Source organism: Stenotrophomonas sp. NRRL B-14846 (assembly GCF_050473585.1).
Classification (GTDB): Bacteria; Pseudomonadota; Gammaproteobacteria; order Xanthomonadales; family Xanthomonadaceae; genus Stenotrophomonas.
Genome location: NZ_JBFLUN010000023.1, coordinates 236,634 through 294,304, shown reverse-complemented (window position 1 = coordinate 294,304; position 57,671 = coordinate 236,634). Strand labels below are relative to the sequence as shown.

Annotated in this window: 44 protein-coding genes (2 of these 44 cut by a window edge); 24 read left to right on the top strand and 20 right to left on the bottom strand. The window is 67.8% G+C overall.

The genetic code is table 11. The features are described from left to right. The 5 genes from xpsF to purL all read right to left on the bottom strand — a co-directional run. A protein-coding gene (gene xpsF / locus AB1281_RS23145) for a type II secretion system protein XpsF (RefSeq protein WP_164114728.1) crosses the window boundary here: on the bottom strand, positions 1–77 show its beginning. 1,144 nt of this gene lie to the left of the window's left edge; 77 of the gene's 1,221 nt are visible here — the first part of the coding sequence; its start codon is at positions 75–77; its stop codon lies off the left edge, out of view. Between the two features lie 24 nt (positions 78–101). Further along, positions 102–1,823, bottom strand: coding sequence for a type II secretion system ATPase GspE (gspE, locus tag AB1281_RS23140; protein ID WP_014035931.1), 1,722 nt, complete (start codon positions 1,821–1,823; stop codon positions 102–104). A 136-nt stretch (positions 1,824–1,959) separates the two neighbouring features. Continuing rightward, on the bottom strand, positions 1,960–3,813 hold the full coding sequence (locus tag AB1281_RS23135; protein ID WP_430347152.1) for a S8 family peptidase: 1,854 nt from the start codon (positions 3,811–3,813) through the stop codon (positions 1,960–1,962). A gap of 157 nt (positions 3,814–3,970) precedes the next feature. After that, positions 3,971–11,878: an ESPR-type extended signal peptide-containing protein gene (locus AB1281_RS23130; protein ID WP_430347151.1), complete on the bottom strand. Its 7,908-nt coding sequence runs from the start codon at positions 11,876–11,878 to the stop codon at positions 3,971–3,973. 439 nt (positions 11,879–12,317) lie between these two features. Then, a complete protein-coding gene (purL, locus tag AB1281_RS23125; RefSeq protein WP_430347150.1) occupies positions 12,318–16,202 on the bottom strand; it encodes a phosphoribosylformylglycinamidine synthase in 3,885 nt (1,294 codons plus the stop codon). Between the two features lie 819 nt (positions 16,203–17,021). Here purL and AB1281_RS23120 point away from each other — a divergent pair. Then, positions 17,022–19,121 carry a glycosyl hydrolase family 18 protein gene (locus AB1281_RS23120; RefSeq protein ID WP_197587112.1) on the top strand — a complete coding sequence of 700 codons (2,100 nt, stop codon included), beginning with the start codon at positions 17,022–17,024 and terminating at the stop codon, positions 19,119–19,121. A gap of 110 nt (positions 19,122–19,231) precedes the next feature. Here AB1281_RS23120 and AB1281_RS23115 read toward each other — a convergent pair whose 3' ends face one another. Together AB1281_RS23115 and xerD are read right to left on the bottom strand one after the other, a co-directional pair. Further along, positions 19,232–20,014: a thioredoxin fold domain-containing protein gene (locus AB1281_RS23115; RefSeq protein ID WP_430347149.1), complete on the bottom strand. Its 783-nt coding sequence runs from the start codon at positions 20,012–20,014 to the stop codon at positions 19,232–19,234. 100 nt (positions 20,015–20,114) lie between these two features. Beyond that, complete coding sequence (gene xerD, locus AB1281_RS23110; RefSeq protein ID WP_046428433.1) at positions 20,115–21,092, bottom strand: site-specific tyrosine recombinase XerD; 978 nt, start codon at positions 21,090–21,092, stop codon at positions 20,115–20,117. 56 nt (positions 21,093–21,148) lie between these two features. Between xerD and AB1281_RS23105 the strand changes: the two genes are divergently transcribed. Continuing rightward, positions 21,149–21,640, top strand: a complete 492-nt coding sequence (locus tag AB1281_RS23105) for an RDD family protein (protein WP_430347148.1) — start codon at positions 21,149–21,151, stop codon at positions 21,638–21,640. Between the two features lie 120 nt (positions 21,641–21,760). Here AB1281_RS23105 and lptG read toward each other — a convergent pair whose 3' ends face one another. Together lptG and lptF are read right to left on the bottom strand one after the other, a co-directional pair. Beyond that, on the bottom strand, positions 21,761–22,867 hold the full coding sequence (gene lptG, locus AB1281_RS23100; protein WP_075675412.1) for an LPS export ABC transporter permease LptG: 1,107 nt from the start codon (positions 22,865–22,867) through the stop codon (positions 21,761–21,763). Continuing rightward, a complete protein-coding gene (gene lptF, locus AB1281_RS23095; RefSeq protein WP_014035922.1) occupies positions 22,864–23,946 on the bottom strand; it encodes an LPS export ABC transporter permease LptF in 1,083 nt (360 codons plus the stop codon). The genes lptG and lptF overlap by 4 nt, the downstream gene beginning before the upstream one ends. A 104-nt stretch (positions 23,947–24,050) precedes the next feature. Between lptF and AB1281_RS23090 the strand changes: the two genes are divergently transcribed. The 5 genes from AB1281_RS23090 to AB1281_RS23070 all read left to right on the top strand — a co-directional run bounded on the left by AB1281_RS23090 (position 24,051) and on the right by AB1281_RS23070 (position 30,065). Beyond that, on the top strand, positions 24,051–25,529 hold the full coding sequence (locus AB1281_RS23090) for a leucyl aminopeptidase (protein WP_430347147.1): 1,479 nt from the start codon (positions 24,051–24,053) through the stop codon (positions 25,527–25,529). An 82-nt stretch (positions 25,530–25,611) separates the two neighbouring features. Further along, positions 25,612–26,037 carry a DNA polymerase III subunit chi gene (locus tag AB1281_RS23085; RefSeq protein WP_005415211.1) on the top strand — a complete coding sequence of 142 codons (426 nt, stop codon included), beginning with the start codon at positions 25,612–25,614 and terminating at the stop codon, positions 26,035–26,037. Positions 26,038–26,056: 19 nt separating this feature from the next. Continuing rightward, the gene (locus tag AB1281_RS23080) at positions 26,057–26,248 is read left to right on the top strand and encodes a YqaE/Pmp3 family membrane protein (RefSeq protein ID WP_014035920.1); all 192 of its coding nucleotides are present in this window, start codon (positions 26,057–26,059) and stop codon (positions 26,246–26,248) included. Positions 26,249–26,281: 33 nt separating this feature from the next. Beyond that, positions 26,282–29,110, top strand: a complete 2,829-nt coding sequence (locus tag AB1281_RS23075; RefSeq protein ID WP_430347146.1) for a valine--tRNA ligase — start codon at positions 26,282–26,284, stop codon at positions 29,108–29,110. 133 nt (positions 29,111–29,243) lie between these two features. Continuing rightward, positions 29,244–30,065 (top strand): EamA family transporter, encoded by an 822-nt coding sequence (locus AB1281_RS23070; protein ID WP_430347145.1) that lies wholly within the window; start codon positions 29,244–29,246, stop codon positions 30,063–30,065. 104 nt (positions 30,066–30,169) lie between these two features. Here AB1281_RS23070 and rimI read toward each other — a convergent pair whose 3' ends face one another. From rimI to pssA, 3 genes are read right to left on the bottom strand one after another with little or no spacing between them, the layout of a single operon-like run. Next, positions 30,170–30,667 carry a ribosomal protein S18-alanine N-acetyltransferase gene (rimI, locus tag AB1281_RS23065; protein ID WP_014035917.1) on the bottom strand — a complete coding sequence of 166 codons (498 nt, stop codon included), beginning with the start codon at positions 30,665–30,667 and terminating at the stop codon, positions 30,170–30,172. Then, the gene (locus AB1281_RS23060; RefSeq protein WP_430347144.1) at positions 30,664–31,167 is read right to left on the bottom strand and encodes a hypothetical protein; all 504 of its coding nucleotides are present in this window, start codon (positions 31,165–31,167) and stop codon (positions 30,664–30,666) included. The genes rimI and AB1281_RS23060 overlap by 4 nt, the downstream gene beginning before the upstream one ends. After that, positions 31,164–31,940, bottom strand: coding sequence for a CDP-diacylglycerol--serine O-phosphatidyltransferase (pssA, locus tag AB1281_RS23055; RefSeq protein ID WP_005415206.1), 777 nt, complete (start codon positions 31,938–31,940; stop codon positions 31,164–31,166). The genes AB1281_RS23060 and pssA overlap by 4 nt, the downstream gene beginning before the upstream one ends. A gap of 80 nt (positions 31,941–32,020) precedes the next feature. On the opposite strand from pssA, the gene AB1281_RS23050 reads away from it, so the two are divergent. From AB1281_RS23050 to AB1281_RS23040, 3 genes are all read left to right on the top strand, one after another. Further along, complete coding sequence (locus tag AB1281_RS23050) at positions 32,021–32,395, top strand: DUF4124 domain-containing protein (RefSeq protein WP_430347143.1); 375 nt, start codon at positions 32,021–32,023, stop codon at positions 32,393–32,395. Between the two features lie 647 nt (positions 32,396–33,042). Continuing rightward, positions 33,043–34,746, top strand: a complete 1,704-nt coding sequence (locus tag AB1281_RS23045) for a proline--tRNA ligase (RefSeq protein ID WP_075675418.1) — start codon at positions 33,043–33,045, stop codon at positions 34,744–34,746. A gap of 222 nt (positions 34,747–34,968) precedes the next feature. Further along, positions 34,969–35,352: an H-NS family nucleoid-associated regulatory protein gene (locus AB1281_RS23040; protein ID WP_005415203.1), complete on the top strand. Its 384-nt coding sequence runs from the start codon at positions 34,969–34,971 to the stop codon at positions 35,350–35,352. Positions 35,353–35,468: 116 nt separating this feature from the next. Here AB1281_RS23040 and AB1281_RS23035 read toward each other — a convergent pair whose 3' ends face one another. Then, the gene (locus AB1281_RS23035; protein ID WP_014035912.1) at positions 35,469–36,728 is read right to left on the bottom strand and encodes a threonine/serine ThrE exporter family protein; all 1,260 of its coding nucleotides are present in this window, start codon (positions 36,726–36,728) and stop codon (positions 35,469–35,471) included. A 92-nt stretch (positions 36,729–36,820) separates the two neighbouring features. On the opposite strand from AB1281_RS23035, the gene AB1281_RS23030 reads away from it, so the two are divergent. From AB1281_RS23030 to AB1281_RS23015, 4 genes are read left to right on the top strand one after another with little or no spacing between them, the layout of a single operon-like run. Further along, the gene (locus tag AB1281_RS23030; RefSeq protein ID WP_075675419.1) at positions 36,821–37,942 is read left to right on the top strand and encodes an MlaE family ABC transporter permease; all 1,122 of its coding nucleotides are present in this window, start codon (positions 36,821–36,823) and stop codon (positions 37,940–37,942) included. Position 37,943: 1 nt separating this feature from the next. Next, positions 37,944–38,771 carry an ABC transporter ATP-binding protein gene (locus tag AB1281_RS23025; RefSeq protein ID WP_049443088.1) on the top strand — a complete coding sequence of 276 codons (828 nt, stop codon included), beginning with the start codon at positions 37,944–37,946 and terminating at the stop codon, positions 38,769–38,771. A gap of 3 nt (positions 38,772–38,774) precedes the next feature. Next, complete coding sequence (locus AB1281_RS23020) at positions 38,775–39,701, top strand: MlaD family protein (RefSeq protein ID WP_014035909.1); 927 nt, start codon at positions 38,775–38,777, stop codon at positions 39,699–39,701. Beyond that, positions 39,698–40,339 carry an ABC-type transport auxiliary lipoprotein family protein gene (locus AB1281_RS23015; RefSeq protein ID WP_164118163.1) on the top strand — a complete coding sequence of 214 codons (642 nt, stop codon included), beginning with the start codon at positions 39,698–39,700 and terminating at the stop codon, positions 40,337–40,339. Before AB1281_RS23020 ends, AB1281_RS23015 begins: the two co-directional genes overlap by 4 nt. Before the next feature lie 76 nt (positions 40,340–40,415). On the opposite strand, the gene AB1281_RS23010 is transcribed toward AB1281_RS23015, so the two are convergent. Beyond that, positions 40,416–41,003 (bottom strand): alpha-ketoglutarate-dependent dioxygenase AlkB family protein, encoded by a 588-nt coding sequence (locus tag AB1281_RS23010; protein ID WP_430344782.1) that lies wholly within the window; start codon positions 41,001–41,003, stop codon positions 40,416–40,418. 118 nt (positions 41,004–41,121) lie between these two features. Here AB1281_RS23010 and AB1281_RS23005 point away from each other — a divergent pair, with 118 nt between their 5' ends. Then, positions 41,122–43,014, top strand: a complete 1,893-nt coding sequence (locus tag AB1281_RS23005) for a glycoside hydrolase family 99-like domain-containing protein (RefSeq protein WP_430344781.1) — start codon at positions 41,122–41,124, stop codon at positions 43,012–43,014. A 30-nt stretch (positions 43,015–43,044) separates the two neighbouring features. Here AB1281_RS23005 and AB1281_RS23000 read toward each other — a convergent pair whose 3' ends face one another. Together AB1281_RS23000 and AB1281_RS22995 are read right to left on the bottom strand one after the other, a co-directional pair. Beyond that, entirely contained in the window at positions 43,045–43,674 is a 630-nt protein-coding gene (locus tag AB1281_RS23000) for a CoA transferase subunit B (protein ID WP_430344780.1), read from the bottom strand. Position 43,675: 1 nt separating this feature from the next. Beyond that, positions 43,676–44,407, bottom strand: a complete 732-nt coding sequence (locus tag AB1281_RS22995; protein WP_049465322.1) for a CoA transferase subunit A — start codon at positions 44,405–44,407, stop codon at positions 43,676–43,678. A 226-nt stretch (positions 44,408–44,633) separates the two neighbouring features. Here AB1281_RS22995 and AB1281_RS22990 point away from each other — a divergent pair, with 226 nt between their 5' ends. The 8 genes from AB1281_RS22990 (at position 44,634) to AB1281_RS22955 (ending at position 53,550) form a co-directional block, all read left to right on the top strand. Beyond that, entirely contained in the window at positions 44,634–46,022 is a 1,389-nt protein-coding gene (locus AB1281_RS22990) for a UbiA family prenyltransferase (RefSeq protein ID WP_430344785.1), read from the top strand. Further along, a complete protein-coding gene (locus AB1281_RS22985; RefSeq protein ID WP_430344779.1) occupies positions 46,022–47,326 on the top strand; it encodes an FAD-binding oxidoreductase in 1,305 nt (434 codons plus the stop codon). Before AB1281_RS22990 ends, AB1281_RS22985 begins: the two co-directional genes overlap by 1 nt. Positions 47,327–47,328: 2 nt before the next feature. Next, on the top strand, positions 47,329–48,066 hold the full coding sequence (locus AB1281_RS22980; RefSeq protein WP_430344778.1) for an SDR family oxidoreductase: 738 nt from the start codon (positions 47,329–47,331) through the stop codon (positions 48,064–48,066). Then, a complete protein-coding gene (locus AB1281_RS22975) occupies positions 48,063–49,022 on the top strand; it encodes an NAD-dependent epimerase/dehydratase family protein (RefSeq protein WP_430344777.1) in 960 nt (319 codons plus the stop codon). Before AB1281_RS22980 ends, AB1281_RS22975 begins: the two co-directional genes overlap by 4 nt. A 2-nt stretch (positions 49,023–49,024) precedes the next feature. Then, complete coding sequence (locus tag AB1281_RS22970) at positions 49,025–50,311, top strand: NAD(P)/FAD-dependent oxidoreductase (RefSeq protein WP_430344776.1); 1,287 nt, start codon at positions 49,025–49,027, stop codon at positions 50,309–50,311. A gap of 132 nt (positions 50,312–50,443) precedes the next feature. Further along, positions 50,444–50,701 carry a hypothetical protein gene (locus AB1281_RS22965; RefSeq protein ID WP_430347142.1) on the top strand — a complete coding sequence of 86 codons (258 nt, stop codon included), beginning with the start codon at positions 50,444–50,446 and terminating at the stop codon, positions 50,699–50,701. A gap of 87 nt (positions 50,702–50,788) precedes the next feature. Continuing rightward, positions 50,789–52,135, top strand: coding sequence for a phosphomannomutase (locus tag AB1281_RS22960; protein ID WP_430344775.1), 1,347 nt, complete (start codon positions 50,789–50,791; stop codon positions 52,133–52,135). 11 nt (positions 52,136–52,146) lie between these two features. Then, positions 52,147–53,550 (top strand): mannose-1-phosphate guanylyltransferase/mannose-6-phosphate isomerase, encoded by a 1,404-nt coding sequence (locus AB1281_RS22955; RefSeq protein WP_430344774.1) that lies wholly within the window; start codon positions 52,147–52,149, stop codon positions 53,548–53,550. Between the two features lie 98 nt (positions 53,551–53,648). Here AB1281_RS22955 and rfbD read toward each other — a convergent pair whose 3' ends face one another. The 4 genes from rfbD to rfbB are packed head-to-tail and all read right to left on the bottom strand — an operon-like array spanning position 53,649 to position 57,050. Next, positions 53,649–54,542, bottom strand: a complete 894-nt coding sequence (rfbD, locus tag AB1281_RS22950) for a dTDP-4-dehydrorhamnose reductase (protein WP_430344773.1) — start codon at positions 54,540–54,542, stop codon at positions 53,649–53,651. Continuing rightward, positions 54,539–55,096 carry a dTDP-4-dehydrorhamnose 3,5-epimerase gene (gene rfbC, locus AB1281_RS22945; RefSeq protein ID WP_430344772.1) on the bottom strand — a complete coding sequence of 186 codons (558 nt, stop codon included), beginning with the start codon at positions 55,094–55,096 and terminating at the stop codon, positions 54,539–54,541. The genes rfbD and rfbC overlap by 4 nt, the downstream gene beginning before the upstream one ends. Beyond that, positions 55,093–55,980: a glucose-1-phosphate thymidylyltransferase RfbA gene (gene rfbA / locus AB1281_RS22940; protein ID WP_430344771.1), complete on the bottom strand. Its 888-nt coding sequence runs from the start codon at positions 55,978–55,980 to the stop codon at positions 55,093–55,095. Before rfbA ends, rfbC begins: the two co-directional genes overlap by 4 nt. A gap of 14 nt (positions 55,981–55,994) precedes the next feature. Further along, the gene (gene rfbB / locus AB1281_RS22935) at positions 55,995–57,050 is read right to left on the bottom strand and encodes a dTDP-glucose 4,6-dehydratase (protein WP_430344770.1); all 1,056 of its coding nucleotides are present in this window, start codon (positions 57,048–57,050) and stop codon (positions 55,995–55,997) included. 263 nt (positions 57,051–57,313) lie between these two features. On the opposite strand from rfbB, the gene AB1281_RS22930 reads away from it, so the two are divergent. After that, on the top strand, positions 57,314–57,671 hold the 5' end (the start) of the coding sequence (locus AB1281_RS22930; RefSeq protein WP_005415186.1) for an electron transfer flavoprotein subunit beta/FixA family protein. 389 nt of this gene lie beyond the right edge of the window; the window shows 358 of its 747 coding nt (coding positions 1–358); its start codon is at positions 57,314–57,316; the stop codon falls past the right edge of the window.

Below are 57,671 nucleotides of genomic sequence, written 5' to 3'. Positions count from 1 at the left end.
GCCTCGCTGGCCGCTTCCATCTGCCCATCGAAGACCTCGCCATGCGGATTGAGCGCCTTGTAGCGATAGTTCGGCATGTCAGCCCCGGCGTCCTGCGCGCATCAGCTTTCCTCGGTCACGCGCAGTACTTCCTCGATGGTGGTCTGCCCGCTCAACGCCTTGGACAGGCCATCTTCGTACATGGTGCGCATGCCGGCCTCGCGGGCGATGCGCTCGATCTCGCCCATGCCATCGCGACGCATCACCGCACGGCGCAGCGCATCGTTCATCACCAGGAATTCCATGATGGTGGTACGCCCCAGATAGCCGGTCGGCGCCAGCGCCGACGGCTTCGGGCGGTACAGGTGGATCGGCCCTTCCGGCTGCAGGCGGCGCAGCTCGAACCGCTCGATCTCTTCCGGCGAGGCTTCGTAGCGCTCGGCGTGGGTCGGCTCCAGCCGGCGTACCAGGCGCTGGGCCAGGATGCCGTTGATGGTGGAGGTGAGCAGGTAGTCTTCCACGCCCATGTCGAGCAGGCGGGTGATGCCACCGGCGGCATTGTTGGTGTGCAGGGTGGACAGCACCAGGTGGCCGGTCAGCGCCGACTGGATGGCGATGCGCGCGGTTTCCAGGTCGCGCATTTCGCCGATCATGATGATGTCCGGATCCTGGCGCACGATGCTGCGCAGGGCGTTGGCGAAGTCCAGGCCGATCTGCGGCTTGGCCTGGATCTGGTTGATGCCCTCGATCTGGTACTCGACCGGGTCCTCGACCGTGATGATCTTGACGTCGGCGGTGTTGAGCTGGCTCAGCGCGGTGTACAGCGTGGTGGTCTTGCCCGAGCCGGTCGGGCCGGTCACCAGCAGGATGCCGTGTGGCTGTTCCAGTACCTTGCGGAACTGCGGCAGGAAGGCGTCGGTGAAGCCGAGCCGGTGGAAATCGAACACCACCGTTTCGCGGTCGAGCAATCGCATCACCACGCTTTCGCCATGCGCGGTCGGCACGGTGCTTACGCGCAGGTCCAGCTCCTTGCCCTGCACGCGCAGCATGATGCGGCCGTCCTGCGGCAGGCGGCGCTCGGCGATGTTGAGCCGGGCCATGATCTTGATGCGGCTGATCACCGCGGCGGTGAGGTTGGCCGGCGGGCTTTCGCCCTCCACCAGCACGCCATCGACGCGGTAACGGACCTTCAGCCGGCTCTCGAACGGTTCGACATGGATATCCGAAGCGCGCAGCTCCACCGCACGCTGGATCACCAGGTTGACCAGGCGGATCACCGGCGCTTCCGAAGCAAGGTCGCGCAGGTGCTCGATATCGTCGACCGCACCGCCCTCGCCATCCGCGGTTTCCACGATCGCGCCCATGGCGCTGCGGCCCTGGCCGAACCAGCGCTCGACCAGGTCATCGATCTCCGCGCGCATGCCCAGCACCGGTGTCACCGGAACCCCAAGGGCCAACTGCACGGCCTGCTGTGGATAGGCGTCGTGGGCATCGGCCAGCCACAGCCGCACCCCGTGTTCATCCAACTCCAGCGGGCACACATGGAACTGCTTCAGGAAACGCAGCGACAGCGGTAGCCCCTCGGCCAGCGCCTGCGGCGGGGCCTCCGGCACCTGCTTGCCTTCCAGCAGCGGCAGGCCCAGCACCTCGGCGCTGGCCTGTGCCTGGTCGCGTTCAGACACCAGGCCCAGGCGCACCAGCAGGCCCAGCAGGCTGCCACCGGCCTCGGCGTGCAACGGCCGCGCGCGTGCCAGGTCTCCTTCCTTGAGCCGGCCGCGCGCCAGCAGCGCATCCAGGATGCGGCCTTCGGCGTCGTCGGTAACGGTTGCAGCGAGCGCGTTCACGTGACTCTCCTGTCAATCGGCCCGACTTTAGCAGTTAAGCCGTGATTTCCGCCGCCCTGCGGCCACCTTTCGTAAAAAGACGAAGCCCGTCACACAGGATGACGGGCTTCGGCCATTCAACTACGACACGAGGTGCTTACTGCGTGGCGAGAATGCTCACACCGTTGTAGGCGGCTTCGCCCACCACCTTGATGTAGTAGGTACCCGCTACCGGCTTGGTCACCCGCACCGTTTCGGACGTGCCAGGACGGGTCGACTTGGCGTCGTTGTCGCTGGCGCTCGGCTCGCGTCCCTGGGCGATGTAGACCGACACGTTGCCGGTGCCACCGTAGGTGATCACGCTGAGCTGCTTGCCGGCGACAGCTTCGAAGCTGTACAGGCGGCTGCTGGCCGCAGCGCCGTTCAGGCCACCCACTGCAGCCTTGTTGGTCAAAGGCGTCGCCACCGGCCCGCAGTTCTCGGTGCACGGTTCTTCCAGTGCCTTGGCCAGCGCGGCCTTGGCATCGAGAATGCCGGTACCGATCGGGGTAGCCGCCGGGATGGCGACCGGGAACGGACGCGCGGTTTCCTTCAGCAGGGTGCGCATCGCCGCCGGGGTCAGCGGATCCTTGCCCTTGGCGATCAGCGCGCTCTGCACCAGGGCGGCAACGGCTGCCACATGCGGCGAGGCCATCGAGGTACCGCCCATGCCCATGTAGCCCGGCGTGCCCGATTCCGGCGTGGTCGCCGCATTGGAGCCGGTCTGCCAGATGTAGCCACCCGGGTTGCCGTCGACGCTTCCGCCGCCACCCGGACCGGACAGGTCCACGCGGGTGCCGTAGTTGGAGTAGTAGGTGATGCCACCGGTGATGCGGGTGGCACCCACGGTCACCACGCCTTCGCAGCTGGCCGGCTGGTACTTGGACGCGTTGTCGGTTTCATTGCCGGCAGCCACCACCACCGTGGTACCGCGCGAGATCGCGCCGTTGATCGCGTCCTGGTAGGTGCTGGCGCAGCTGCCACCGCCACCCAGGCTCATGTTGATGATCTCGGCCGGATTGGTGTTGGCCGGAATGCCGGTCACGGTACCGCCGGAGGCCCAGGTCACCGCATCAGCGATGTCGGACAGGTAGCCGCCGCACTTGCCCAGTACGCGGACCGGCAGCACCTTGGCCTTGTAGGCGACACCGGCCATGCCGACGCCGTTGTTGGTCTGCTCGGCCACGGTGCCAGCGACGTGCGTGCCGTGCCAGGAACTGTCCTCGGCCAGCGAGCCGTCATAGCACTCGTTGTCGTTCTCGACCCAATCACCGTAGTCCTGCGCACCCGGCACGCGATCGTTGGTCGGGCGCCGCGAGGTCTCCGCATCGCTGATGAAGTCGTAACCCTCCAGCAGGTTGCCGACCAGATCCGGATGCTGCGGCAGGATACCGGTATCGATCACCGCCACCACGATGCCCTCACCCTGCGAGACATCCCATGCCGCCGGTGCGTTGATGCCGCCGACCGCATTGTGCAGATGCCACTGGTTCTGCTGATAGAAGGGATCGTTCGGCACCAGCGCCGGCTGCACGTTGCCGGCACGCAGTTCGGTGCGGCGCAGCTTCACGTCGGCTTCGGCGTACTGCACCGACGGGTCGGCCTTCAGTTCCTTCAGCACACGCTGTAGTTCGGCCGGGGCCAGGTGGCCCTGCACACGGATGAGGTCCGCACCGGTAGACAGCTTGCGGACCACCTGCGGGCCGAGCGTACTGGCGCGGGACGTGCCACCAGAGAGGCTGGCACGGGTCAGAGCGGACTGCACGGTGGACAGCTTCGCCGAGCGGTCGGTGGCGGCGGCAGCGCCGGTCCGGTACTTGATGATGATGCGCTCGGTGCCCGGCTGGGCGGTGCTGGCCTGGCGCACTGGTTCACGGGTCGGCAGTCCAGCGGCGTGGACGGCACCGACAGCCGTCATCGACAGCACGGCGGCGGCAAGCACATTGATGCGAAGGTTCTGCTTCTTGATCACGTCGAATTCCTCTTCTGGGTCATGGATCGAACCAACACTGCGGCCATCATTCCTTGACGACTCCCGGCCGGCCCAGCCGGGATTGCCGTGACCTCCCCCCAGGCCCTCACTGCAGGTACGGCGCCGGCGTGGGTGGCCGCCGGCGCAATGGAGTGGCTTACCAGCCGAAGCCGGCACCAACGCCGACCGAACTGTCGTCACTGCTGAAGGCACCGCCGAAGGTGACCGTGGCGCGATCGCTGATCGCACGCTGGTAACCCAGCGACAGCGCCGATTCGCCGCCCTGGAAACCGATGCCGACACCAACACGGTTCTGGGTGCGGATACCGGCGGCACTGGTGGCCATGTTGAGCATCGCTGCGCTCATCGCGCCCTGGCGGTCGATGCGGCGGTCCATGTGGCGCAGGCGTCCATCGATCTCACCCTTGAACACATCGAAGCTGTCGGCGACGGCCTTGACGCGGCTGTCGGTGTAGCTGTTCGCCGTCGCCATGCCACGGTCCAGCTGGCCCTTGTTGACGGCGTCGGTGGCGGTGGTGCCGGCGGCGACGTTGGTGACCTGGCGTTCGTTGCCTTCGCTGCCCACCGACACCGTGTTGGCACGATCGGCAACCGAGCCCTGGCCCAGCGCCACGGCATTCGCTGCAGTGGCATTGGCGCCCTGGCCGATGGCCGTGGACGAAGCACCGCTGGCGACGGCGCCATCGCCCATGGCCACAGCGTTGAAGCCGGTGGCCGGGGTGCCGACCGGAATGCCCGCCCCCGCCGCAGCCACCGTCGGCGTGCCCTGCACGCGTGCGGTACTGGCCGGTGCCGCATCGGCGGTTGCCGGCGCGTCGGCCACGCTGGCCAGCGGGCTTTCATCCAGCGACGCACTCATTGCGCGCAGGCTGGACGCGCCTGCGCGGGTGCCACCGGCAGTACGACGGTCAATCTCGCTGACCTTGCGGTCCAGCGCGCCCAGCGCATCGCCGACGTTGCTGTAGGTGGCACCCTGGATCACGTAGTTCGGCGCCACGAACACACCCTGCATGCCGACGCTGGCGCCACCGCCGAGGAAGCTGGCGGCATCGCTGAGCGACTGGAACAGCTGCCCGCCATTGATCGCCTGGCGGCTGCCGGCGGCGATGTTGCCCGCGCCGACGTTGTCGATGGTGGTGCCCTGGAAGCCGGACAGGGTCAGGCGGTCACGGCTGGCGTCGTCATAGCCGACGGCGCTGGCCGCAGTGGTTTCAACGGTGGCGATACGAGAATCAAAATCGCCCACGCGGGTTTCCACCGCGCCCACCCGCTGGTTGGTGACGTTGAGCTGCGAACCGGTGATGGCATCGCTGCTGCCGGCGGCGATGCGGCCATCTGCCACATTGACGATGCGGCGTGTGGCCGGACCATCAGTGGGATTGCCACTGCCTACCGACACAACATTGGCATCCAGCGCACGCGATCCAGCACCGAGTGCAACCGAGTTCACGCCGACCGCACCCGCACCGGCGCCAACGGCCAGCGCGCCGGAGGCAGACACCGTGGCATTGGCACCCAGCGCGATGCTGCGTGCGCCAGCCGCATTGGCCACCGAGCCCATCGCTACCGAATCGGTACCGATGGCGTTCGCCGTTCCCGTGCCGTTGGCACGGAAGTATCGGTTGGTGGTGTTGGCAGTGAATGCAACGGCGTCCAGCTGCCCGCGATTCACTGCGTCATTGATTTCGGTACCGTTGGCGACATTGGTGACCTGCCGGTTGTTGACGGCACTGCCGACGGACACGGTATTGGCACGATCGGCCACCGAGCCTCCACCCAGTGCGACACTGCCTGCAGCCGAAGCGGTGGCACTGACACCCACCGCGGTGGCATTCAAACCGGTGGCCTTGCTGCCGTAACCGACCGCAGTACCGAGGCGGCCGCTGGCTTCGGCATAGCTGCCCAGCGCCGAAGCCCCATCGGCCGAGGCAGTGGCGCGGAAACCACTGGCCTGCGACTGGGTACCGCTGGCGATGGCCTGCGCGCCGCTGGCAGTGCTGTAAGCGCCCTTGGCCTGGGCGCCGGCGCCGGTAGCGCTGGCCCCGAGTTCGCTGGCGCTGGCGCCGCTGCCCACGGCCACGCTGTCGACACCACCAGCCTGGGCCGCGTTGCCGAGTGCGGCCGCATTGTTGCCGGTGGCGAGCGCATCGAAGCCCACCGCTGTGGCATTGGCGGCCATGGCATTGGCACCACTGCCCAGCGCGGTGGCGCCATTGCCGATGGCGTTGGCCGCGTTGCCGGCGGCCAGTGCGTTGTCACCGTCCACCAGGGCACCGGCCTCGCCATCGGCGTTGCCGCTGGCCTGGAACTGGCGGCTGGTCTTGTCGGCGACGCTGGCAACGGCATCGAGCTGGCCCTTGTTCACCGCGTCGGTAGCGTCGGTACCGGCTGCCACATGGGTTACCTGGCGTTCGCCACCGGCCTTGCCGACGGCCACGGTGTTGTCACGGTCGGCCTTGGAGCCGGCACCGAGGGCGACGCTGTTGCTGCCATTGGCAGCAGCGTTGGCACCCAGGGCCGTGGCATTGCTGCCGGCGGCCCACGAGTTCCAGCCGATTGCCGTGGCGTAGTCTTCGGTCGCCCATGCGCCTGCACCAAAGGCTGCGGCACCGGTGCCGCTGGCACGCGACGGGATCAGGCCGAAGAAGGTGCTGCCACCGATGGCCACGCTCTCCTCGCCGCTGGCCTCGCTGGACTGACCCACCGCCACGGCACCGGTACCGGCTGCGGCGGCACCGAAGCCGACGGCGGTCGTGTTGGCACCGCTGGCCGCCGAGCCGTAGCCCAATGCGGTACCGAGGCGTCCACTGGCCTCGGCATAGCCACCGACGGCAGTGGTGCCATCGGCAGAGGCGGCACTGCGGAAGCCGCTGGCCAGTGCCTGCGTGCCGCTGGCGTTGGATTCGGTGCCGGTTGCCGTGCTGTACGCACCGCTGGCCTGTGCACGCGCACCGACCGCGCTTGCCCCCAGTTCACTGGCGCTGGCGCCAGTGCCGAGCGCAAGGCTGTCTTCACCGGTGGCCTGTGCCGTGCTGCCCAGCGCCGCCGCATTGTTGCCGGTGGCCAATGCATCGATGCCCACGGCCGTGGCGTTGGCAGCCAGCGCGTTGGCACCGCTGCCAAGTGCGGTGGCACCGTTGCCGATGGCGTTGGCCGCATCACCGGCCGCCAGCGCGTTGTCACCCTCGACCAGTGCCCCCGTTTCGCCATCGGCATTGCCGCTGGCCTGGAACTGCCTGCTGGTCTTCTGCGCCGCGGCGGCCACCGCGTCGAGCTGGTTCTTGTTGACCGCGTCGTTGCCCTGCGTGCCATCGGCCACGTTGGTGATCTGGCGGGTGTTGCCACCGCCGCCTACCGATACGGTGTTGTCGCGGTCGGCGATCGAATCCGCACCCAGCGCCACGCTGTTGGCACCGCGCGATTCCGCAGCGTTGCCCAGCGCGGTGCTGTTGATGCCGCCGGACCAGGCGCCGCCACCGACGGCGGTGGAGTAGTTGCCCGACGCCTCGGTGGCCAGCACGCCGAACAACGAACCACCGACGGCGACGCTGTTGGTGCCGGTGGCCAGGCTGCCCTGGCCGGTGGCCGTGCTGTAGGCGCCCGACGCTTCCGAGTCGCCGCCCAGCGCCACGCTGTTGGAGCCGGAGGCATTGGCGAAGTTGCCGAAGGCGGTGGCGTTGAAGGCCGACGCCTGTGCATAGCCACCGATGGCAGTGCTGTAGCCGCCGGTCGCTTCGGCACCGATGCCGAACGCTGCCGACGCGGTACCACTGGCCACGCTCTCGCTGCCGACTGCGGTGGCGCCGCTGCCACTGGCGTTGCTGAAGTAACCCACCGCCACGGCCTCCTCGCCCGAGGCTTCGGACAGCACGCCGGTTGCGGTGCTGCCTGCGCCGCTGGCGATGCTGGCCGCACCGAACGCCGCACTCTGCTCGCCGCTGGCCTCGCTTTCCGCACCTTGCGCGGTGGCGTACTCGCCAGTGGCCTGTGCGTTGGCACCAATGGCGCTGGCGTTGGCCGCGGTCGCCAAGGCGTTGAAGCCCAGCGCCTGCGCATTGTTGGCCAAGGCGTTGGCGCCGCTGCCGAGTGCGGTGGCACCGTTGCCGATGGCGTTGGCCGCATCACCGGCGGCCAGCGCGTTGTCACCGTCCACCAGTGCACCAGCCACGTCACCACCATTGCCGCTGGCCTGGAAGAAGCGGCTGGTGGTGGCTGCTGCGCCTGCCACGGCATCCAGCTGCGCCTTGTTCACCGCATCGGTGGCCTGGGTACCCGCAGCGACGTTGGTCACCTGGCGTTCGTTGCCGGCGCTGCCCACCGACACCGTGCGTGCACGGTTGGCGACCGAGCCGGCGCCCAGCGCGACCGTGTTGCTGGCGCTGGCGTTGCTGCCGGCACCGAGTGCGATCGCGCTTTCACCGCCGGCCACCGTGTTGGTGCCGATGGCGATGCTGTTGAGGCTGTTACCCAGCGCCTGGAAGCCGAGCGCCACGCTGTTGTCGCCATAACCGAATGCGCCGCGACCGACGGCGGTGGAGCTGGCGCCGTTGGCCCAGCTGTTGTAACCGATGGACGTCGCACCACTGCCACTGGCCCAGGCCGCGTTGCCGAATGCCGAGGCGTTGGTGGCCGTCGCCCATGCGCCGGAACCGAAGGCACTCGCGCCGCTGGCGGTGGCCCAGCTGTAGCCGCCGACGGCGGTGCTGTCGTCACTGCTGGCGAAAGCGCTGTCGCCGACCGCGACCGCGTAGCTGCCGGTCGCACGCGATTTGCCACCGGCCGCGAAGCTGTTGTCTCCGCTGGCCCTGGCGGCATTGCCGAACGCACTGCTGGCAGCGCCGGTCGCCTGCGCACCGCTGCCGACCGCCGTGGCGTCGGCAACGGCGGTGGTACCCACCTGCTGCGCCGTGCCGTCGGCACCGATGATCGGCTGGTTGTATTCGTCGTAGGCCTGGCCGAGGCCACCGATGGCAACACCGCCATTGCCGGTGGCGTTGCTGTTGCGACCCACCGCCACGGCGTCGTCACCGATGGCCGAGGCCGCTGCGCCATGCGCGACCGCGCCGGCGCCGATCGCATTGCTCGACGAACCCGCCGCAACCGCACCTTCGCCGTCGGCCAATGCACCGGCATCGCTGCCTGCTTCCGGCTGGGCCTGGAAGAAGCGCGCGGTGCTGTCGGCGGTGCTGGCCACGGCGTCGAGCTGGGCCTTGTTCACTGCATCCGTCGCCTGCGTTCCTGCGGCAACACTGACGATCTGCCGTTCGTTGCCATTGGTGCCTACGGCCACCGTGTTGGCGCGGTTGGACCCGGAGTAGGCACCCAGCGCAACGCTGTTCTCGGCGCCAGCGGTGGCGTAGTAACCGATGGCCGTACTGTCCTTGCCGATGGCCCAGGTCTGCGCACCCAGCGCACTGGCGTTGTCGCCGGCGGCGTAGGAGAAGTAGCCCAGCGCGGTGGATTCCACGCCCACCGCTTCGGTGAAGCTGCCATTGGCCAACGAGCGGTCACCACTGGCGACGGCGCCGCCGCCTACCGCGGTGGAGGACACACCGCTGGCCCGAGTCTGCACATACAGGCCCATGCCCGGCACGATGTCGGCCGGGCCACCGATGGCGACGCTGCCGGCGCCGGTGGCGCTGCTCTGCGTTCCCAGGGCGGTGGCGTTGCTGCCACTGGCGGTGGCCGCCGCGCCGAAGGCCGCGCTGCCCTGCCCCGAAGCCAGCGCATTGCTGCCGACGGCAGTGGCGCTCTGCGCGATGGCAACGGCGCCCGCTCCCAGTGCACTGCTGCCATTGCCGATCGCGTTGGCTGCCTCGCCGGCGGCCAGCGCATCTTCGCCTTCAGCCAGCGCACCGGCATCGCTGTTGCTGCTGCCGGTGGCCTGGAAGTGCTTGGCGGTGGCATCGGCCACGGCAGAGACGCCCTTCAACTGGGCCAGATTGACCGCATCGGTGGCTTCGCTGCCAGCGGCAACACTGGTGACCTGCCGTTCGTTGCCGGCACTGCCGACCGCCACGCTGTTGGCACGGACGGCTTCGGAATTCGCACCCAGTGCAACGCTGTTGGCACCGCGTGCAGTGGCGTAGTACCCGACGGCGGTGCTCTGCGCGCCGCTGGCCCAGGTCTGCGCGCCGAGCGCGCTTGCGTTCTCACCCGGGGCGTAAGCGAAGTAGCCGACGGCGGTGGATTCCGCACCGGAGGCTTCGGTCAGGCTGCCGTTGGCCACGGCGCGATCACCGCTGGCGATCGCGCCGGCGCCGACCGCGGTGGATGCTTCGCCGCTGGCCTGGGTCTGCACGAAGAAGCCCAGGCCCGGAATCAGATCGGCCGGGCCACCGATGGCCACGCTGCTGGTGCCGGTAGCGTTGCTCTGCGTACCCAGTGCGGTGGAGTAGTCACCGATGGCATTGGCGACCGCACCGAACGCGGACGACTGCGCACCGGCGGCATACGCACCGACGCCGTAGGCCGACGCGGCGAAACCACCGGCCTCGGCACTCGCGCCCACGGCAGTCCCGCCGACACCGGCACTGGTGGCGCCGGTTTCCACCGGCACGCCGCCACTGGTGATCAGCGGATTGCCATCGGCATCGACAGCGGCACCACCCACGGCGACACTGCCCGGGCCATTGGCCTGTGCGTTGTTGCCGAATGCTGCGCTGTTCTGGCCCGACGCCAGCGCGTTGTTGCCAACGGCGGTAGCGTTCTGTGCAACGGCGTTGGCGCCGGCGCCCACGGCGGTCGCGCCGTTGCCGATGGCATTGGCGGCCTCGCCGGCCGCCAGCGCCTCGTCGCCCTCGGCCAGTGCACCCGCATCACTGTTGCTGCTGCCGTTGGCCTGGAAACGCTTGGCGGTGGCATCGGCCACGGCGGCGACGCCCTTCAACTGGCCGACGTTGACCGCGTCGGTATCTTCAGTACCCGCAGCGACGCTGGTGATCTGCCGGGTCAGGCCGTATTCGGCGGCGCCGACAGAGACGGTATCGACGCGGTCGGCCAGCGAGCCGGCGCCCAGCGCCACGCTGCCGGTAGCAACCGCAGCAGAGTTCGAACCCAGCGCCGTGCTGTATTCACCGACGGCGGTGCTGAACGCACCCACTGCGATCGATGCTTCGTTGGCGGCGGTAGCGCCGCGGCCCAGCGCGGTGCTGCCCGGTCCCATCGCCACGGCACCGCCGCCGACAGCCGTCGCGCCATCAGCGGTCGCTTCGGACAACGCACCAAGTGCGGTGGCCGCGCCGTTCTCGCTGGCTGCGGTAGCGCTTGCGCCGACTGCGGTGTCGCCGAGACCGAATGCCGCCGCGCTCTGCCCGACCACCACGCTGGCATCGCCGAGCGCCAAGGCGCCCTGGCCGAAGGCACTGGCACCGAGACCGGCGGCAATGGCCTGCGTGCCAATGGCGGTGGTGGCGTTGGCCAGCGACTGTGCACCGGCGCCGGCCGCAACTGCGCCCTGCCCCTCGATCTTCGCCGCGTCGCTGTCATCGCCTGCGCCGTCGGCCTTGAAATAGCGGTTTCCATCGGCGGCGACATCCGCCAGCGCGGCCTGCGTGGCGCGCGCCTGCGCGTCCAGCTGCGCCTTGTTCACCGCATCGGTGCCCTGGGTACCAGCGGCCACGTTGGTGATCTGCCGTTCCTTGCCGGCATCGCCGACGGACACGGTGTTGGCCCGCGTGGCCTTGGAGCCGGCACCCAGTGCCACGCTGTTGGCGGCAGTGGCGCTGCTGTTGCTGCCGATCGCCACCGCATTGCTGCCCTTGGCACTGGCCGAGCCTTCGATCAGGCACTTTTCCAGCAGCTTGCCGCTGAATGCGACGCAGGTGGCGCTGCCGCCGATCTGCACCGACTGTGCCGTCGCGCTGCCGCTCATGCCCAATCCCAATACCAGGCCCAGTGCCACCGCCAACAGCGCGGGCGTGGCCTGTGTCGTATCGCGGCGCTGGTCGACAACACCACCGCTGCTGTCGGAGGAGGCCAGTTCCGAGGCCACCACCAACTGACCCAATGCTTTGTTCCAGACCTTGCGATAAATCCGATTCATCGGTACGGCTCCTGATTGGACTGGTTTTGGGCAAAGCAACGCCACCGCCGGGCCTTCTGGCCCAACGTCCCCTGGGGGCGTTTATTCGCGTGATTTACTGCGGGGTATTGCCGAACGGCGCGCAGCGACAGAAAACCGAGCGCGTGCGCCGAGCGGTTACTGCGGAATGAATGGTTCTGAAACGGGGTTCAAGTGTTAACGGCAACTTTGCAGATCGTCAAGACTTTGACACGACAAATGCTATTGCCGTGAAGCAGTTCACCATTTCACGTGTTTATAAAAGTATTTTGTTAGGTATGCGTGACGAACTGCTGGCGCATGAAAACCGATGTAACTAGCGGGCGCGACAGGGGTTTCACGCGCGCAAAGAAAAACCCGCCGACACAGCGGCGGGTTTCTCCATACGCGATGGCATTGCGGCCTGCGCGGAACGACGCGATCAGCCGCACCACACCCGCGCGTTGCGGAACATGCGCATCCACGGCGAATCACCCTGCCACTCGGCCGGGGCCCAACTCAGGTTGAGCGCGCGCGGGGTGCGTTCCGGGTGCGGCATCATGATGGTGACGCGGCCGTCGGTGCTGGTCAGGCCGGTGATGCCGTCCGGCGAACCGTTCGGGTTCAGCGGGTACTGGCTGGCGATGTTGCCATGGCCATCGATGTAGCGCAGCGACACGCGGGCGGCAGCCTGGTCGACAGCATTGTCGAACACCGCCTGGCCTTCACCATGCGCCACCGCCACCTGCAGGCGCGAACCGGCCATGCCACGCAGCAGGATCGACGGCGATTCCACCACTTCCAGCAGCGCAGTGCGGGCTTCGAACTGCTCGCTGGCGTTGCGACGGAACTGCGGCCAGTGCTCGGCACCCGGGATGATGTTCTTCAGCTGGCTCATCATCTGGCAGCCGTTGCACACGCCCAGTGCGAAGCTGTCTTCGCGCGCGAAGAACGCGGCGAAGGCATCACGCAGCGCGCGGCGCTCCAGGATCGAGGTGGCCCAGCCACGGCCGGCACCGAGCACGTCGCCGTAGCTGAAGCCGCCGCAGGCGACCAGGCCGGTGAAGTCCTGCAGCGCCACGCGGCCTTCGATCAGGTCGCTCATGTGCACGTCGAAGGCGCGGAAGCCGGCACGTTCGAAGGCGTTGGCCATTTCGATCTGGCCGTTGACGCCCTGCTCGCGCAGCACCGCCACGCGCGGACGCGCGCCGGTGCTGATGAAGGGTGCAGCCACGTCTTCGTTGAGGTCGAAGCTGAGCTTGGGCTTCAGGCCCGGCGCAGTGAAGGCACGGGCGACCTCGCGCTCGGCATCGGCGTTGGCCGGGTTGTCGCGGCGCTTCTGCATCGCGTGGGTGACCGACCACCAGGCATCGAACAGCGCGTCCCAGCGCCATTCGGCCAGGTTCTCGCCGCCCAGCGACACGCGCACCACCGGCGCGGTGGTCGGCTTGGCAATGCGCTGTGCGCATTCGGTCAGTGCGTGGCGTTCGACCAGGTCGGCGAACGCAGCGCGGTCTTCGCGCGCGATCTGCACCACCGCACCCAGTTCTTCATTGAACAGGCTGCGGAACGGATCATCGCCCCAGGCATCAAGGGTGATGTCCAGGCCCAGGCGCGAGGTGAACGCCATTTCGCACAGGGCGGCGAAGGCACCACCGTCGCTGCGGTCGTGGTAGGCCAGCAGCAGCCCGGACTGGCGCGCATCGCGGATCAGTTCGAAGAAGCCACGCAGGCGCTGCGGGTCGTCCAGGTCCGGAGCGGCACCAGCGAAGGCCGGCAGCTCACCGTGGTCGGCATGCACCTGGGCCAGGATCGAACCGCCCAGGCGCTGCTTGCCGGCGCCGAGGCCGATCAGCCACAGCTCGCTGTCCACGTCGCGGTCGAGCAGCGGGGTCAGCTGCTGGCGCACGTCGGCCACCGGCGCGAACGCCGAGATCACCAGCGACACCGGCGACACGCTCTTGTGCGCTTCGCCCTGGTCGTGCCACTGCGCCTGCATCGACAGCGAGTCCTTGCCGACCGGGATGCTGATGTCCAGCTGCGGGCACAGTTCCATGCCCACCGCCTTCACCGCGTCGTACAGCAGCGCGTCTTCGCCCGGGTGGCCGGCCGCGGCCATCCAGTTCGCCGACAGCTTGATCTCGTCCAGCGCATCGACCGGGGCCGCGCACAGGTTGGTCAGCGCTTCGCCCACCGCCATGCGTGCCGACGCGGCGGCGTCGAGCAGGGCCAGCGGGGTACGCTCGCCGATCGACATCGCTTCACCGGCCACGCCATCGAAGTCGGCCAGGGTGATCGCCACGTCGGCCACCGGCAGCTGCCACGGGCCGACCATCTGTTCGCGCGCGGTCAGGCCGCCGACGCTGCGGTCACCGATGGTGACCAGGAAGTTCTTCGAGGCGACGGTCGGGTGCGCGAGCACGCGCAGCCCCGCTTCCTGCAGGTCCAGGCCACCGGTCTTCAGCGCCGGCCAGCGCGGGGCCGGCGGGTGCGCGGTGTCGCGGTGCATCTTCGGCGGCTTGCCGAACAGCACGTCCATCGGCAGGTCGATCGGCGCATCGGCCGGGGTGTGGCCCGGCACGGCACCGTAGGCCACCACCAGGTGCTCTTCTGCGGTAGCCACGCCAACGGCGGCGAACGGGCAGCGCTCGCGGGCGCACAGCGCGGCGAACTCGGCCAGGCGTTCCTGGGCCACGCCCAGTACGTAGCGTTCCTGCGACTCGTTGCACCACAGCTGCATCGGCGACAGCGACGGATCATCGGTAGGCACCTTGCCCAGGTCGATGACACCGCCGACCTTGGAGTCGTGCAGCAGTTCCGGGATGGCATTGGACAGGCCACCGGCACCGACGTCGTGGAAGAACTTGATCGGGTTGTTGGCGCCCATCGCCACGCAGCGGTCGATGACCTCCTGGCAGCGGCGTTCCATTTCCGGGTTGTCGCGCTGCACGCTGGCGAAGTCCAGGTCCTCGGCGCTCTCGCCCGAAGCCACCGAACTGGCCGCACCGCCGCCCAGGCCGATCAGCATTGCCGGACCGCCCAGCACGATCACCGCGTCACCGGCCTGCAGCTGGATCTTGTCGACCTGCACGCGATCGATCGCGCCGAGGCCACCGGCCAGCATGATCGGCTTGTCGTACGCACGCACCAGATCGGCGCCTTCCGGCAGCTCGAAACTGCGGAAGTAGCCGAGCAGGTTCGGGCGGCCGAACTCGTTGTTGAACGCAGCACCGCCGAGCGGGCCGTCGGTCATGATTTCCAGTGCCGGTGCCATGCGCGGGTTCAGCGCGCGCGGCGCTTCCCACGGCTGCGGCAGCTCGGGAATGCGCAGGTGCGAGACCGAGAACCCGGACAGGCCGGCCTTTGGCTTGCCGCCGCGGCCGGTCGCGCCCTCGTCGCGGATCTCGCCACCGTTGCCGGTCGATGCGCCCGGGAACGGTGCGATCGCGGTCGGATGGTTGTGCGTTTCCACCTTGATCTGGAACGCGCTGGGCACCTGCGGCTCGCGGCGGTATTCACCACTGGCCGGATCGGGGCGGTAGCGCGAGGCCGGATGGCCTTCGATCACCGCGGCATTGTCGCTGTACGCGCTGAGCGTGTGCTGCGGGGTCTGCTGGTGGGTGTTCTTGATCATCCGGAACAGCGAGCGGTCCTGCTCCTGGCCGTCGATGGTCCAGCTGGCGTTGAAGATCTTGTGGCGGCAGTGCTCGGAATTGGCCTGCGCGAACATCATCAGTTCGACGTCGGACGGCGCGCGGCCGAGCGCGGTGAAGCGTTCGCGCAGGTAGTCGATCTCGTCCTGGGCCATGGCCAGGCCGAAGCGCTGGTTGGCGGCCTCCAGCTGGTCCACCGGCACGCGCTCCAGTTCACCCCGGGCCGGTGCCGAGAACAGCGCCTGGCCCTGTTCCACGGTCTCCAGCACCGACTGCGTCATCGGGTCGTGCAGCGCCTTGACCAGCGCCTGCTGGGCGGCGGCATCGGCCGGCCAGCCCTGCACGTCGATGCGCAGGCCACGCTCGACCCGGCTGACCGGCTGGCCGGCACCGCGGACCAGTTCGGTGGCCTTGCTCGACCACGGCGACAGCGTGCCCAGGCGCGGCACCACGATGCGGCTGACCGCGCCCTCGGCCACGGCTTCGGCCTGCGGCGCCGCTTCGAGGATGCGGCACAGGGTGGTCAGGTCGGGGGCGGCGCTGCCTTCGGGCTGCACGAAGTAGACGTGCCAGGCGCCGCTGATGCGCAGGGAGGGAGCGATGGACTGCAGGCGGGATTCAAGACGTTCGCGGCGGAACGGCGACAGGGCGGGCGCGCCCTCGAGGACCATCATGTCCGGGGAACCGTAGTTGGGAAACGGGCCCGACATTGTACCGGAAGCGGGGGGTGGGCTTTGGCCGGGCGGCGCCCGGCACCCGCCGAAGCCACGGCAACGGCAACAGCAACTGCCAAAGCGAAAGCGGGGTTCCCGTGGGATGACGGGGTGGGTCCGGTGGCGGGGGACGCCGTAAATACGTCCTTGTAGGCTCGGGCGCGCCATCCATGGCGCTCACGCCCCCGCAACCGGACCCACCCCGCCTTCGACAGTTTTCTGCGATCTGCGGTAGATCCACGCCATGCGTGGATGCTCTGCGGTAATGCCGGCCGCTGGCCGGCAACCAGGGAACATCGGAAATCAGGCGTTGAAGAGCGAAGCGACCGGCTTCTGCTTTCGATTTCTTGTTCTGTCTTCCGTGGCTGGCCGCGCAGGAACCTGTCCGTGGCCGGGCGGGTGGGCTGCGCAGGGGCGTAAGCGCCATGGATGGCGCGCCCGAGCCTACAAGGACGTATTCACGGCGTCCCCTGCGCAGCCCACCCGCCCGGCCAACCCCCAGAAATCCGCTGTTCGCGGAAAGCCCCAGCCACGAGGGGCTCCGCCGATGGCCGCCGACCGCGCGCAGCGCCGCCCTCCGCCCGGATCCCCGAACCATGCGCTTGCTCACGGATTGACCACGCGATTGATGACAACGTTGTCCCCACCTGACGCCGGACTCTCTCCCCGGCCTCCCAGGTACCCCGTCCGCCCCCTCCGTCGCCTTCCCGGGCGACGCCCGGACCTGCGTCACGCGCGGCGCCATCGGGGCCCGCGCGCCCTTTGATCGGAGACTTACCCATGTACGACCCGATTGTGCGCAGTGCCGAACGTGCGACCCGAAGCTGTCGTCCCCGCCGCCTGGCCTGGCTGCTTGCCCTGGCCGCCGGTACCGCCGCCCTGCCCGGCCTGGCGCAGGCCGCCAGCTGTGCCGGCGTGGCCCAGTGGGACCAGGCCAAGATCTACCGGGCCGGCGATACCCTGCAGAAAGGAGGCGTCCTCTATCGGGCGAACCAGGACATCTGGAACGCGCCGCCGGACCATCCGGCCGGTGCGCCCTACTACACCAACCTCGGTGCCTGCGATGGCAGCGGCAGCAACCAGCCGCCGGTGGTCAGCCTGACCTCGCCGGCCAACGGCGCCACCTTCAGCGCCGGCAGCACCGTCAACGTGACCGCCAACGCCAGTGACCCGGACGGCAGCGTCGCCAAGGTCGAGTTCTTCCGCGACGGCAGCTCGCTGGGTGTCGCCACCAGCGCGCCGTATGCGGCCAGCTGGGCCAATGCCAGCGCCGGCAGCCACACCCTGCGTGCGGTCGCGACCGACAACAACAACGCCACCACCAGCACCCCGACCATCACCATCACCGTCAACGCCGCCGGTGGCGATACCACCGCACCGAGCGTGCCGGGCGGGCTGGCGGTTGGCACCCGCACCGCCAACAGCATCGCGCTCAGCTGGAGCCCGTCCACCGACAACACCGGTGGCAGCGGCATGGCCGGCTATGACGTGTACCGCAACGGCAGCCTGGTCGGTTCGCCGTCCAGTGCCAGCTATGTGGATGGCGGGCTGACCGCGTCGACCACCTACCGCTACCGCGTACGTGCCCGCGACAACGCCGGCAATGCGTCGGCACAGGGCACCGAGATCAGCGCCACCACGCTGGCCGGTGACGGCGGTACCACCGGCAAGCGGGTCATCGGCTACTTCACCCAGTGGGGCATCTACGGCCGCAACTACCGGGTCAAGAACATCGACAGCAGCGGCTCGGCCGCACGCCTGACCCACATCAACTACGCGTTCGGCAACGTGCGCAACAACCGCTGCGAAGTGGGCATCACCCAGCCGTCGGATCCGAACAGCGGTGCCGGTGGCGATGCCTTCGCCGACTACACCAAGGCCTTCAGCGCCGCCGAGAGTGTCAGCGGCAGCGCCGATACCTGGGACCAGCCGCTGCGCGGCAACTGGAACCAGCTCAAGCAGCTCAAGGCCAAGTACCCGGGCATGAAGGTGCTGATCTCGCTGGGTGGCTGGACCTGGTCGCGTGGTTTCTCCAGCGCAGCGCGCCCGGAAAACCGCCAGGCCTTCGTCGCCTCGTGCATCGACGCTTACATCAAGGGCAACCTGCCGGTGACCGACGGTGCCGGTGGTGCGGGTGCAGCGCTGGGCGTGTTCGACGGCATCGACATCGACTGGGAGTACCCGGTGGCCTGCGGCATCGAATGCGGCAAGCCGGAGGACAACGCCAACTTCACCGCACTGATGGCCGAGTTCCGCCGCCAGCTCGATGCGGTGCGTCCGGGCCTGTTGCTGACGGTGGCGGTGGGTGCCGGCATCGACAAGATCCGCGTCACCGATCCGGCCGCGTACCACCCGTACCTGGACTACATCAACGTGATGACCTACGACTTCCACGGCGCGTGGGATGCGAAGACCAATCACCAGTCGGCGCTGTTCGATTCGCCGAATGATCCGTCCACCGGCGACCAGAAGCTCTACAACAGCAACGACGCCATCGAGGCCTTCATCAGCCGTGGCGTGCCCGCCGCCAAGCTCAACCTGGGCATCGGCTACTACGGGCGTGGCTGGACCGGTGTGGCCAACGCCAACAACGGCCTGTACCAGACCGCGACCGGCGCCGCCCCGGGCACGTATGAAGCCGGCATCGAAGACTGGAAGGTACTGAAGAACCTGGCGTGGCCGGGCTACACCGACAACACCGCCGGTGCCACCTGGATCTACAACGGCAGCACGCTGTGGAGCTTCGATACCCCGGCCAACATCACCCGCAAGATGGGTTACGTGAAGACCCAGGGCCTGGGCGGCGCGTTCGTCTGGGAGTTCAGCGGTGACGATGCGCAGGGCACGCTGACCAAGGCGGTCAGTGATGGCCTGAAATAAGCAAAAAGCCGGGGGCGCATTGTGTGCCCCCGGCCTCTGATCTGTAGCGCCGAGCCCATGCTCGGCTGATGGTTCCGCAGTCGAGCATGGCTCGACGCTACGATTCCGCGTCAGCGCTTCTCGGACAGCTTGTCCAGCGCCGCACGCAGCTGTGCCGGCGGCAGGTAACCGCCCAGCTGGGTGCCATCCGGCGCGAAGATCGCCGGCGTGCCATTCACGCCCAGCTGCTGGCCCAGCGCGTACTGCATCGCCACCGGGTTGGTGCAGTTCTTGGCCGGCACGCTGCCACCGCGCTTGGCGTTGGTCAGGGCCTGGCGACGATCCGCTGCACACCAGACCGAAATCATGTCGGTGTAGTCCTTGCTGCCCAGGCCCATGCGCGGGAACGCCAGGTACTCGACGGTGATGCCGTTGCGGTTGAGCTCGGCGATGTCCTGGTGCAGCTTGCGGCAGTAACCACACTCGATGTCGGTGAACACGCTGATGGTGTACTTGGCGTTCGGCGCGGCGAACACGATGCGATCGCCGTGGTTGGCCTTGGCCAGCAGGCCACGACGGTAACCGAGCAGGCCTTCACTGTTGGCCGGGCCCTTGGCGCGGGTGTCGTAGGGCTGCGACTGGAACAGGTAGCGACCGTCATCGGACACGTACAGCAGCTGGCCGGAGACCACCACTTCGCGGAAGCCGGGGAACGGCGCGGCACCGATGTAGTCCACCTGGAAGCCGGGATTCAGCGCGGTCAGCGCGGCGCGCACGGCCTGGTCGGCCGAACCGTTGGCGGCCGGGCTGGCCTTGGCCGCAACGGCAGGTGCCTTGGCGGCCGGCGGGGCCGGCTGGGCGCAGGCGGTCAGGCTGAGCGCACCGAACACGGCGGCGATGGCAAATCGGAGCATGGAGCGATCCGCAACAGAAGAAGATCCCGGATTCTGACACAGCCACCGGAACCGGGCCGCGACGCCCGGCACGGCCCCGGGCAGCGATTCAGCCCGGCGCTCAGCCGCGCGGATGGTGGCGGGCGTGCAGCTTCTGCAGATGCTCGCGCGCCACCAGGGTGTAGATCTGGGTGGTCGACAACGAGCTGTGGCCGAGCAGCATCTGCAGCGCGCGCAGGTCGGCACCGCGGTTGAGCAGATGGGTGGCGAAGCTGTGGCGCAGGCCATGCGGGCTGATCCGCGCCGGGTCGATGCCGGCCACCTGCGCGTGGCGCTTGACCAGGTGCCAGAACGCCTGCCGGGTCAGCGCATGCAGCGTCGGCTCGATGAACAACGGGGTCTGCCCATCGGCCAGGGCGTGCACCTTGCCCTTGCCGACCAGCAGCGGGCGCGACTGCTGCAGGTAACGCTCCAGCCAATGCTGCGATTCCTCGCCCAGCGGCACCAGCCGTTCCTTGCTGCCCTTGCCGGTGACCCGCAACACGCCCTGGCGCAGGTTGACTGCAGTCGCCGGCAACAGCACCAGCTCGCTCACGCGCAGGCCGGCGGCATACATCAGTTCCAGCATGGCGCGATCGCGCAGGCCCAGCGGGCTGTCGATGTCCGGTGCCGCCAGCAGCGCATCGATCTGGCTTTCGGCCAGCGCCTTGGGCAACAGCCGTGGCAGCTTCGGCGGGTCGAGCAGCGCACTGGGGTCTTCGCTGCGTTCGCCACGGCGCACGCCATCGGCGAAGAACGCCCGCAGCGCCGACAGCAGTCGCGCATTGCTGCGCGGCGACCAGCCATGCCGGGTACGCCAGGCCAGGTAGTCGAACAGCCCGGGCCGTTCGATGCCGGCCAGGCCGCCGTCGCGCCCATCCATCCAGCGCGCCAGCCCTTCCAGGTCACGCCGGTAGCTGTCGAGGGTGGCGCGGGCCAGGCCGTTCTCGGCCCAGATCGCATCGAGGAAGCGCTGGATGCGCACGCTGTCGTCGGCGCGCAGCTCGGGCAGTTGCTGGACCAGCTGGCGGCGTTCGGCGGGGGTGGAAACAAGGGCCATGCGTGCAGGATACGAGGGCCACTGCGGGCACGGCCAGCTTTGCGTATGCTCGGCGCATGTCCCGCCCTGCCACCGACACGGCCCCTGCGGCCGCTACCGAAATGCCCCGCCCACGTGCCTTGTTGGCCTGGCGCGTGCTGGCGATGGTCTACGACGCACTGCCGGTGCTGGCGCTGTGGATGCTGGCCGGCACGCTGTTCACCCTCGCCTACACCTTCAGCGGCCACGCGCAGCGCGAGAACATCGCACCGTTCAGTGCCTGGCAGTGGCTGCTGTGGGCGGTGTGCTGGGGAATCACGGGGTGGTACGCCACGGCCAGCTGGCGCCGTGGCGGACAGACGCTGGGCATGCGCCCGTGGCGGCTGAAACTGCAATCGAGCAATGGCACGCCGCTGCGGCGCGGCCAGCTGTGGCTGCGCTACGCAGTGGGCACGCTGTCACTGCTGCTGGGCGGGCTGGGATTCTGGTGGGCCTGGGTCGACCGCGACCGCCTGACCTGGCATGACCGCGCCAGCAGCACCCGCGTGGTGCGCCTGCCGAAGCGGTAAGGCGCTGTCTGTAGAGCCGGGCCTATGCTCGGCTGCTTTTCACGCACCGCACGCCAGCCGAGCATGGGCTCGGCTCTACAGAAATCCGCGCGTTGGCCGTCCTGGCCGGCGCCACAGCACTCAGCCCGATTTGCGCCGGAACAGCAGGCCGGACACCGCCAGCATCACGATCGGGGGCAGCGCATAGGCGATGCGGTAGTCGAACTTCAACGCACCGGCCATGCGGCCGAAGAACAGCTGCAGCAGCCAGAAGCCCAGGGCGAACAGGATGCCCAGGAACAGGCGCTTGCCCATGCCGCCGCTGCGCAGCGACCCGAACGCGAACGGCACCGCCGCCAGGCACAGCGCCAGCACGTTCACCGGGTAGAACCAGCGGCTCCAGTACACATCCTCGAAATCGCGCGCGTCCAGCCCGTTGCGCTGGCGGTAGGCAATGCTGGTGCTCAGCTCGGCCACGCTGAGGTTCCGCGGCTTGGCGATGCCGGTGGCCAGCGCCGCCGCATCCAGCTTCGAGCTCCATGGCTCGCGCGCCACTTCCTGGCGGGTCGCCGAGCGCTCGCCGAAGGTGTCGCGGCGTACCCCGGTCAGCACCCAGCCGTCCTTGTCGTGCTCGGCGGTGGCGGCATGGGTCAACGAGGCGATGTTGCCGTCTTCGGCGATCCGGTACAGGCGCACGTCACGCAGGATCAGCCGCGTGCCCTTGTCGCCCACCAGCTGTTCCTCGCCGCTCTGGGCGTTGAGGAAGGTGTCGCCTTCGCGTGCCCACAGGCCGGAGTAACGGGTGGTGGAGATGTCCCGTCCCCACTTGGCACTGGCCTTCAATGCGTCGGCACGGTCCTGGCCCCACGGGCCCAGCGTCTCGGCGCTGAGCACCATCACCGCGGTCAGCAGCGACAGCGCGATCGCCACCGACACGCTCAGGCGCTTGCGCGACAGGCCCAGCGCACGCAGTGCGGTCAGCTCCGAGGTCGCGGCCAGCTGGCCCAGGCCCATCAGCGCGCCGATCACCGCGGCCGTCGGGAACATCGTGTAGGCGCGGCGCGGCACCGTGTACAGCACCCACGCGGCGGCATGGCCCAGGGTGTAGCCGTTCTTGCCGATGTCCTTGAACTCGCCGGAGAAGGCCATCACCACGTCCAGGCCGACCAGCACCGCCCAGGTCAGCAGCACCGTGGTGAACACCGACTGGCCCAGGTACAGGTCGAAACGCATCGGGCGCAGCCTCATGCGCGGGCTCCCTTCGGGCGGCCCAGGCGGCCATCGCGTGCATACATCCAGATCGACAGCGCCAGCAGCGGCAGGGTCAGCCACCACAGGCCCAGCGCAGGGGGAATCTTGCCGTTGGCGATCCAGCCACTGCCGATGAACATGAGGTTGGTGCCCACCATGTAGGCCATCAGGGCCAGCATCATGCGGCCGTAGCGCTGCTGGCGCGGCGAGCTGCGGCCCAGCGGCACGGTCAGCAGGGCAAAGGCCAGCGCGATCAGCGGCGGTGCCAGGCGGCGGTGCAGCTGCGCCTGCGCCTGCGGGCGCTCATCGCCGATCAGCTTCAGGGTCGGCATCAGTTCCGGGTCGTCCTCGGTGCGGGTCTGTGCGCCATCGGGCAGGGCCACGTCGTTGCGGGCAAAGGTGGCCAGGCGGTAATCCAGCGCGCCGGCCACCGGCCCTTCCACCTGGTGGCCGTCGTCCAGCTCCAGGAAGCGCTGGCGGGTGCCCTCGAAGTACATGCGGCCGCTGTTGGCCGACACCACTTCCAGGCGGTCGTCCTTCTGCCGCTGCAGGAACACCTTGCCCAGCTCGGTGCCGTCGGGCGAGATCGAGGACAGGTAGACCACGCCACCGTTGGGCAGCGGCGTGAACCGGCCCGGCTCCAAGCCGGCCATCAGCACGCTGCGGTTGGCCTCGATGATCATCTGCTCGGCCACCCGGCCGGCCCACGGGCCCAGCCACAGCGAGCAGGCGCCGACCAGCAGCACCACCGGCACCACCAGCATCAGCAGTGGCCGCAGCAGCCGCTTGGGCCCCACGCCGATGGCGGTGATGACCGCCATCTCCGAGTCGCGGTACAGCCGGGCCACGGCCAGCAGCAGGCCCAGCATCAGCGCCAGCGGCAGGATCAGCGGCAGGTAGGCGATGAACTGCAGGCCCAGCTGCGAGAACAGCAGCTTGGCCGGCAGGCGCCCGTCGGCGATGTTGCCGAGGATGTCCACCAGCACGCCGCCCACGCTGACCACCAGCAGGACGATCAGGGTAGCCAGGAAACTCTGGACGAAATCGCCCAGCAGGTATCGGTCGAGCTTCAGCATGGGGCGGTGGTTTAAACTCTGGGGTTCGTTCGCGGTGCCGCCCAGTCTACTGTCTGGGCGTAAACGGCCTGCGATTGTACGGACTCGCCAATGGAATCTGCTCAATGGCCCTCGAATTCACCCTGAACCACGTTGCTCCGGCCGCCGCCACCGTTGATTGCCTGGTGGTCGGCGCGTATGCCGACCATACCCTGACCCCGGCCGCGCAGGCCCTGGACGCCGCCAGTGGTGGCCGCCTGGCCGCCCTGGCCCAGCGCGGCGACCTGTCCGGCAAGACCGGCGCCACCACCCTGCTGCACGACCTGCCGGGCGTGACCGCCCCGCGCGTGCTGGTGGTCGGCCTCGGCGAAGCTGCCCGCTTCGGCGTGCCGCAGTACCTGAAGGCCATCGGCGACGCCGTGCGCGCGCTGAAGGCCGGTGCCACCCGCAGCGCGCTGTTCACCCTGTCCGAAGTGGCCATCAAGGACCGCGACGCGGCCTGGGCGATCCGCCAGGCGGTGATCGCCGCCGATCACGCTGCTTACCGCTACACCGCCACCCTGGGCAAGAAGAAGGCCGACGATGCCGGCCTGGCCCAGCTGGCCGTTGCCGGTGACGACGCCCAGGCGCTGGCCCAGGGCCAGGCCATCGCCGCCGGTGTCGAGTTCGCCCGCGAACTGGGCAACCTGCCGCCGAACTACTGCACCCCGGCCCATCTGGCCGAGGTCGGCGTGAAGTTCGCCGGCGAGCACGATGGTGCCGAAGCCGAGATCCTCGACGAGCACCAGATGGAAGCGCTGGGCATGGGCTCGCTGCTGGCCGTGGCCCGCGGTTCGGCCAACCGCCCGCGTCTGGTCGTGCTGAAGTGGAACAATGGCGGCGACGCCAAGCCGTATGTGCTGGTCGGCAAGGGCATCACCTTCGATACCGGTGGCGTCAACCTGAAGACCCAGGGCGGCATCGAGGAGATGAAGTACGACATGTGCGGTGGCGCCAACGTCATCGGCACCTTCGTCGCCGCGGTCACGGCCAAGCTGCCGCTGAACCTGGTGGTGGTGGTGCCGGCGGTGGAGAACGCCATCGACGGCAACGCCTACCGTCCGTCCGACGTGATCACCTCGATGTCGGGCAAGACCATCGAAGTCGGCAACACCGACGCCGAAGGCCGCCTGATCCTGTGCGACGCGCTGACCTACGCGCAGCGCTTCGAGCCGGCCGCGCTGGTCGACGTCGCCACCCTGACCGGTGCCTGCATGGTCGCCCTCGGCCACCAGACCGCCGGCCTGATGAGCAAGCACGACGACCTGGCCAACGAGCTGCTGGCCGCCGGCGAGCACGTGTTCGACCGCGCCTGGCGCCTGCCGCTGTGGGACGAATACCAGCCGATGCTGGATTCGACCTTCGCCGACGTCTACAACATCGGCGGCCGCTGGGCCGGCGCGATCACCGCCGGCTGCTTCCTGTCGCGCTTCGCCGAAGGCCAGCGCTGGGCCCACCTGGACATCGCCGGCGTCGCCAGCGATGAAGGCAAGCGTGGCATGGCCACCGGCCGTCCGGTCGGCCTGCTGAGCCAGTGGCTGCTGGACCAGGTCGCCCGCGCCTGATGCCGTACCCGACCCTGGCCGGCCTCTGCCGGCCAGGGCCTCGCCCGGCACTGCCGGGCCCCTGCCTGACCCGGACCCTGCCATGCCCCGCGCCGACTTCTACCTGATCGCCAAGCCCCGCTTCCTGACCGAGCCGTTGCGCCTGGTCTGCGAACTGGCGCGCAAGGCCAACGACGCCGGGCTGTTCACCCTGGTGCTGGCCCGTGACCAGGCCCAGGCCGAGGAACTGGACGAGCTGCTGTGGGCGTTCGACAACGATGCCTACATCCCGCACCAGATCGCCGGGGAAGACATGGACGAGGAAGAGGCCCTGGTGCTGATCGCCGTGCCCGGCACCGAGGCACCGGCGCGTCCGCTGGTGATCAACCTGCGCGACGAGCCCTGGCTGGGCCAGTGCGAGCGCGTGCTGGAAGTGGTTCCAGCCGATCCGGAAGCACGCGAACCGCTGCGCGAGCGCTGGCGCCAGTACAAGGCCGCCGGGTACGACCTGAACAAGCACGACATGTAAGCCCAGCGAGGACCCCTTGATGCGCCTGCTGATCGCCCTGATCCTTCCCTGGCTGTCCTTCTTCACCATCGGCCGACCGCTGGCCGGCATCGTCTGCCTGATCCTGCAGATCACCCTGATCGGCTGGCTGCCCGCCGCCATCTGGGCCGCCTACGCGGTCAGCCAGTACCACACCGACCAGAAGATCCGGCGCGCCCTCGGGTCGCGCTGATCTCCCTTCCGCCTTGATTACCGGTTCCCCCGCATGACCCAACTCGCCTCCAGCTACGACCCGAAGTCCTTCGAGACCGACCTCTACGAGGCCTGGGAGAAGGCCGGCCACTTCAAGCCGTCCGGCACGGGCGAGCCGTACACCATCCTGCTGCCGCCGCCGAACGTGACCGGCACCCTGCACATGGGCCACGCCTTCCAGCAGACCCTGATGGACGCGCTGGTGCGCTACCACCGCATGCGCGGCTACGACACGCTGTGGCAGGTCGGTACCGACCATGCCGGCATCGCCACCGAAATGGTGGTAAGCCGCAACCTGGCGCTGGAAGGCAAGGGCGAGACCCGCGATTCGCTGGGCCGCGAAGGCTTCATCGGCAAGGTCTGGGAGTGGAAGCAGCAGTCCGGCGACACCATCGAGCGCCAGATGCGCCGCCTCGGCACTTCCGCCGACTGGTCGCGCAGCACTTTCACCATGGATCCGCAGCCGTCGGCGGCGGTCAACGAAGCCTTCGTGCGCTGGTACGAGCAGGGCCTGATCTACCGCGGCCAGCGCCTGGTCAACTGGGACCCGGTGCTGAAGACCGCGATCTCGGACCTGGAGGTGGAGAGCGCCGAGGAAGACGGCTTCCTGTGGTCGATCGCCTACACGCTGGATGAGGGCCTGAGCTACGAGCACGTCGAGCGCGATGCCGACGGCGTGGAAACCCTGCGCGAAACCCGCGACTACCTGGTTGTCGCCACCACCCGCCCGGAAACCCTGCTGGGCGATACCGCGGTGATGGTGCACCCGGAAGACGCGCGTTATGCGCACCTGATCGGCAAGAGCGTGGTGCTGCCGCTGACCGGCCGCCGCGTGCCGGTGATCGCCGATGACTACGTGGACCGTGCGTTCGGCACCGGCGTGGTCAAGGTCACCCCGGCGCACGATTTCAACGACTACGAAGTCGGCGTGCGCCACAGCCTGCCGATGATCAACCTGTTCACCCCGGTGGCGGCGCTGAATGAAAACGCGCCGGAACGCTTCCAGGGCCTGGACCGCTATGCCGCGCGCAAGGCCGTGCTGGCCGAGCTGGAAGACCTGGGCATCCTGGTCGAAACCAAGGCGCACAAGCTGCAGGTGCCGCGCGGCGACCGTACCGGCCAGGTGATCGAGCCTTACCTGACCGACCAGTGGTTCGTGAAAATGGACGACCTGGCCAAGCGCGGCCTGGAACTGGTCGAGGACGGAAGCATTTCCTTCGTGCCGCCGAACTGGATCAACACCTACCGCCACTGGATGAACAACATCCAGGACTGGTGCATCAGCCGCCAGCTGTGGTGGGGCCATCGCATTCCGGCATGGTTCGACGAAGCCACCGGCAGCTGCTACGTCGGTCGCAGCGAAGAGGAAGTGCGGGCAAAGAACAACCTGGGCAGCGACGTGGTGCTGAACCAGGAAAGCGACGTGCTGGAGACCTGGTTCTCCTCGCAGCTGTGGCCGTTCTCCACCCTGGGCTGGCCGAACGAGCAGGCCATGGCCGAGCGCGGCTTCGACCGTTACCTGCCGTCGTCGGTGCTGATCACCGGCTTCGACATCATCTTCTTCTGGGTGGCGCGCATGATCATGGCCACCGACAACCTGGTCGGGAAGATCCCGTTCAAGGACGTCTACTTCACCGGCCTGATCCGCGACGGCCAGGGCCAGAAGATGTCCAAGAGCAAGGGCAACGTGCTCGACCCGCTGGACATCATCGACGGCATCACCATCGACGACCTGGTCGCCAAGCGCACCGGCGGCCTGATGCAGCCGAAGATGGTGGAGAAGATCGAGAAGGCCACCCGCAGGGAATTCCCGGACGGCATTGCCGCCCACGGTGCCGATGCGCTGCGCTTCACCATCGCCGCGCTGGCGACCCACGGCCGCGACATCAAGTTCGACATGAACCGCGCCGAGGGCTACAAGAACTTCTGCAACAAGCTGTGGAACGCCAGCCGCTTCGCCCTGATGAACACCGAGGGTGCTGCGTTCACCGGCGTGCCGACCCCGCGCACCGATGCCGAACGCTGGATCCTCGCGCGCCTGGCCGCGGTGTCCACCGAGGCGCAGGGCCACTACGCCAACTACCGCTTCGACCTGCTGGCGCAGTGCCTGTACGAGTTCGCCTGGAACGAGTTCTGCGACTGGTTCCTGGAGCTGAGCAAGCCAGCACTGAACGGTGCCGACGCCGCCGACGCCGAAAGCACCCGCCACACCCTGCTGTACGTGCTGGAAGCGCTGCTGCGCCTGCTGCACCCGCTCACCCCGTTCATCACCGAACAGCTGTGGCAGCAGCTGGCCCCGCGCCTGGGCCTGGCCGAAACCACGCTGTCGCTGCGCCCGTACCCGACCGCCGCCGAGTTCGAAGGCGATTTCGCCCAGGCCGAGGCCGACGTGGAATGGCTGAAGGCGGTGATCAGTGCGGTGCGTCGCGTGCGCAGCGAACTGAACGTCGCCCCGTCCAAGCAGGTGCCGCTGCGCCTGCAGGCCGGGCTGGAGCAGGATCGCGTGCGCATCGAACGTTTCAGCGCCTCGCTGTCGTTCCTGCTGAAGCTGGACAGCGTCCAGTGGCTGGCCGAGGGCGAAAGCGCACCGCCGGCCGCCGCCGCGATCGTGGGCGAGCTGAAGCTGCTGGTGCCGCTGGAAGGCCTGGTCGATCTCGATGCCGAGCGCGCGCGCCTGGACAAGGAGATCAAGCGCGTGGAAGGCGAGCAGGAAAAGAGCGAAGCCAAGCTGGCCAAGTTCACCGACAAGGTGCCACCGGCGGTGGTCGAGCAGGAGCGCGTGCGCCTGGTCGACTGGAACACGCAGCTGGCCGGCCTGCGCGAGCAGCGCGCGAAGCTGTAACGCCGCGCTCGGGTGTGTGCCAACCAAGGTTGGCACCTACCGCGGCGGGAGAGGTTGGCACCCACCGAAGCGGAATCGGAAACGCCGGGCGATGCCTGGCGTTTCCATTTGCCCCGCATGGCATCATCGACGGATGCCGCTTTCCATCTTCCTGCTTGTTCTCGCTGCCGCGGCGCTGCATGCCAGCTGGAATGCGATCGTCAAGCGCGGGCCGGACAAGTTTCTCGGCACCGTACTGGTGACCGGCAGTGCCGCGCTTCTGTCGGCCGCTGCCCTGCCTTTCCTGCCCTTCCCGGCCGCGCGCAGCTGGCCCTGGCTGGGCGCATCGGTGCTGTTGCAGGTGACCTATTACGGGCTGGTCGCACGCTGTTACCAGCAGGTCGACATGAGCCTGGCCTACCCGCTGATGCGTGGCAGCGCGCCGATCCTGGTCGCGCTGGCGGGCACCCTGCTCGGTGAGCCATTGCCCGCCGCAGCGTGGCTGGGCGTGGTGCTGGTGAGCACCGGCATCCTGTGCATGGCACTGGGGGCGCGCGGCGGCCAGCTGCGCCTGCCGCTGCTGACCGCGGCGATGATCGCCACCTACACCCTGGTCGATGCACAGGGCGCGCGGCAGTCAGGCAGCGCGCTCAGCTACACGCTGTGGCTGTTCCTGCTGTCGGGCATTCCGCTGCCGCTGTGGGCGTTGTACACGCGCGGCGGCGCGGTGCTGGGCTATGCGCGGCAGCATTGGCCACTGGGCCTGGCCGGTGGCGTCGGCACCACGGCCTCCTATGCGATGGCGTTGTGGGCCATGACCCAGGCGCCGGTGGCGATGGTCTCGGCGCTGCGCGAATCCTCGATCCTGTTCGCGCTGCTGATCTCGGTGTTCCTGCTGCGCGAACGCATACCGCGCGCGCGCTGGCTGGCGGCGGCGTTGATTGTGGGTGGCGTGCTTGCCCTGCGGATGGCGTGAGGAAAGCGTGCCAACCAAGGTTGGCACCTACCGCGGCAGGCGATGTGTCGATCACAGCGGAGACCCGTCGGTAGTGCCGGTCGCTGGCCGGCAACCAGTCTGCGTTACAGCGGCGGCATTGCCTGCAGGTCGCCGTCGACCAGTTCGATCGCCATCACCACCGCATCCTCGCGGCCCTGTGCCGCCGGGTAGTAGCGCGGGCGGCGGCCGATCTCGTTGAATCCTTCGCTGTGGTACAGCGCCAGCGCCGGCGCGTTGGACGGACGCACTTCCAGGAATACGCGCTGTGCGCCGCGGTCGGCGGCCAGCTGCACCAGCGCGCGCAGCAGCTGGCGACCCAGCCCGCGCGACTGTGCCAGCGGATCGATGCAGATGTTCAGCACGTGCGCTTCATCGGCGGCGATGCTGAGCACGCCATAGCCGATCAGCAGGCCATCGCGCTCCATCGCCAGGCCGGGATAGCCGGCGCGCAGGCAGTCGATGAAGATGCCGCGGGTCCAGGGGAAAGGGTAGCCCCGCAGTTCGATCGCCATCACCGCATTGAGGTCGCTCTCGCGCAGCGCACGCAGGCTGACCGGGCCGGGCCGGGTGACCGCACTCATGGCGTGCCCCGCTTGCGCAGGGCACGCAGCTGCGGCCACAGCGCACGCTTGGCAGCCGGGTCGTGGCGCAGCTGGTCCAGCGGCCAGCTGTCCATCAACCGCTGCGTAGCCGGGTCGTTCGGGTTGCAGCCGGACGCACGCAGCAGCGCGATCTGCAGGCGATCCGGCAGGCGGACCACCGGCTGGCGTGCGTTGCCGCTGGGCATCGGGCGCTCAGCCGCCGGTACGGTATCCGGGGCGCTGACCGGCGTTTCGCGGCGCGGCGGTGCCGGGCGTTCCGGGCGGGCTGCGGGCGCCGGCCCGGCATGCTGTTCGCGCGACGGCACGGCGGCACGCACCGGTTCCGGCGGGGCGACGCTGGCCTCGGCTTCGGCCACGCTCAACTGCAGCGCGGCATCCAGCTCGGCAGCCAGCTGGCCGTCGTGATAGACGGTATAGCCCATGGCCTGCAGCCAGGCCTGCTGGGCCGGTGACCACAGCACGGGCAGGTCCTCGCTCACGCGGCCTCGGGCTTCTTGCGCAGGCGCTGCACGGCCCACATCACCGGGCCGGACAAGGCGTATAGGATGCCGACCGCGAACAGCACGCGCGGCAGGTCGATGACCGCAATGGCGATGGCCACCGGCACCAGTGCCAGCACCAGGAACGGCACGCGGTCCGAACGGGTGCCCTTGGCAGCGCCGCCCTTGAAGCTCCAGAAGCGGATGCGGCTGACCATCAGCAGCGCAGCGATGATCGTCACCGCCAGCGCCACGTAGCGCAGCTGGTTGCCGTCCCAGCCCAGGTTGCCATCAGCGAACGCCCAGACGAAGGACATCATCAGGCCCGCTGCGGCCGGGCTGGCCAGGCCGACAAACCAGCGCTTGTCGACCACTGCCACCTGGGTATTGAAGCGGGCCAGGCGCAGTGCCGCGCAGGCCGCGTACAGGAAGGCCACGGCCCAGCCGACGCGGCCGAGCAGCGGATCGTCGAACTTCAGCCACGACAGCGACCAGTGGTACATCACCAGCGCCGGGGCCATGCCGAAGCTGACCAGGTCGGCCAGCGAGTCGTACTGCACGCCGAATTCACTGCTGGTGCCGGTCAGGCGCGCCACGCGCCCGTCCAGGCCATCCATCACCGCCGCCACGAACACGGCGATGCTGGCATTGACGAAATCCCCGTTGGCCGCGGCGATGATCGCGTAGAAGCCGGCGAACAGGCCGGCGGTGGTGAACAGGTTGGGCAGCAGGTAAATCGTGCGCGAGCGCGGCGGCGGTGTGATCGGGTCCATGGAATCCAGTTTAATCGACTTGCCAGCGGTCGGCGCCAATGCTGCAATCGGCGTTCTGCGCCCATTCCGTGGAGTTTGCCATGCGTGCCCTGTCCTGCCTTGGATGCCTGCTGCTGTTGGCCAGTGCCAACGCCGTGGCCGGCCCCGTCTACAAATGGAAGGACGCCAATGGCGTGACCCAGTACTCGGAGACCCCGCCGGCGGGCAAGAAGTTCGAGACCCGCGAGCAGGCCCGCACCCCGCAGGCCGCGGCCAGCACCGAGACCCCGGCCGCGCCGGTCCCCGAGCAGTGCAGCACGGCCCGGGCCAACCTGGCCCTGCTGGACGGTGGCGGCCAGGTGATGCAGGACACCGATGGCGATGGCAAGCCCGATACCCCGTTGACCCCGGAGCAGCACACCGCGCAGAAGGGATTGGCCGAAGCCGCCATCAAGGCCTACTGCCCAGCACAGTGAGGGTTATCGGCAGGGCTTGCAGCCCTGCACCCGCAGAGGCAACAGCAAGGGCAACAGCCGGCTCTGGGCTTTCTGTGGGTTTGGCGGGGCAGTGTGGGCTGGCAGGACACGCCGTAAACCCCGCTCCGCGGCCCGGCCCGGCCCAGCCGCTGGCGGCTGTGCGTTCGGGCGCTTGCGAAGCAGTGCTTCGCAAGCAAAGCGCCCTCACCCATGGGGGCTCGATGGCGCCATCCATGGCGCCAACGGTCCTGCCACCCCACACCGCCCCGCCTGCGACAGGTTCCTGGTGACGGTGGTAAATCCACGCCATGCGTGGATGAATCTCCATTGAAATCGAATGATTCGAGAATTGATCGAACAGCAGCCGAGCATGGCTCGGCTCTACAGAAATGCGGGCAGATCGCGGGAAACTGTCGAAGGCGGGGTGGGTCCGGTTGCGGGAGTGTCCGCGGCATGGATGCCGCGGCCAAGCCCCCATGGACGGGTTTACGGCGTCTCCCGCAACCGGACCCACCCCGCCATCCCACGGGAAACCCGCTGTTGCTGTTGACGTTGCTTGAGGCGGGTGCAGGGCGCAGCCCTGCCGATACCCCTCCCCCCGGCCGGGCTGGCAGAATAGACGTCTCTGCCGTTATCCGAAGCCGACGATGCGCCTCTCCCAGTTCCACCTGCACACCACCAAGGAAACCCCCAGCGACGCCGAGCTGACCAGCCATCGGCTGATGCTGCGCGCGGGCATGATCCGCAAGCTGGCATCGGGCCTGTACACCTGGTCGCCGCTGGGCCTGCGCGTGCTGCGCAAGGTCGAGCGCATCGTGCGCGAGGAAATGGACCGGGCCGGTGCCGTGGAATTCCAGATCCCGACCATCCAGCCGAAGGAACTGTGGGAGCAGACCGGCCGCTGGCAGAAATTCGGCCCGCAGCTGCTGAAGATCAAGGATCGCAAGGACCAGGTGTTCTGCTACAGCCCGACCGCCGAAGAAGCCGCCTGCGACTTCGCGCGCAGCGAGCTGTCCAGCTACAAGCAGCTGCCGGTGAACTTCTACCAGGTGCAGACCAAGTTCCGCGACGAGATCCGCCCGCGCTTCGGCGTGATGCGTTCGCGCGAGTTCCTGATGAAGGACGCCTATTCGTTCCACCTGCACGATGAGTGCCTGGTGCGCGAATACGAGAACATGAAGTCGGCCTACAGCCGCATCTTCACCCGCCTCGGCCTGGATTTCCGCATGGTGCAGGCGGACTCCGGTGCAATCGGCGGCGATGCGTCGCAGGAATTCCACGTTATCGCCGATTCCGGCGAGGACGCGCTGGTGTTCTCCACCGGCTCGGACTACGCAGCCAACATGGAAGCGGCGATCGCTGCCGATCCGGCACCGCGTGCGGCCGCCACCGAAGCAATGCGCAAGGTGGATACCCCCACCCAGAAGACCTGCGAGGACGTCGCGGCCCTGCTCGGCATCGACCTGCAGCGCACGGTGAAGTCGGTGGCGCTGATCGCCGGCGAAGGCAAGGCACAGCAGTTCGTGCTGGCGCTGGTGCGTGGCGACCACGAGGTCAACGAGATCAAGCTGGCCAAGGTCGCCGGCCTGGACGAGCAGCGCTTCGCCAGCGAGGCGGAAATCGCCGAGCACCTGGGCAGCGTGCCGGGCTTCCTCGGCCCGGTCGCCCCGGCCAAGGCCATCCGCGTGGTGGCCGATCGCGAAGTGGCGGCGATGGCCGACTTCGTCGTCGGCGCCAACGAGGCCGGTTTCCACCTGGCCGGCGTCAACTGGGGCCGCGACCTGCCGGAACCGGAAGTGGCCGACATCCGCAACGTGCGTGCCGGCGACCGTGCCGTGGACGGCGGTGAACTGAAGATCGCCCGTGGCATCGAAGTCGGCCACGTGTTCCAGCTCGGCCGCAAGTACGCCGAAGCGCTGGATGCCACCGTGCTGGATGAAAACGGCAAGGCGGCGGTGATGGCGATGGGCTGCTACGGCATTGGTATCTCGCGCGTGGTGGCTGCCGCGATCGAACAGAACCATGACGACGCCGGCATCATCTGGCCGGACGCGATGGCGCCGTGGCAGGTGGTGGTGTGCGTGATCAACCCGAAGGGCGATGCCGCAGTGGCCGACGCCGCTGCCAACCTGCTGCAGGAGCTGCGCGACGCGGGCCTGGACGCTGCACTCGACGACCGCGGCCTGCGCCCGGGCGCGATGTTCGCCGACATGGAACTGATCGGTATCCCGCACCGCGTGGTGGTCAGCGAACGCGGCCTGGCCGCTGGCACCTACGAGTACCGCTCGCGCCGCGCCAGCGACGCGGAGAGCCTGGACAAGGCGACCCTGCTGCAGCGACTGCAGGGCTGACGTGGAAAGACCGGGGCCTGCCCCGGTCTTTTTTTGCCTGCGCCAGCGCGGCGTGGATATTGCAGCGGACATAATCCGGTCAAAATCACCACGACAGCGTCGGCATGCCGCCACGGCATGTCCTGCCTGCATTTGTGCTTGGATTAATTCATCTCTATTCTGTCCGCCGACGCCATGGACTGGCTTGTCCCGTCCACTTATTAGTTTCCGGAGTAACCGTAAATGAGCATTGACCTGACCGGCCTGTCGGCGCGCGAACTGGGCGCCCTGATCCGCACCGCGAAGAAGCAGCAGACCATCGTCGCCAAGCGCCGGCCGATCACCAAGGTTCGCGCCCAGCTGACCAAGCTGGCCAAGACCGAGGGTTACACCATCGAGGAACTGTTCGGCGACGCCCCGGCCCCGCGCGCGCGCAAGGTGGCCAAGGTCGCCAAGGCACCGTCGAAGACCGCCGGCCGCAAGCTGGGCAAGGTTGCCCCGAAGTACCGCAACCCGGCCAACCCCAAGGAAACCTGGACCGGCCGTGGCAAGCAGCCGCGCTGGATGGCTGAACTGACCGCCAAGGGCAACAAGAAGCCGGAAGACTTCCTGATCAAGAAGGCCTGAGGCCGGATCGGGATGCACTGAAAAACGCCGGCGAAAGCCGGCGTTTTTTCATTCCCCGGAAAGGAAAGGTGTGTGGACCAACGGTCCACACCCACAGGAAGCAGCCCAGAGGGCGATTACAGGGTTTTGCGGGCGGGCATCAGCAGGTTGCCGAACAGCAGGCCCGCCACCAGCGCCATCACCACGTTGAGAACGGTGAGGAACACGCTCTGGCCGGCGCCCACGTCCTGCTGCTGGACCAGGGTCAGCACGCCGCGCAGGCTGGTGCTGCCGGGCACCATCATGATGATGCCCGGCAGGCGGATGATCGCGCCCGGACGCCCGACCAGGCGACCGAACAGGTTGCCACCGGCGGTCAGCAGCATCGCCGACAGGAAGATGCCAGCCGGCGCCCCCCAGGCGTGGCCGCCGAACTTGGAGATCGCATAACCGGCCACCGAGGCGGCGATCACCCACGGGTAATCGCGGCGGTTGGCCTTGAACAGCATCGCGAAGGCGAACGCCGCGGTCAGCAGCGAGCCCCACTCCACCCACGGCCCCTGCGGCCGCGTGGCGCGGATCACCGGATCCAGCCCGAGCACGTCGGCCAGGGTCACCGCGATCATCGCGCCGACGCTGAGCTTCATGATCGTGGTCAGCGCGCCGGCAAAGCGCGCGGTACCCGACACCCAGTGCTGGCTGGCCAGCTCATTGACCGCATTGGTCAGCGACATGCCGGGCAGCAGCACCACCAGCGAGGCGATGATCACCGTGTTGAGGTTGAGCGCGCCGATGAAGGACGCCACCAGGGTGGCGACCATGCCAGCCAGCAGCGCCGCCAGCGCCTCGGCCGCTTCGCGGGTGGCCGGGCGACGATCGGTCACCATGCCGAGCAGGCCGATCATCAGGCCGATGACACCGGCCGTGGCAATGTCCAGCCACGGCAGCTTCCACATCCCGGCCACGCCAGCCGCGCCGAGGCTGAACGACAGGATGGTGCGCAGCTTGCCGCGCCGGCCCGGGTCCTTGTCCAGCTGGCGCAGTGCAGTGTGGCCCTGGGCGATGCTCATCCGCCCGTTGGACACTTCCTCGGCGATATGGTCGGCGACGCTGAGCTTGTGCAGGTCGTTCTCACCGGGCGCCAGGCGGATCACGCGGGTGATGTCGCTGGAGCCGATCGCCTGCGCCGGATCGCTGAAGCTGAGGATGATACCGGTGGGATTCGACCACGGTTCACAATCCAGATCGAGCTGGCGGGCCAGTGCCACCACCGCCGTTTCCAGGCGCTGGGCCGTAGTGCCATAGCTGTGCAGGCGTCCGGCGATCTCGGAAACAAAGGCCACGCGCTGTGCGTAGGTGGCCTGGGGCGTGGGGATCGTGTGAGCGTCTGCGGACATGCGCCGTAGTATTACCTACGCTGGGCCCCACCGGAGAAATTCATCCGAGTTCGACGCGAAGCCCGATACAGAACGGTTATGCTGCGATCCGAATGGCCCAAGTGACCCCGAACCACGCCCCCCAGCTCGAACAGGATGCCCACGACCCGGGCCTGATCCGCCTGTCCGGCACCTGGACCTTGAAGACCGCGCTGGCCGCGGCCGAGGTCCTGCACGGCGTTCCCGACAAACTGACCGGCATCGATGCCACCGGCATCGAACAGCTGGATTCGGCCGGCGTGCTGCAGGTGCTGCGCGTGGCCCATCGTGCCGATCTGCACGAAGACGCACTGCAGTTCCGCGCGGACCACCAGGCGCTGGTGTGCACCATCGAGGAAGTGGCCGACGACCGGCCCAAGCCCAAGCGCGATTTCGGCGTGCTGGCCGCGCTGGAACGGCTGGGCGTCAGCGTCCACACCACCGGCCACAACATCAAGGCGCTGTGCAGCTTCCTCGGCGAGAACCTGGTCAAGGCGGCCCGGCTGGTCAAGGAACCCCGCCGCTTCCGGCTGACCGCCACCGTGCACCAGATGGAGCAGGTCGGGCTGGACGCGGTACCGCTGGTGGCGCTGCTGTCCTACCTGGTCGGCGCGGTGATCGCGTTCCTCGGCTCGACCATCCTGCGCGACTTCGGCGCCGAGATCTACGTGGTCGAGCTGGTCAACATCGCCTTCCTGCGCGAGTTCGCGGTGCTGCTGACGGCGATCGTGCTGGCCGGCCGCACCGCCAGTGCGTTCACCGCGCAGATCGGTGCGATGAAGGCGCGCGAGGAAATCGATGCGATGCGCACCCTGGGCCTGGACCCGGTCGACCTGCTGGTGCTGCCACGCTTGCTGGCGTTGCTGGTCACCCTGCCCCTGTTGACCTTCATCGCGATGGTCGCCGGCCTGGCCGGCGGCATCACCGTCGGCGCGTTCGACCTCGACATCCCGCCGCAGATGTACATCGCGCGCATGCACGAGACGATGGAAGTGCGGCACATGCTGGTCGGCCTGTCGAAGGCCCCCGTGTTCGCGCTGGTGATCGGCCTGATCGGCTGCCTGGAAGGACTGAAGGTCGAAGGCACCGCGCAGTCGGTCGGCGAGCGCACCACCTCCAGCGTGGTGCAGACGATCTCGCTGGTGATCATCATCGACGCCTTCGCGGCGTTGTGGTTCATGCACATGGACTGGTGACATGAGCACATCCGCCCTCCCCGAACCCATCGACATGCGCGACGACCAGGGCCACGAACTGGCCATCCGCGTGCGTGGACTGGTCAACCGCTTCGGCAGCCAGACCGTGCACGAAGACCTGGACCTGGACGTGCGCCGCGGCGAGATCTTGGGCGTGGTCGGCGGCTCCGGTACCGGCAAATCGGTGCTGATGCGCTCGATCCTCGGCCTGCGCGTGCCCGATGCCGGGCAGATCGAAGTACTCGGCCGCGACGCGCGTGCCGACGATACCGAGAGCCGCCTGCACATCGAGCGCAACACCGGCGTGTTGTTCCAGGACGGCGCCCTGTTCTCCTCGCTGACCGTGGGCGAGAACGTGCAGGTGCCACTGAAGGAGCACCATCGCGAACTGCCCGAACGCTGGCACTACGAACTGGCGCTGCTGAAAGTGAAACTGGCCGGCCTGCCCGCCGACGCGATCAACAAGCTGCCCTCGCAGCTGTCAGGCGGCATGCGCAAGCGCGCCGGCCTGGCCCGGGCACTGGCGCTGGATCCGCCGCTGCTGTTCCTGGACGAACCCACTGCGGGCCTCGACCCGATCGGCGCGGCGGCGTTCGACCGCCTGATCAAGACCCTGCAGGAAGCACTGGGGCTGACCGTGTTCCTGATCACCCACGATCTGGACACGCTGTACGCGATCTGCGACCGGGTCGCGGTGATCGCCGACCGCAAGGTGGTGGCCAACGCACCCTTGCCTGACATCGAGAAACTGGATCATCCGTGGATCCAGGAATACTTCCACGGACCCCGCGCGCGCGCCGCGCGTGGCGAACAGATCGAGAGTGCCTGAGCCATGGAAACCAAAGCCAACTACGTGCTGATCGGCGCGTTCACCCTGATCACCGGCCTGGCCCTGCTGGCCTTCGGCCTGTGGGCCGCCAAGTACTCCTCCGACCGTACCTGGCAGGAGTACCGCGTGGTGTTCCGCGAAGCGGTGACCGGCCTGTCGGTGGGCAGCCCGGTGCAGTACAACGGCATCGCGGTGGGCTCGATCACCGAACTGAACCTGGTGCCGGACGACCCGCGCCAGGTGGTCGCGCGCATCCGCCTGAACTCCAACACGCCGGTCAAGACCGATACCCGCGCCAAGCTGGCGATCACCAGCCTGACTGGCCCGTCGATCATCCAGCTCAGCGGCGGCACGCCGCAGTCGCCGGCGCTGACCACCGTCAACAAGGACCCGGCGCCGATCATCCCGACCACGCCCTCGGCGCTGCAGAACATCACCGACGTCGCCAACCGCATCGTCGAGCGCATGGACCAGATCCTCAGCGACCGCAACGTGGCCTCGATCAACGCGACGCTGGCCAACCTGGAGACGATCAGCGGCGGCCTGGCCGACCGTGACCAGGGCACGCAGGCGCTGCTGCTCAGCGCGCGCGACGCCGCCCGCAGCCTGGACACCACGCTGAAGACCACCAACGGCACCATCGAGCGCCTGGACAAGAACCTGGTGCAGCAGCTGCCCGGCATCATCGACAAGCTCGACGGCACCCTGGCCAAGCTCGATTCGGCCGCCGGCAACGCCGATTCGATCCTTGGCGAGAACCGCGCCGCGATCAACAGCTTTGCCAACGATGGCCTCGGCCAGCTGGGCCCGACGCTGACCGAACTGCGCGGCCTGATCCGCGACCTGCGCCGGGTCAGCGACCGCCTCGAGAACAACCCCGCGCGCTACCTGCTGGGCCGCGACGCACCGAAGGAGTTCGAACCCAAATGAGCCCGACCACCCTTCCGCGCCTGCTGCTGGCCGCTTCGATGGTCACCCTGCTGGGCGGCTGCTCCATCCTCGGCAGCAGCGAGAAAACCGCGGTGACGCTGTACTCGCCGTCCGTGCAGGTCAAGGCAGACCCAGCGTGGCCGCAGGCCAGCTGGCAACTGGTGCTGGCCAAGCCCAGCGCCGCGCGCATGGTCGACAGCCCGCGCATCAATGTGCGGCCGACACCGTCGCAGATGGAGATCTACAAGGGTGCCAGCTGGGCGCAGCCGGCCACCGACATGATCGAGGACACCCTGCTGCGTGGCTTCGAGGATTCCGGTCGCATCCGCGGCGTGGCCCGCAGCACCGCCGGCATCCGCGCCGACTACAAGCTGTCCACCGACGTGCGCCGCTTCGAATCGGATTACCAGGGCCAGCCCACGCCGACGGTGGTGATCGAGGTCAACGCCAAGCTGATCCATGTCGCCGACCAGCGCGTGGTCGCGGACCGCACCTTCCGGCAGGCGCAGCCAGTCGGCAGCACCGACGTACCGGCGGTGACCGCCGCATTCGAACGTGGCCTGCAGCAGCTGGCGCAGGACGTGGTGGGCTGGACGCTGGTGAGCGGCCAGGCCGATCAGCCGACCGTCGCGCGCTGATCGCCGCATTCGCCGGGCACGTGAGTTACGGGGTCGGATCCCTTTCCTTCCGGAAAGGGATCCGACCCCTTCTTCGTCAACGCGGCGTAATCCAGCGGAAGGTCAGGTTGATCCGCTCGCCCTGCACCCGCGCCATCTTCGGCAGCGCGTGCTGGTAGAAGCGCTGGGTCTGCCCGGCCATCAGCAGCAGGTCGCCGTGGCCCAGCACGAATTCAACCTTGCGTGCCGGGTCGTCACGGCGGCGCAGCAGGAATCGGCGCGCAGCGCCCAGGCTCAGCGAAGCGATCACCGGGGCCGGCCCCAGCTCCGGCTCGTCATCGCTGTGCCAGCCCATGTAGTCACCGCCACCGCGATAGCGGTTCAACAGCACGCTGTTGAAGTGGCCGTGGCCTTCGGCTTCCAGGCGCCAGCGCACGGCCTGCAACACAGGCGGCCAGGGGCGCGGCACGAACTCGGCACCGGAATAGCGATAGCGGGCCTGCGGGTCGCCGATCCAGCAGCTCAGCCGCGGCGAGTCCACCCAGTTGCCGAACATGCGGATGCGATGGGTTTCCCAGGGCACTTCGGCCTGCAGCGAGGACAGGAGCTGGTCGGCGGCGGCCGCAGCCAGCCAGCCCGGCAGGTGCAGGACATCGGCATCGGGCAGGTCGTGGGGGAACAGCATGGTCACACGCTAGCACGCCGCCGTTTGCCGTCATGGCCGCCAGCACCGAAAATGGCGCCATGACCGTTGCCCAGATACTGATCCCGTCCTACCGCCCCCTGTCGCGAGGCCTCGCCCGATGAGCCTGCGCCAGTCGTTGTTCCCGTTGCTGCGCGCCGTGTTCCGGGCCTTGCCGTTGCCACAGGCGCAGCGTGACCGGTTGCGCACCCGGCTGTTGGCGCGGCATGGCGACTGGGTACCCCCGCCGCCCAAGGGACAGCAGGATGAGGAGGGGACGCGCGCCAGTGCCCAGCTGCGCTGGCGTGCCGATGAACCGGCGATCGGCCACGTGCCATGGCGCGAGGGAGCATTGCCCTCACCCATGCCGGTGACGCTGGTCGCTTTCTACCTGCCGCAGTTCCACACCTTCCCAGAGAACGACGCCTGGTGGGGCAAGGGCTTTACCGAGTGGCGCAACGTGACCCGCGCCCTGCCGCAGTTCGAGGGCCACATCCAACCCCGCCTACCGGCCGACCTCGGCTTCTATGACCTGCGCAACCCGCAGGTGATGCGTGACCAGGCACGCTTGGCTGCGGAGTACGGCATCGGCGCGTTCTGTTTCTACTACTACTGGTTCAGCGGCCGCACCCTGATGGAAGACCCGCTCCAGCAGTGGCTGGCCGATGACAGCATCGACCTGCCGTTCTGCCTGTGCTGGGCCAACGAGAACTGGGCACGACGCTGGGACGGCCGCGACGACGACATCCTGATCGGCCAGCAGCACAGCGCCGAAGACGATCTGGCCTTCATCGCACATGTCGCGCCCTACCTGCGCGACCGCCGCGCATTGAAGGTCGAGGGTCGGCCGATGCTGCTGGTCTATCGCCCGAACCTGCTGCCCGACGCGCGTGCGACTGCCGAGCGCTGGCGTCGCTGGTGCCGTGACAACGACGTGGGCGAGATCCATCTGGCCTACGTCCAGGGCTTCGAGCGACCGGATCCCCGCGATATCGGCTTCGATGCCGCCGTCGAATTCCCGCCGAACATGAGCAACCCGCGCTCGCTGTCGGCACAGCAGTGGCTGCTGAATCCTGCCTTCAATGGCGATGTACGCGACTGGCGTGAACTGGCTGCAGAAATCGCAGCGCGGCCGCTGCCGGACTATCCGCTCTATCCCGGCGTGAACCCGGGCTGGGACAACGAGGCGCGTCGTTCCGGCCGCGGCCGCGTGTACCTGCACGCATCGCCGCGCGGCTACCGCGATTGGCTGCGCACCACGATCCATGAGCGCCTGTCTGCAGCACCGCAGGCCCAGCGCATGGTGTTCATCAATGCCTGGAACGAGTGGGCCGAAGGCGCCGTGCTGGAACCGGATGCCCGGCTTGGGCATGCCTGGCTTGACGCGACGCGCCAAGCGCTGTCCCCGGCTCCGCCCGCACGCCCCCTGCGGGCCTGCCTGCTGGTTCTCATTGATGATCCCGGGATGATCGCTACAGCTTGTGAGGCAGCAAGCGGCCTGGGCGTGAGCTATCGTGTTTTCATTCCAATGGCGCAGCGCCCTCATGACGCTGCGGTCGATATCATCGGCCATGCTGGCAATGCCTTGTCCAGCATCCTGCAGGTTCTGGAGGCTTTCGGTCCGGATCCATCGTTGCTGGCCTGCTGGCTGGACCTTCGCGGAAGCGGCAAGGCGAGACCGCAGCTACCAGGGACGACCGCTATCGACGCAATGCTTCAACGGTTCAATGAGCAACCTGCGCTGGGCATGTTCGTGGCATCCACCCCGGAGGCAGTCGTCGTTTCGCGCAGTCATCTCCGCTGGGCAACCCGGCTGGGGATAGCTGACGCCCCTACGCCGCAGACAGCAGGCACGATGTGGTTGCGAGCGTCGACGCTGCGGTCACTACTGGATGCGCACTGCTATCCCAGTGAGCTGGACAACGACAATGCACTTGATCCGGTCATGCAGTTGCTGCCGGACCTTGTTGCCAACGCAGGCTACGTCGTCGCAGGCCCACAACGCCAGCCCTGAGGCTGGCGCTGCGCAGCAACATCGTTGACTTCAGCGCTGGAACACGACGCCGGTCTTTTCCTTCAGCTCTTCATCACTGACGCCCGGCGCGGCTTCCACCAGCAACAGGCCGTTGCCGGTCACGTCGAACACCGCCAGATCGGTGATGATGCGGTCGACCACGCCCACGCCGGTCAACGGCAGCGTGCATTCGGCCAGGATCTTGTGCTCGCCGTTCTTGGCGGTGTGCTCCATCAGCACCACCACACGCTGCACGCCGGCCACCAGGTCCATGGCGCCGCCCATGCCCTTGACCATCTTGCCGGGCACCATCCAGTTGGCCAGGTCGCCCTTGTCGGTCACCTGCATGGCACCGAGGATGGCCAGGTTGACGTGGCCACCGCGGATCATCGCGAAACTGTCGTGGCTGCCGAAGTAGCTGGCACCGGCACGTGCGGTGACGGTCTGCTTGCCGGCATTGATCAGGTCGGCGTCAACTTCAGCGTCGGTCGGGAACGGGCCGATGCCGAGCAAGCCATTCTCCGACTGCAGCCATACGTCCACGCCTTCGGGAATGTGGTTGGCCACCAGCGTCGGCAGGCCGATGCCCAGGTTCACGTAGGCGCCATCGGTCAGCTCCTGGGCGGCACGTGCCGCCATCTCATCGCGGGTCCACGCCATGTCAGTTGCCCTCCGCGCGGATGGTGCGCTGCTCGATTCGCTTTTCAGGATGCGCGTTGTGCACGATGCGGTGCACATAGATGCCCGGCAGGTGCACCTGGTCCGGATCGATGGCGCCGACCGGCACCACCTCTTCCACTTCCACGATGCAGACCTTGCCGGCCATCGCGCAGGCCGGGTTGAAGTTGCGTGCGGTCTTGCGGAACACCAGGTTGCCGGCCTCGTCGGCCTTCCAGGCCTTGACCAGCGCGACGTCGGCGCGCAGTGCGGTTTCCATCACGTAGTGCTTGCCATCGAACTCGCGGGTTTCCTTGCCCTCGGCCACCACCGTGCCGTAGCCGGTGGCGGTGAAGAACGCCGGGATACCGGCACCGCCGGCGCGCAGGCGCTCGGCCAGGGTGCCCTGCGGGTTGAACTCCAGTTCCAGCTCGCCGGCCAGGAACTGCCGCTCGAATTCCTTGTTCTCGCCCACGTAGGACGAAATCATCTTCTTGATCTGCCGCGTTTCCAGCAGCTGGCCGAGGCCGAAGCCATCGACGCCGGCATTGTTGGAGATCACGGTCAGGCCCTTGACGCCGCTGTCGCGCAGCGCAGCGATCAGCGCCTCGGGAATGCCACACAGGCCAAAGCCGCCCACGGCCAGGGTCTGGCCATCGGCGACCACCCCCTGCAGGGCCTCCGCCGCACTGGCGAAGCGCTTGCCGCGCTTTCCGCCGGAAGTCGATTGCTGCATTGCTGTAGTACCCTGCGAATGGATAAGCGCATTCTAGCCGCAGGCCTGCATCCGACGGGTTTGCGGCGCAGCAAACCGCGATGGTGCAGCGGCCCGGGGCGGGGATGCCGCTTTCTGGCCCATGCCCCAACGCGGATACAATGGACGATCCCGCCGCGTCAGCCCGCGAACGATGCCCCCAGCGCCTCCTGCCCCCTCTCCTGCAGCCCATGACCGCGCCCTGTGCGTGGACCTGGATGGCACGCTGCTGGACACGGACCTCCTGTATGAATCACTGCTGGTGCTGTTGGCGCGCAATCCGCTGTACCTGTTCCTTCTGCCGTTCTGGCTGCTGCAGGGCAAGGCCGCACTGAAGCGGCAGATCGCCGCACGCGCCACCGTCGATCCACGCCACCTGCCCTACAACCCGAAGGTACTGGAACTGCTGCGCGACACGCCGCAGCGTCCGCGGGTGCTGTGCACGGCCTCGGACCAGCTGTTGGTCGCGCCGATCGCCGCACATCTGGGCCTGTTTGAACAGGTCATCGCCAGCGATGGCCAGCGCAACCTGTCCGGCACGCACAAGGCGCAGGCCCTGGTGGATGCATTCGGCGAGCGCGGTTTCGACTACGCCGGCAACGGCACGGTCGACCTGGCGGTCTGGGCGCGCGCCGCAGGCGCCTGGGTGGTCAACAATGGCAGCGCACTGGCTGCCACCGCCGCACAACGCACGCAGGTGCTGGGGCATTGGCCTGGGCCGTCCAGGCTGCAGGCATGGATGAAGGCGCTGCGTCCGCACCAGTGGCTGAAGAACCTGCTGGTGTTCGTACCCCTGTTGACGGCCCACCGCTTCCTGGAAGCACCGGCGGTGGCCGATGCCCTGCTCGCCTTCGCGGCCTTCAGCCTGTGTGCCTCCGGCGTCTATCTGCTCAACGACCTGCTCGACCTTGATGCAGATCGCCGCCATCCGCGCAAGCGCCACCGCCCCTTTGCCGCTGGCCGCTTGCCGCTGTTGCACGGTCTGGTCGCAGGCCCACTGCTGACGCTGTGCGGGCTGGCCGTGGCACTGGCCTGCAGCCCGGCATTCGCCGCCGTGCTGCTGGGCTACTACGTGCTGACCCTGGCCTACTCGCTGCGCCTGAAGCGCATCGTCATGCTCGACGTGGTGCTGCTGGCCAGCCTCTACACCTTGCGCATCATCGGCGGCACGGTGGCCATCGGGGCGGAACTGTCGTTCTGGCTGCTGGCCTTCAGCATGTTCATCTTCCTCTCGCTGGCCCTGCTCAAGCGCTATACCGAACTGCACGCGGTGCTGGCGCGCGGCAAGACCCGCGCCAACGGCCGTGGCTACGGCGTGGAAGACCTGCCGCTGCTGCAGTCACTGGGCGCTGCCGCCGGCTACAGCGCCGTGCTGGTGATGGCGCTGTACATCAACAGCCCCGACAGCGTGGAGCTGTACCGCAACCCGAAGCTGCTGTGGTTCATCTGCCCGGTCCTGCTGTACTGGGTCAGCCGTGCCTGGGTGATCGCTCATCGCGGCAACATGCACGATGACCCGATCGTGTTCGCCGCCACGGATCGGGCCAGCCAGGTGGTGGCCGTGCTGTGCGCCGGGTTTGCACTGGTGGCGATCTGATGCGGGCCGGCGCGCACTCCTGGGGACGGTATCCGCGCGCGCCGCAATCGCTGGTCAGGGTGCACGATCGGCTTGCCGGGCTGCCGGCCTTCGAGGGCAGCGCCCTTCCGCATGGCAATGGACGCAGCTATGGCGACAGCTGCCAGAATCCGGGCGCCACCCTGCTCGACTGCCGCGGCCTGGACCGCTTCATCGCCTTCGATCCGGCCAGCGGGCGACTGCACTGCGAAGCCGGCGTCACCCTGGGCGAGATCATCGCCAGGGTGCTGCCGCAGGGCTGGTTCCTGCCGGTTACCCCGGGTACGCGCCATGTCACCGTGGGCGGCGCGATCGGCAATGATGTCCATGGCAAGAATCACCACCTGGCCGGCAGCTTCGGCCACCACGTGCTGTCCTTCGAGCTGCTGCGCAGCAATGGCGAACGCCGCGTATGCCGTCCTGGTGATGACGACGGCTGGTTTGAAGCCACCCTTGGTGGGCTTGGCCTGACCGGGCTGGTCACGCATGCCGAACTGCAGCTGCGCCGCGTGCCGGGCAGCAGCCTGGAAGTGGAGAACATCCGGTTCTCCAGCCTGGCCGACTTCTTCGCACTGTCGCAGGACAGCAGCGAAAGCCACGAGTACAGCGTGGCCTGGATCGACTGCCTGGCGCGTGGCCGCGCCCTCGGCCGCGGCCATTTCACCCGCGCCAACCATGCCGTGCAGCCGGCCGACGAGCGTCCTGCCGCCGCCCGCAGGCAGTGGGCGATGCCACTGACGCCGCCGGTTTCGCTGGTCAACCGGCTGACCCTGCGCCCGTTCAATACGCTCTACTACTGGCGCCAGCCTGCGCGCCGCCGGCGCTACGCCTCGCACCTGCTGCCCTTTTTCTATCCGCTCGATGGCATCAGCGAGTGGAACCGGATGTATGGTCCGGCCGGCTTCGTGCAGTACCAGTGTGTGCTGCCACCGCACGCGGCCGCGGACGGAATTCCCGCGCTGCTGCGGGAAATCGCCCGCAGTGGCCAGGGTTCGTTCCTGGCGGTGCTCAAGCAGTTCGGCGCGCGGCCATCCTTTGGCATGCTGTCCTTTCCGCGCCCGGGCACCACGCTGGCCCTGGATTTCCCCAACACCGGCGAGGCGCTGTGGGCCCTGCTGCGGCGCCTCGACCAGATCGTCGATGCCGCCGGCGGTGCCCAGTACCCGGCCAAGGATGCGCGGATGACCGCCACCTCGTTCCAGCAGGCGTACCCACGCTGGCAGGACTTTAGCCGATTCATCGATCCACGTTTCTCGTCCGGCTTCTGGCGCCGGGTGACGGAGTAAGCATGCAGAACGTCCTCATCGTCGGCGCCACGTCCGCGATTGCCGAAGCCGTCGCCCGGCGCTACGCCGCACGCGGCGCATCGCTGTTCCTGGTCGGGCGCCGCGCCGACCGGCTGGCCACCATCGCCGACGACCTGCGCGTGCGCGGTGCGCGCGCCACGCACACCCATTCCATGGACATCAACGACCTGGCCGCCCATGCCGATCTGCTGGCGCAAGCCTGGCAGGCGCTGGGACGGGTGGATGTGGTGCTGGTCGCGCATGGCACGCTACCCGACCAGGCAGCCTGCGAGGCCTCGGTGGCGACCTGCATGGCCGAGTTCGCCACCAATGGCACCTCGACCCTGGCCCTGCTGGGGCCCGTGGCCAATCGCCTGGCCGACGCGGGCAGCGGCGCGCTGGCGGTGATCACCTCGGTGGCCGGCGACCGCGGCCGCCAGAGCAACTACGTCTACGGCGCCGCCAAGGCTGCGGTCAGCACCTTCCTCAGTGGCCTGCGCCAGCGCCTGGCCAAGCAGGGCGTGGCGGTGGTCGACATCCGCCCCGGCTTCGTCGACACGCCGATGACGGCCCACCTGCGCAAGGGCCCGTTGTGGGCGACGCCGGACCAGGTCGCGCGCCGCATCGTCGCCGGCATTGGTCGCAGCACCCCGGTGCTGTATGCCCCGGGCTTCTGGCGGTTGATCATGACGGTGATCCGCCTGCTGCCGCAGGCCCTCTTCAACAGGATCGCGCTGTGAACACTGCAACGGACTCGGTGCTGGAGCAGAAGATCATCATTCCCGGTGGTGCCGGCCTGGTCGGCCAGAACCTGGTCGCCATCCTCAAGCGCCAGGGCTACCGCCGGCTGGTGGTGATCGACAAGCACGCCGCCAATCTCGACGTACTGGCACGCATGCATCCGGACGTGGTGACCGAACACGCCGACCTGGCGGAGCCGGGCGCCTGGGAGCGCCATTTCGCCGAGGCCAACGCCGTAGTGATGCTGCAGGCGCAGATCGGCGGCACCGATCCCGTGCCGTTCGTGCGCAACAACATCACTGCCACCGACCTCATCCTCGATGCCATCGAGCGCCACGCCGTGCCCTACACGGTGCACATCAGCTCCTCGGTGGTCTGTTCGGCGGCCGACGACGACTACACCCGCACCAAGCGCGAGCAGGAGCACCGGGTCGCCGCGCGCGGCATCCCTGTGGTCATCCTGCGCCCGACCCTGATGTTCGGCTGGTTCGACCGCAAGCACCTGGGCTGGCTGTCGCGCTTCATGCGCAAGGTTCCGGTATTCCCGATACCCGGCGATGGACGCTACATGCGCCAGCCGCTGTATGCCGGCGACTTCGCCACCATCATCGCCAGCTGCCTGCGTTCGCGGATTGCCGGCCAGCGCTACAACATCACCGGCCTGGAGAAGGTGGACTACGTCGACATCATCCGCCAGATCAAGCGCAGCACGCGTGCGCGCACCGTGCTGCTGCACATCCCGTACCGCCTGTTCCACCTGCTGCTGAGGACCTGGGCGCTGTTCGACCGCGACCCGCCGTTCACCGCTGCGCAGCTGCAGGCACTGGTGGCCCATGACGAGTTCGAAGTCATCGACTGGCCTTCCATCTTCGATGTGCGGCCGACGCCCTTTGCACAGGCCATCGACGCCACCTTCAACGACCCCGAGTACGGCGACATCGCCCTGGAGTTCTGATCATGAGCGAGCGCATCGCCGTTCTCGGCGCGGGCCCGATGGGCCTCGCCGTGGCTTACCAGCTGGCCCGCGACGGCCATCAGCCCGTGGTGTTCGAAGCCGATGACCGCGTCGGCGGGATGACGGCGAGCTTCGACTTCGGCGGCATGCCGATCGAACGCTACTACCACTTCCACTGCACTTCCGACCACGATTTCCTGACCGTGCTCGACGAGCTGGGGCTGGGCGCGCGCATGCGCTGGACCGAGACCCGCATGGGCTACTGGTTCGGCAAGCGCCTGCAGGCCTGGGGCAACCCGATCGCCCTGCTCCGCTTCAAGGGCCTGGGGCTGATGGCCAAGATCCGTTACGGACTGCATGCCTTCCTGTGCACGCGTCGCAACGACTGGCGCCCGCTGGACCACGTTGAAGCCTCGTCCTGGATCCGCCGCTGGGTCGGTGCCGAAGCCTATGAATCGCTGTGGCGTCGCCTGTTCGACTACAAGTTCTACGACTATGCCGGCAACCTGTCCGCGGCCTGGATCTGGAGCCGGATCCGGCGCATCGGCCGCTCACGCTACAGCCTGATGCGCGAAAAGCTGGGGTATCTGGAAGGCGGTTCATCTACCCTGCTCGATGCCCTGCATGCCGACATCCAGCGCCATGGCGGCGAGGTGCGGCTGTCCAGCCCGGTGCAACGCATCGTGATCGAGGAAGGCCGCGTGCGCGGCGTCCAGGTCGGCGGCGAGCACCTGGCCTTCGACAAGGTCATTTCCACCGTACCGCTGCCGTTCGTCCCACGCCTGGCCCCGGACCTGCCCGACACCATCCTGGCGAAGTTCCGCGCGCTGAACAACATCGCAGTGGTCTGCGTGATCGCCAAGCTGCGCAGGCCGGTCTCGGCCAATTTCTGGGTCAACACCAACGACCCGGACATGGACATCCCCGGCATCGTCGAATACACCAACCTGCGCCCGATGGACGCGCATATCGTCTACGTGCCGTTCTACATGCCCGGCGAGTACGAGCGTTATGGCGACAGCGACGACGTGTTCGCTGACAAGGTGCGTCGCTACCTGTGCATGATCAATCCGCAGCTGGGCGCGGACGACTTCATCGACGTACGAGTCAGCCGTTACCGCCACGCGCAGCCGATCTGCGAACCGGGCTTCCTGGACCGGCTGCCGCCGCGCCGGCTGCCGGTGGAAGGGCTGTGGGTGGCCGATACCTCGCACTACTATCCCGAAGACCGCGGCATCTCCGAGAGCATCGGCTTCGGGCGTGCCATGGCCCGCGAGGCGGTGGCGTGACCCTGTCCCGCCCGTTCCTGCTGTTCCTGCTGGCCGGCGGCATCGCTGCGCTGGCCAACATCCTGTCGCGGATGCTGTACAGCCACTGGATGTCGTTCACACCCGGCGATCATCGCCGCCTACATCACCGGCATGGTCACCGCCTTCGTGCTGACCCGCTGGCTGGTGTTTTCCGGCAGCACCCGCCCCCTGCACCACTCGGCGTTCTACTTCGTGCTGGTCAACCTGTTTGCGGTGGCGCAGACCTGGCTGGTCTCCACCGTGCTGGCCTACCACCTGCTGCCATGGCTGGGCGTTGACGTGCTGCGCCTGGAAATCGCCCACGTGGTGGGCGTGGCGGTGCCGGTGGTGTCCAGCTACTTTGGCCACAAGTACCTGTCGTTCCGATGACTGTTGCCGGGGCGCCGTTTCCGGAAAACGGTTCCCACACATTCATGGTCGTAAACTACGGCGCTGACCTCATCCAGGATCCGATCGATGCCCCTGCCCGCCTTCAAGGCCTATGACATCCGCGGCCGCGTGCCGGAAGAACTGAACGAAGACCTGGCGCGCCGCATCGGCGTGGCGCTGGCGGCACAGCTTGCGCCGGGCCCGGTGGTACTCGGCCACGACGTGCGCCTGACCAGCCCCGCGCTGCAGGACGCATTGGCCGCAGGCCTGCGCGGTACCGGGCGCGAGGTGATCGACATCGGCCTGTGCGGTACGGAAGAGGTCTATTTCCAGACCGATCACCTGGGCGCGGCCGGCGGCGTGATGGTCACCGCCAGCCACAACCCGATGGACTACAACGGCATGAAGCTGGTCAAGGAGAACGCGCGCCCGATCAGCTCCGATACCGGCCTGTTCGCGATTTCCGATGCGGTCGCCGCCGATACGTCCGAGGCGCAACCGCCGCGTGCCGGGCAGAGCGCCCAGCATGACAAGAGCGCGTACATCCAGCACCTGCTGAGCTATGTCGATGCCGGCAAGCTGCGGCCGCTGAAGCTGGTGGTCAACGCCGGCAACGGTGGCGCCGGTGCCATCGTCGATCTGCTCGCACCGCACCTGCCGTTCGAGTTCATCCGCATCTGCCACGAGCCGGACGGCAGCTTCCCCAACGGCATTCCCAATCCGCTGCTGCCGGAAAACCGCGCCGCCACCGCCGACGCGGTGCGCGAACACGGCGCCGATTTCGGCATTGCCTGGGATGGTGACTTCGACCGTTGCTTCTTCTTCGACCATACCGGCCGCTTCATCGAGGGCTACTACCTGGTCGGCCTGCTGGCCAAGGCGATCCTGGCACGCAACCCGGGTGGCAAGATCGTGCATGACCCGCGCCTGGTCTGGAACACCGTGGACATGGTCGAGCAGGCCGGCGGTGTGCCGGTGCAGTGCAAGAGCGGCCACGCCTTCATCAAGGAAAAGATGCGCGCCGAAGACGCGGTGTACGGCGGCGAGATGAGCGCCCACCACTACTTCCGCGAGTTCGCCTATGCAGACTCCGGCATGATCCCGTGGTTGCTGATCGCCCAGCTGGTCTCCGAAAGCGGGCGCTCGCTGGCCGACTGGGTCGAAGACCGCATGGCCGCCTATCCGTGCAGTGGCGAGATCAACTTCAAGGTTGCCGATGCCAAGGCCGCCGTCGCGCGCGTGATGGAGCATTTCGCGGCGCAGTCGCCCACGCTGGATCACACCGACGGCATCAGCGCCGACTTCGGCGACTGGCGCTTCAACCTGCGCAGCTCCAACACCGAGCCGCTGTTGCGCCTGAATGTTGAAGCCCGGGGCGACGCCGCGCTGATGCAGGCGCGCACCGACGACATTTCCCGCCTCATCCAGCAGTAACCGAGGAACGCATGAGCAGCATCCAGCCCGTCATCCTGTCCGGTGGATCCGGTACCCGCCTGTGGCCGCTTTCGCGCGAGGCGTATCCGAAGCAGTTCCTGCCCTTGGCGGGCGAGCTGACGATGCTGCAGGCCACCTGGAAGCGCGTCGCGCCGATCGCCGCGCGTGGGCCGCTGGTGATCGCCAACGAAGAGCACCGTTTCGTCGCCGCCGAGCAGCTGCAGCAGGTTGGCGCCGAGCCGGCCGCGATCATCCTTGAGCCGGTCGGCCGCAACACGGCCCCGGCGATCGCGGTGGCCGCGCTGGAAGCCACCCGCGAGGGCGCCGACGCCCTGCTGCTGGTGCTGCCCTCCGATCATGTGATCACCAACGAGACCGCGTTCCGCAGCGCCGTGCAGGCCGCCGCCGCCGCCGCCGAAGCCGGCAAGCTGGTCACCTTCGGCATCGTGCCGACCGGCCCGGAAACCGGCTACGGCTACATCAAGGCCGCCGATGGCCAGGGCCTGCGCGCGGTCGAGCGCTTCGTCGAGAAACCCGACCTGGACACCGCCACCGGCTACGTCAGCAGCGGCCAGTACTACTGGAACAGTGGCATGTTCCTGTTCAAGGCCTCGCGCTACCTGCAGGAGCTGGAACGCTTCCAGCCCGCCATGCTCGCTGGCAGCCGCCAGGCTTGGCAGCAGGCACGTCGCGATGCCGATTTCACCCGCCTGGACAAGGACGCCTTCACCGCCGTTCCGTCCGATTCCATCGACTATGCAGTGATGGAGAAGACCGCCGATGCCGTGGTGATTCCACTGGATGCCGGCTGGAACGATGTCGGCTCGTGGACCGCGCTGCGCGATGTCTCGCAGCAGGACGGCGATGGCAATGCGCACCAGGGCGACGTGATCGCCATTGACTGCCGCAACACCTATGCTTACGCACAGCGCCTGGTGGCGCTGGTCGGGCTGGACGATGTGGTGGTGGTGGAAACCGATGATGCCGTGCTGGTCGGCAAGGCCGACCGCATGCAGGACGTCAAGACGGTGGTCGCGCAGCTCAAGGCCGAGGGCCGCAGCGAGGCCACCTGGCACCGCAAGGTCTATCGCCCGTGGGGTGCCTACGATTCGATCGACAACGGCGAGCGCTTCCAGGTCAAGCGGATCACGGTCAAGCCCGGCGGCACGCTGAGCCTGCAGATGCACCACCATCGCGCCGAGCACTGGATCGTGGTCAGCGGCACCGCTGAAGTCACCCGTGGTGACGAGGTGATCCTGCTCAGCGAGAACCAGAGCACCTACATTCCGCTGGGCGTGACCCATCGCCTGCGCAACCCCGGCAAGCTGCCGCTGGAACTGATCGAAGTGCAGTCCGGCAGCTATCTGGGTGAGGACGACATCGTGCGGTTCGAGGATACCTACGGGCGCAGCTGACCCGGAACCCGCTGGTGCATGCCGACCGCTGGTCGGGGTGCATGCCGACCGCTGGTCGGGGTGGGTGCCGACCGTTGGTCGGCACGTCACCTGCCGGGTCAGGCAATCTCCGCCATCACCCGCTTCAGGCCGTCCTGCCAAGCCGGCAGCACGATGCCGAAATCCTGCTGCAGCTTGCGGTTGTCCAGCACCGACCAGGCCGGGCGCTTGGCCGGGGTCGGGTACTCGGAACTGGGAATCGCCTCGACCGTCGGCACCTTGGCCAACACGCCAGTGACCAACGCTTCGGCGAAGATCGCCTCGGCAAAGCCATACCAGCTGGTCTGGCCGCTGGCGGTCAGGTGCCAGGTCCCGGACAGCTGGCCCGGATGCTGCAGCGCCTGCGCGGTGACATTGGCGATCAGCGCCGCCGGCGTCGGCGTACCGATCTGGTCGGCCACCACCCGCAACGCATCGCGCTCGGCGCCCACCCGCAGCATGGTGCGCAGGAAATTCGCGCCGTGCGAGGCATACACCCACGCCGTGCGGAAGATCAGATGACGGCCGCCGGCCGCACGCACCGCGTCCTCGCCATCGCGCTTGCTGGTGCCATACACGCCCAGTGGTGCGGTCGGCTCGTCCTCGCGGTAGGGCGCGCTGCCCTGGCCATCGAACACATAATCGGTGGAGTAATGCACGAACGGCACACCATGTGCCGCACACCAGCGCGCGATCACGCCCGGTGCCTGCGCATTGGCAGCAAAGGCGGCATCGACGTCCTGTTCGGCGCGATCAACAGCGGTGTAAGCCGCCGCATTGACCACTACCGATGGCTGCACGCGGTCCAGCAATGCCGGCAGGCTGTCGGGCTGGGCAAAGTCGGCCACCTCGCACGTGCTGTCATCAGGCAACTGACCACTGCGGGTGGTCGCGACCACCGGCCCCAGCGGGGCCAGCGCTCGCAGCAGCTCCTGGCCGACCTGGCCATTGCCGCCGAACACCAGAACCGTCATGGGGTGTAGACCGGCAGGCGGTCCTCGGCAATGTCCTTCAGGAAGGGAGCATTCTCGTCCTTGGCCGACAGGGTCGGTGCGCTGATCGGCCAGTCGATTGCGACATCGGCGTCATTCCAACGAATAGCCGCATCAGCTTCCTTTAAGTACACATCGGTGCAGAGATAGTTGAACAGCGCAGTTTCGGAAAGCACTACAAAACCATGGGCGAAACCCTCGGGTATCAAAAACTGCCGCTTGTTTTCGGCACTGAGGATCACCGCTTCCCAGCGTCCAAACGTAGGCGAGCCGCGGCGGATATCGACCGCCACGTCGTAGACCTCGCCCTCAAGGACGGAGATCAACTTGCCCTGCGGGCGAGGCCACTGGTAGTGAATGCCGCGTAGGACGCCCTTGCTTGAAGAGGACATATTGCTTTGTACGAAGCTGCTGACCAGGCCCGCTTCCGCGAATCGGTCGGCATTCCATGTTTCAAAGAAAAACCCCCGGGCGTCACCGAACACGGCAGGTTCAACGATCTTGCATCCGGGCAGGCTTGTCTCGATTACCTTCAAGGAACGACTCCACGCAGAGCGAGCTTGTGCAGGTACTGGCCGTAGCCATTCTTGATCAGCGGTGCAGCCAGTGCTTCCAGCTGCTCGGCGCTGATCCAGCCCTTTCCGAACGCGATTTCTTCCGGGCAACAGACCTGCAGGCCCTGGCGGGTCTGGATGGTCTCGATGAAGTTGGATGCTTCCAGCAGCGACTGGTGGGTACCGGTATCCAGCCACGCATAGCCACGGCCGAGCGCCTCCAGGTGCAGGTTGCCTTCGGCCAGGTACCGCTTGTTGAGATCAGTGATCTCCAGTTCGCCACGCGGCGACGGCTTCAGTTCGGCCGCGTAATCGCTGGCGTTGCCGTCATAGAAGTACAGACCGGTCACCGCATAATTGGAGCGCGGCTTTTCCGGTTTCTCCACCAGGTCGATCACCTTGCCGCTCTGGTCGAACTCGGCCACGCCGTAACGTTCCGGATCATTGACCCAGTAGCCGAACACGGTCGAGCCGTGCACGCGTTCGTCGGCGCGCTTGAGCACTTCGCGCAGGCCGTGGCCGTGGAAGATGTTGTCCCCCAGTACCAGGCAGCTCGGCTTGCCGGCCACGAAGTCCTTGCCGATCAGGTAAGCCTGGGCCAGGCCATCGGGGCTGGGCTGCACCGCGTACTGGATGTCCATGCCCCACTGCGAACCATCGCCCAGCAACTGCTGGAACAATGCCTGCTCGTGCGGGGTATTGATGATGAGCACTTCACGGATGCCCGCCAGCATCAACACGCTGAGCGGGTAATAGATCATCGGTTTGTCGTACACCGGCAGCAGCTGCTTGCTGACGCCCTTGGTGATCGGATACAGACGGGTGCCGGAACCACCGGCGAGGATGATGCCCTTGCGCTGGGTCATGGTGTCTCCTGGGTTCAGGCCGCGGTGCCGATGCGCTGCAGACGGTAGCTGCCGTCGAGCACGCCGTTGACCCATTCCTGGTTCTCCAGGTACCAGTCAACGGTGAAGGCGATGCCCTGCTCGAAGGTGTAGGCCGGTTCCCAGCCCAGGTCGTTCTTCAGCTTCGAGGCATCGATCGCATAACGGCGGTCATGGCCGGGTCGGTCGGTGACGTAGGTGATCTGGCTGCTGCGCGGCTGGCCGTCCGCGCGCGGGCGGCGCTGGTCCAGCAGTGCGCAGATCGCCTGCACCACTTCAATGTTCTGCTTTTCCGAATTGCCGCCGACGTTGTAGGTCTCGCCGACCTGGCCCTTGGCCAGCACGGTGCGGATCGCTTCGCAATGGTCTGACACGAACAGCCAGTCACGCACCTGCTTGCCGTCGCCGTACACCGGCAGCGGCTCGCCGGCCAGCGCCTTGGCGATCACCAGCGGGATCAGCTTCTCCGGGAAGTGGTACGGGCCATAGTTGTTGGAGCAGTTGGTGGTCAGCACCGGCAGCCCGTAGGTGTGGTGGAACGCACGCACAAGGTGGTCCGAGGCCGCCTTCGACGCCGAGTACGGCGAATTCGGGGCGTACGGGGTGGTTTCACTGAACTTGCCGGTCTCGCCCAGGGTGCCGTACACCTCATCGGTGGACACGTGCAGGAAGCGGAAGGCCGTGCCCTGTTCAGCCGGCAGCGCCTTCCAGTAGTCGCGCACCGCTTCCAGCAGGCCCAGGGTGCCCACCACATTGGTCTGGATGAACGCACCCGGGCCATCGATGGAACGGTCGACGTGGCTCTCGGCGGCGAAGTTCAGCACCGCATCGGGCTGGTGCTCGGCCAACAGACGGGACACCAGCGCGCTGTCGCCGATGTCACCCTGCACGAACAGGTGGTTCGGGTTGCCGTCCAGGCTGGACAGGGTCTTCAGGTTGCCGGCATAGGTCAGGGCGTCGAGATTGACGACCTTGATGCCACGGGCGACCGCTTCGAGAACAAAGTTACCGCCAATGAATCCGGCACCGCCGGTGACAAGCCATGTGGGCACTACCTGTTCTCCTGATCGAAATTCATCCAAGGGGCGCCATCAAGCACCCCGGCACAGCAGCACAGGATACATGTCGTTCGTCTTCACGACTGCCTGCGTGACGTGAACGGCGCACTCGATTCACGCGAACCATGCCGCACCGCAGCATAACCATACGCATTCGCATGGTCCCCTCAAGCCAGCTAGAATCGGGATCCCACCCCCGAACCGGTTGCTGTGCGAGGACCGGACGTTCTCTCCGTTATTGAAGGACCCCGTACCAGATGAAAATCCTCGTCGCGTACAAGCGCGTGGTGGACTACAACGTCCGCATTCAGGTCAAGCCGGACGGTTCCGGCGTGGTCACCGACGGCGTCAAGCTGTCCCCCAACCCCTTCGATGAAATCGCCCTGGAAGAAGCCCTGCGCCTGCGCGACAAGGGCATCGCCAGCGAAGTCGTGGTCGCCACCATTGCTCCGGCCGATGCCCAGGCGCACCTGCGCAACGGCCTGGCCATGGGCGCCAATCGCGCCATCCATGTGGTCACCGACCAGGCCATCCAGCCGCTGACCGCCGCCCGCACCCTGCTCAAGCTGATCGAGAAGGAGCAGCCGGACCTGGTGATCCTGGGCAAGCAGGCCA

What these genes read in the sequence shown, in the direction of transcription:
- AB1281_RS22965 (WP_430347142.1), top strand. Translation starts at nt 50,444, where the DNA reads ATGGTCACCGCCTTCGTGCTGACCCGCTGGCTGGTGTTTTCCGGCAGC.
- rfbD (WP_430344773.1), bottom strand. Translation starts at nt 54,542, where the DNA reads ATGACGGTTCTGGTGTTCGGCGGCAATGGCCAGGTCGGCCAGGAGCTG.
- AB1281_RS23105 (WP_430347148.1), top strand. Translation starts at nt 21,149, where the DNA reads ATGTCCCGCCCTGCCACCGACACGGCCCCTGCGGCCGCTACCGAAATG.
- lptF (WP_014035922.1), bottom strand. Translation starts at nt 23,946, where the DNA reads ATGCTGAAGCTCGACCGATACCTGCTGGGCGATTTCGTCCAGAGTTTC.
- purL (WP_430347150.1), bottom strand. Translation starts at nt 16,202, where the DNA reads ATGATGGTCCTCGAGGGCGCGCCCGCCCTGTCGCCGTTCCGCCGCGAA.
- AB1281_RS23030 (WP_075675419.1), top strand. Translation starts at nt 36,821, where the DNA reads ATGGCCCAAGTGACCCCGAACCACGCCCCCCAGCTCGAACAGGATGCC.
- AB1281_RS23005 (WP_430344781.1), top strand. Translation starts at nt 41,122, where the DNA reads ATGAGCCTGCGCCAGTCGTTGTTCCCGTTGCTGCGCGCCGTGTTCCGG.
- AB1281_RS22985 (WP_430344779.1), top strand. Translation starts at nt 46,022, where the DNA reads ATGCGGGCCGGCGCGCACTCCTGGGGACGGTATCCGCGCGCGCCGCAA.
- AB1281_RS23035 (WP_014035912.1), bottom strand. Translation starts at nt 36,728, where the DNA reads ATGTCCGCAGACGCTCACACGATCCCCACGCCCCAGGCCACCTACGCA.
- lptG (WP_075675412.1), bottom strand. Translation starts at nt 22,867, where the DNA reads ATGAGGCTGCGCCCGATGCGTTTCGACCTGTACCTGGGCCAGTCGGTG.
- AB1281_RS23000 (WP_430344780.1), bottom strand. Translation starts at nt 43,674, where the DNA reads ATGGCGTGGACCCGCGATGAGATGGCGGCACGTGCCGCCCAGGAGCTG.
- AB1281_RS23020 (WP_014035909.1), top strand. Translation starts at nt 38,775, where the DNA reads ATGGAAACCAAAGCCAACTACGTGCTGATCGGCGCGTTCACCCTGATC.
- rfbA (WP_430344771.1), bottom strand. Translation starts at nt 55,980, where the DNA reads ATGACCCAGCGCAAGGGCATCATCCTCGCCGGTGGTTCCGGCACCCGT.
- AB1281_RS23090 (WP_430347147.1), top strand. Translation starts at nt 24,051, where the DNA reads ATGGCCCTCGAATTCACCCTGAACCACGTTGCTCCGGCCGCCGCCACC.
- AB1281_RS23120 (WP_197587112.1), top strand. Translation starts at nt 17,022, where the DNA reads ATGTACGACCCGATTGTGCGCAGTGCCGAACGTGCGACCCGAAGCTGT.
- AB1281_RS22995 (WP_049465322.1), bottom strand. Translation starts at nt 44,407, where the DNA reads ATGCAGCAATCGACTTCCGGCGGAAAGCGCGGCAAGCGCTTCGCCAGT.
- AB1281_RS23045 (WP_075675418.1), top strand. Translation starts at nt 33,043, where the DNA reads ATGCGCCTCTCCCAGTTCCACCTGCACACCACCAAGGAAACCCCCAGC.
- AB1281_RS23130 (WP_430347151.1), bottom strand. Translation starts at nt 11,878, where the DNA reads ATGAATCGGATTTATCGCAAGGTCTGGAACAAAGCATTGGGTCAGTTG.
- AB1281_RS23010 (WP_430344782.1), bottom strand. Translation starts at nt 41,003, where the DNA reads ATGCTGTTCCCCCACGACCTGCCCGATGCCGATGTCCTGCACCTGCCG.
- AB1281_RS23080 (WP_014035920.1), top strand. Translation starts at nt 26,057, where the DNA reads ATGCGCCTGCTGATCGCCCTGATCCTTCCCTGGCTGTCCTTCTTCACC.
- AB1281_RS23070 (WP_430347145.1), top strand. Translation starts at nt 29,244, where the DNA reads ATGCCGCTTTCCATCTTCCTGCTTGTTCTCGCTGCCGCGGCGCTGCAT.
- AB1281_RS22955 (WP_430344774.1), top strand. Translation starts at nt 52,147, where the DNA reads ATGAGCAGCATCCAGCCCGTCATCCTGTCCGGTGGATCCGGTACCCGC.
- AB1281_RS23075 (WP_430347146.1), top strand. Translation starts at nt 26,282, where the DNA reads ATGACCCAACTCGCCTCCAGCTACGACCCGAAGTCCTTCGAGACCGAC.
- AB1281_RS23050 (WP_430347143.1), top strand. Translation starts at nt 32,021, where the DNA reads ATGCGTGCCCTGTCCTGCCTTGGATGCCTGCTGCTGTTGGCCAGTGCC.
- AB1281_RS23085 (WP_005415211.1), top strand. Translation starts at nt 25,612, where the DNA reads ATGCCCCGCGCCGACTTCTACCTGATCGCCAAGCCCCGCTTCCTGACC.
- AB1281_RS23040 (WP_005415203.1), top strand. Translation starts at nt 34,969, where the DNA reads ATGAGCATTGACCTGACCGGCCTGTCGGCGCGCGAACTGGGCGCCCTG.
- AB1281_RS22970 (WP_430344776.1), top strand. Translation starts at nt 49,025, where the DNA reads ATGAGCGAGCGCATCGCCGTTCTCGGCGCGGGCCCGATGGGCCTCGCC.
- rimI (WP_014035917.1), bottom strand. Translation starts at nt 30,667, where the DNA reads ATGAGTGCGGTCACCCGGCCCGGCCCGGTCAGCCTGCGTGCGCTGCGC.
- pssA (WP_005415206.1), bottom strand. Translation starts at nt 31,940, where the DNA reads ATGGACCCGATCACACCGCCGCCGCGCTCGCGCACGATTTACCTGCTG.
- AB1281_RS22980 (WP_430344778.1), top strand. Translation starts at nt 47,329, where the DNA reads ATGCAGAACGTCCTCATCGTCGGCGCCACGTCCGCGATTGCCGAAGCC.
- AB1281_RS23015 (WP_164118163.1), top strand. Translation starts at nt 39,698, where the DNA reads ATGAGCCCGACCACCCTTCCGCGCCTGCTGCTGGCCGCTTCGATGGTC.
- AB1281_RS23025 (WP_049443088.1), top strand. Translation starts at nt 37,944, where the DNA reads ATGAGCACATCCGCCCTCCCCGAACCCATCGACATGCGCGACGACCAG.
- AB1281_RS22960 (WP_430344775.1), top strand. Translation starts at nt 50,789, where the DNA reads ATGCCCCTGCCCGCCTTCAAGGCCTATGACATCCGCGGCCGCGTGCCG.
- AB1281_RS23115 (WP_430347149.1), bottom strand. Translation starts at nt 20,014, where the DNA reads ATGCTCCGATTTGCCATCGCCGCCGTGTTCGGTGCGCTCAGCCTGACC.
- xerD (WP_046428433.1), bottom strand. Translation starts at nt 21,092, where the DNA reads ATGGCCCTTGTTTCCACCCCCGCCGAACGCCGCCAGCTGGTCCAGCAA.